This is a genomic window from Microcoleus harperi Pol14_C6 (assembly GCF_036701295.1).
GTDB lineage: Bacteria > Cyanobacteriota > Cyanobacteriia > Cyanobacteriales > Microcoleaceae > Microcoleus.
In genome coordinates, this window is sequence record NZ_JAUBQN010000043.1 from 1 (window position 1) to 54,917 (window position 54,917).

Consider the following 54,917-nt stretch of genomic DNA (forward strand, 5'->3'; position numbering starts at 1 on the left):
TGAAACCTTGGGTAGGATTTTGGTTGCGGATTCAAACAGAATCATACTCAGGTTAGGCCACAGTAAGCAAGCGGTAAGTTAAGCTCTTAATTTGTGCGCTGGTAGAATTTCTTTGATTGATTTGCCCAAGTAATGACAGGATGACTCAAAATGCCCGATCCAAAAATAGCGAGTTCATCGCCAAATGCCAGAGATTCTGTCAGGGTGGAGTTAGTGGAGTTTTTATCTTATCTTCGCAGTCTAGATATTAATATTTTTGTTGAGGACTCTCGCCTGCGCTGCAACGCGCCCGAAGGAATTCTTACACCCGAACTGCGCGCCGAAATTTCTCAGAGAAAAGCCGAAATTGTTTCATTTTTAAAAGCAGCTAATCGTACTTCTAGTTTTACTTCTACACCGATTGTTCCGAGGGGGCGGGACGGAAATCTACCGCTTTCCTTTGCACAGCAGCGCTTGTGGTTTCTCGACCAATTAGTACCGAACAATCCTTTTTATAATGTTCCTGCAGCATTGCGTTTGACAGGTTCGCTCAATTTTTCGGCGCTGCAACAAACCTTCAATGAAATTGTGCGCCGTCACGAAGCTTTACGCACGACTTTAGCATTAGTTTCGGGTCAACCTGTTCAGAGAATAGCTGCTGCTTTCCATCTTCCGATTAATGTAGTGGACTTGCGAAGTTTGCCAAAGGAATCTCGACAAACTGAAGCAAACCGGCTCACGGCCCAGGAAGCTCAACACTCTTTCAATTTGTCTAAGGACTTGTTGCTGCGAATCACATTATTGCAGTTAGATGATGCCGAATATTTACTAATGCTGAATATGCACCACATTGTCTCCGATGGTTGGTCTATCGGAGTGCTAATTCAGGAATTAGGCGCACTTTACACGGCATTTGCTAGCGAAAAACCTTCGCCTTTACCGCCTTTGTCGATCCAGTATGCTGATTTTGCCAAATGGCAGCGTGAATGGCTGCAAGGGGAAGTTTTAGAAACGCAGCTTGCTTACTGGCGGCAGCAGTTAAACGGCATTTCTATGCTAAATTTACCTGCGGATCGACCCAGACCAGCAATTCAAAGTTACCGAGGCAAAAGGCAATTTTTGCAACTGCCAAAACAACTGAGCGAGGCTTTAGAAACGTTGAGCCAGCGCGAAGGAGTGACGCTGTTTATGACAATGCTGGCAGCTTTTAAAACGTTGCTTTACCATTACGCGCAGCAAGAAGATATTGTTGTAGGTTCGCCGATCGCCAATCGCAACCGCAGTGAAATTGAAGCATTAATCGGTTTTTTTGTCAACAGTTTGGTACTGCGTACAGATTTGTCGGGAAATCCAACTTTTCGGGAACTGTTAAACCGAGTCAAAGAGGTAGCATTAGGAGCTTACGCTCACCAAGATTTGCCGTTTGAGAAGTTAGTAGAAGAACTGCACCCCGATCGCGCGTTGAACCAAAATCCCTTATTTCAGGTGGCGTTTGCGCTGCAAAACGCGCCGGGGAATCCGTTAGAATTGCCAGAATTAACACTGAGCCCGCAGCAGTTAGATGTGGGTACAGCGCGGTTTGATTTGGAGTTTCATTTGTGGGAGCGATCGTCCAACAGCTCGGGAAGCAACCAATCGCCCAGCAATAAGCTGTGGGTTGATAGCTCTGGGGGCATCAGCGGCATGGTTATTTACAGCGCCGATTTATTTGATGAAGCTACGATTGCGCGCCTGATCGGGCATTTTCAAACTCTGTTAGAAAGCATTGTGGCAAATCCCGAAGAGCGAATTGCCAACTTGCAATATTTGAGCGCTCAAGAGCGCTATCAGTTGTTAGTTGAATGCAACAATACTCAGGCGGATTATCCGCAAGATTTGTGCATCCATCAGCTATTTGAAATGCAGGCGGCTCGGACACCGGATGCGGTGGCGCTGGTATTTGGAGAGGAGCAAGTCACCTATCGAGAGCTAAATCTCCGCAGCAACCAACTAGCACGTTATTTGCAAAAAATGGGGGTTGGGGCGGAAGTTTTAGTCGGGCTTTGCTGCGGGCGATCGCTCGATCTGATTGTGGGGATGTTGGGTATCCTGAAAGCGGGAGGAGCTTACTTAATTTTAGATCCGAGCTATCCTGCTGAGCGATCGAGCTTTATGGTAAAAGATGCTCCATTATCTGTTGTGTTAACTCAGCAGCAATGGGTAGAGAATTTGCGCTCGCCCAATTTACAGATAGTTTGTTTAGACACAGACTGGGAGATGATTTCCCAAGAAATCGCCGACAATCCCACCAGCGCAGCCACAGCCGAAAATCTGGTTTACGCGATTTACACCTCCGGTTCCACGGGAAAGCCGAAAGGAGTGGAAATTGAGCACGGGAGCTTGTTAAATCTCGTTTTTTGGCATCAAAGAGAGTTTGGGGTGTCAGCGGGCGATCGAGCAACGCAAATAGCAGCGATCGGCTTTGATGCTTGCGGATGGGAAATTTGGCCTTATCTCGCCGCCGGATCTAGCATCTACTTTCCAGAAGATGACATCAGGCGAGATCCTGAAAAACTGCAAAACTGGTTAGTATCAAACGCCATTACAATTAGCTTTTTGCCAACACCTTTAGCCGAGAAAGTTTTGCTATTAGATTGGCCTCAAAATACAGCGTTGCGAATCTTGCTTGCAGGCGGCGAAAAACTGCAACAACATCCTTTAAAATCCCATCCATTTAAGCTAGTAAATAATTACGGCCCAACCGAGAACAGCGTCGTCACAACTTCCGGTTATATTGCTGCAACAGAGCAAACAGACATCGCCCCGACAATTGGCCGCCCCATTGCTAACACTCAAATCTACATATTAGACAAATATTTGCAGCCAGTGGCGATCGGCGTTGTTGGCGAATTGTACATCGGCGGAAACGGACTCGCTCGCGGCTACCTCAACCGCCCAGATTTAACCGCACAGCACTTTATTGTCAATCCTTTTAAACCAAATTCAGGAGAGCGAATTTACAAAACCGGCGACTTAGTGCGCTACAGAGGCGATCGCAACCTCGAATTTTTGGGACGCATTGACGAACAAGTAAAAATTCGCGGTTTCCGCATCGAATTAGGAGAAATCGAGACAGTATTAACTCAACATCCGGCCGTGCAGCAAACTGTAGCAACAGCTTCGGAAGATGGACAGGGAGATAAACGTTTAGTAGCTTATATTGCCCTGAATGCAGAATATAGCAGTACCAGCGAAAAAAGCCAAATAATGCAATTGCAGGACGAACAGGTTTTGCAGTGGCAAATGCTCTACAATGAAACTTACAATCAACCTGCTGTTGAGTCAGATCCAACATTTAATATTGTCGGCTGGAATAGCAGTTATACTAATCAGCCAATCCCAGCAGAACAGATACGCGACTGGGCGAAAAATCAAGCAGCCCAAATTTTAGCTTTGCAGCCGAGCCGAGTGTTAGAAATTGGCTGCGGCACAGGTTTGTTGCTGTTCCAAATTGCGCCTCGCTGCACTCAATATTGCGGCACAGACTTTTCCCCTATTTCGCTCAACTATATTCAGCAGCACTTGGCAAATCAACAGTTAGCTAATGTAAAGCTGCTTCAGAAAATGGCGACAGACTTTGAAGGAGTAGAGACAGCAGCTTTTGACGCCGTAATTCTCAACTCAGTCGTGCAATATTTCCCGACTATCGACTATCTCGTGCAGGTGCTAGAAGGTGCGGTGAAAGCAACTGCCCCCGGCGGCTTTATATTCATCGGAGATGTCCGCAGCTTGCCGTTGCTGGCAGCTTTTCACGCTTCGGTACAACTGTATCAAGCCGAACCTTCTCTCGCGGGCGAACAGTTGCAGCAGCGAGTACAAATGCAAATTTTTCAAGAAACAGAGTTAGTTATTGAACCAGATTTTTTTAGCGCCTTAAAGCACCGCTTTCCGCAGATTGACGGCGTAGAGATTCAATTAATTCGCGGTAGTTATCACAATGAGTTAACTGATTTTCGTTACAATGCTATTCTGCATATTGCATCTGAAACAGAACGCCCAAAATCATCGGCAAAAGGGGAGCGGGGCGCTGAAAAACGGCTGGATTGGTTGGATGAAAATCAGAATCTGACTGTTACCAATGTGCAACAAATATTATTGCAAAATCAACTCGATCTTTTAAGAATTGCTAATGTGCCTAATGCGCGGGTAACGGCAGCAGTTAAGGCGGCAGAGTTGCTGTCTGTTGTCGATAAATTTTCAACGGCAGGTCAGTTGCAGAAAGCCGTGGAAAAAATCGATGATTTAGGAGTCGATCCCGAAGCGTGGTATGCTTTGGAAGTTCCGTACAATGTTAATATTAGTTGGTCTAATTCCGACAGTCAAGGGCGCTACGATGTAGTGTTTGCACGGGGCGAAACCAGAGATTTTGTGCCAGAAACCCGAAGCGATAACTTGCGTCCTTGGCGCTCTTATGCTAACAATCCCTTACAAGCTAAAGCAGCGCGTAAATTAGTGCCGCAGTTGCAGGCTTATCTAGCAGAAAAACTGCCGGAATATATGGTTCCGTCGGCTTTTGTGGTGCTGGAGTCGCTACCTGTGACGGCTAACGGAAAGGTCGATCGGCTCGCTTTGCCTGCACCTGAGCCGATTAAGTTAGAATGGGCTGGCGGTTATGTTGCGCCTCAGACTTCTATTGAGGAAGTTTTGGTGAAAATTTGGGTTGAGGTTTTGGGGATAAAGCGAGTGGGTATCCGGGACAATTTTTTTGAATTGGGAGGCCATTCGCTGCTGGCGACTCAGCTTGTTTCTAGAGTGCGAGATGCTTTTGGGGTAGAGTTGCCTTTGCGCCGGGTTTTTGAAGCGCCGACAATTGCAGAATTATCTAAGGTTGTTGAGAGTTTGAAAGATAAGAATGCTAAAAGTGATGCTCCGGCTTTAGTGCCGATTTCGCGCGATAGTCGGCGGCGGAAGCTATCATCTTTTAATGGACCTATTGCATAATTTTTTGATGGATAGAGCAACCGCAGATGAGGGGCAGATTAACGCTGATAAACGCAGATAATTTTAAGATGGTTTTTGGGTTGGGCAAGATGTTGAATCGAGAAAGTAAATGAAAAGGATGGCTGTTGAACAGGATGCAATTTCGATAAATATGCAGCAAGAAACAGAAGTTTTTGTATTTCCCGCATCGTTTGCTCAGCAGCGGCTTTGGTTCCTCAATCAATTAGCACCGGGTAATCCTTTCTATAATGTTTCAACAGCGCTCCGCTTAACAGGTTCGCTCAACTTAAGATCTTTAGAGCAAACCTTCAATGAAATTGTGCAGCGGCATGAAACTTTACGCACCACTTTTACGCTTTTGGAAGGGGAACTCGTACAAGTTATTGCTCCCTTTTTAACCGTATCTCTCCCCACAATCGACTTACAAAATCTTTCGCCAGCTCAGCAGGAAACCGCAGCGCTGCAACTCGCAACTGATGCAGCGCAATGTCCTTTCGATTTAGCCGCCGGGCCGTTATTTAAAGTAACGCTGTTACAACTGAGTGAAACAGAACATATATTGTTGCTGAATTTACATCATATTGTGGCTGATGGTTGGTCGATTGGAGTGCTAGTTCGAGAGCTGGGAACGCTCTACACAGCATTTGTAAAAAATGGGATCTCGCACTTACCAGCACTGCCCGTGCAGTACGCCGACTTTGCAGAATGGCAGCACCAATGGTTGCAGGGCGAAGTATTAGAAACGCAGTTAGCTTATTGGCGGCAGCAGTTAAACGGAATTACCGCACTCAATCTACCAACAGACAGGCAAATACCTGCCGTTCCCTCCTACCGCGGCGCTAAACAATTTATAACACTATCTCCTGCTTTGAGCGAGGCGCTAAAGTCATTGAGCCAGCAAGAAAGCGCGACTTTATTTATCACTTTACTAGCCGCTTTTCAAACTTTGCTGTACCGCTATACAGGACAAGTAGATATTGCAGTAGGAACGCCGATCGCCAATCGCAACTTGAGCGAAATAGAAGCATTAATCGGTTTTTTTGTCAACAGTTTGGTGCTGCGTGCAGATTTATCAGGAAACCCAACTTTTCGGGAACTATTGCATCGGGTAAAAAACGTCGCAATGGCAGCCTACGCCCACCAAGATTTGCCCTTCGAGAAGTTGGTTGAGGAAATGCACCCCGATCGCGAGTTGAGCCGCAACCCCCTATTTCAAGTTAGTTTCAGCCTGCAAAACACTCCTGTAGCAGCGCTAGAATTGCCGGGAATCGTTGGAGAGGCGATCGACTTTGACGCGGGAACCGCCAAGCTCGATTTAGAGTGCCACTTGTGGGAAAATGCAGGAAGTATTCAAGGGCAATTTGTCTACAGCACAGATTTATTTGATAGCGGCACAATTGCGCGCATGGCGGGACATTTCCAAACGCTGCTCGAAGCCATTGTTGCCAATCCCAAACAGCGCCTCAGCGACTTGGCTTTGCTGACAGCGCCAGAATACCAGCAATTATTAATCGATTGGAATGACACTCACAGAGATTATCCGCAAAACCAGTGTTTCCATCAGCTATTTGAAGAGCGAGTCGCGCGATCGCCCGATGCTGTCGCCGCCGTCTTTGAAAACCAGCAGTTAACCTACCGCCAACTCAACAGCCAAGCCAACCAACTTGCACGTTACTTGCAGCAATTGGGCGCAGCACCAGAAGTTTTAGTGGGCCTTTGTGTAGAACGTTCCTTAGATGCGATCGTCGGATTGCTAGGCATTATCAAAGCAGGTGCAGCCTACCTGCCTTTAGATCCAACTTATCCTCAAGAGCGCCTTAACTTCATGTTAGAAGATGCTCAGGTGTCGATTTTGATAACTCAGCAGCACTTAGCCCAAAACTTGATGCAGCCGGAAAATTACGGAGTTTTTTCAGTAGTGTGTTTGGACTCCGACAGAGAAATTATCGCCCGACAAAGCCCAGAAAACCAAACTACAAATATCATACCAGAAAACCTAGCCTACGTCATTTACACATCTGGTTCAACCGGAAAACCCAAAGGCGTTTTAATCGAACATCGGGGACTCGACAACTTAGCCCTAGCTCAAATAGAAGCTTTTAACTTAAACTCAAATCACCGCATTTTGCAATTCGCATCCCTAAGTTTTGATGCCTCAATCTTTGAGATTGTCATGGCATTAGGAACCGGAGCAACACTTTACTGTGCCAAGAAAGAATCTTTGTTGCCCGGACAAACATTAATCCAATTTTTGCAGGACAATGCTATTACCCACGCTACCCTCCCGCCCTCGCTGCTAGCTGTCCTTCCAAACGCCGAACTTCCCGCACTGCAAACAATCATCTGTGCTGGCGAATCCTGTTCCCCGGATATTGTTAAACGCTGGGCTTCTGGGCGCAGATTTTTTAACGCTTACGGCCCTACAGAAGCGACAGTCTGGTCAAGTTTGGCCGAAATTGGCGATTCCCTGCCCGATAGCTTCGCTTCACGCAAAAAACAGCCAATCGGCAGCCCAATAGCTAACACTCAACTCTATATTTTAGATAAAAATTTACAGCCTGTACCCGTTGGAATTCCAGGTGAATTGTACATCGGCGGCAGCGGATTGGCGCGAGGCTACCTGAACCGCCCCGAATTAACCGCCCAGCGATTTATTGCTAATCCGTTTAGCCAGAAAGTAGGAGAACGAATTTATAAAACTGGTGACTTAGCTCGCTATTTTCCCGACGGCAATATTGAGTTTTTAGACCGCACAGACGAACAGGTAAAAATTCGCGGTTATCGAATAGAATTGGGAGAAATTGAAGCCCTGCTGGTTCAGCATCCAGCAGTCAAACAAACAGCGGCGGTTGCTGTGGATGATTTGTCTGGCAACAAACGCCTAGTTGCTTATGTCGTCCCAAATCAAAATCAGACGCTTAATCCCGGGGAAATACGCAATTTCCTCAAACCACAACTGCCCAATTACATGATTCCCAGTGCTTTTGTGGCGATGGATTTTCTGCCCCTAACTCCTAATGGCAAAATTGACCGCCTGCGCCTACCTGCACCGGGACATCTAACTAGCAATTCAATAGATAAAAGCTGCCTTGCACCTCGCACGCCAACCGAGTCAACCCTCGCCCAAATTTGGGCCACCATCCTCAACGCAGAGTGCGTTGGCATTGGCGATAACTTCTTCGATTTGGGTGGAGATTCCCTGCTGGCAATCCGCCTCATCAATGAGATTAACCAGCAATTTGAGCGCGAATTGCCGCTATCTGCTCTTTTTTTAAATCCGACAATTGAAGGTTTAGCAGATTCGCTATCTTCAGAAACAAATTCTCTGGAATGGTCGCCTTTAGTTGGAATTAAGCCTCGCGGTAAAAATCCCCCGTTCTTCTGCGTCCATCCCATCTTTGGCGTCGTGTTTCCTTATGTCGAGTTAGCGTTTCAGCTAGGAGAAAATCAACCGTTTTACGGGCTGCAACCAAAGGGTATTGACGGCGAAAGTTCTCCGTTAACTAGCATTGAAGACATGGCGACTGATTACATCGCAGCTTTGCGTACCGTTCAACCAAAAGGGCCTTATTTTTTAGGAGGCTGGTCTTTTGGAGGTTTGGTTGCTTTTGAGATGGCTCAACAGTTGCTCGCAGCGGGGGATGAAGTGGCTTTACTTGCTGTGCTGGATACTTTAGCGCCGGTTTCTGCTAACAAACCTTCTTTTTGGGACGGTTGCAAGTTTATTCTGACTACTGTTTCGCGCTCTATCTGGCCTTTTGTAGTAGATTATTTTCGCTTGGTGGCTGCTGCGGAAAATGTTCAAAGTGGCGGTATTGCTGCCAAATTTCCGAAATTAAATAAGATGCTTAATTGGGCAGCTAATTTTTTGCATCGCTGGAATTGGAAACAAGCCATTATGGTTAGTATCCTATCTCAGGAGTCAAAAGAACGGAGCTGGCGCGAGCTGGCAATTCCCTCGATGTTTACTGTATTTCAGGCTAACAGTCAAGCAACTCTCAGCTATGTACCAAAAATTTATCCGCAGCGAATTACTCTGTTTAGATCGAGGGAAAAGCTAAGCATGAGTCAGCAAGATACGACTCTTGGCTGGAGTGAATTAACGGCGCAAAAAGTAGAGGTAATTAGAGTTCCTGGGAATCATCTTACTATGTTGAGAAAGCCTAACGTTGAGGTGCTGGCTCAACAGCTAAAGCATTGCTTAGAGAAGGAATTAAGTGATTGATTTGCCCGCGTGCTGGTGGGCCGCAACTGGGTTTGATGTGCGAAAGTGCTATTAGTCCTGAATCTTATCTTCATCTGCGTGAATCAGCGTCCATCCATTGTCATCTGCGGTTTACATTCTCTTTTTAAAACCGCAGATGAGGGCAGATAAACACAGATTAACGCAGATGAATTAGATCAATTCTGGTTGCAGCATCTATCCGTGATTGTTGAGTGATGACTGTTCTGAAATGCCTCAATCTATCTAAAATCTAAAATTGCCCAATGGATTGCGCAATGCTGAAGATGATAGCCGCCAAACCTGCTGCGATCGGAATTGTCACCAGCCAAGCCGAACCAATTGAAACCAATGTTTGCAAGCGTACTGTTTTCCAATTTTTGATCAGCCCGACTCCGACAACTGCACCGACTAAAGCGTGGGATGTGGAAACTGGCAAACCGAAGCGGGATGCTAGCAAGACTGTGGTGGCTGTGGCTAATTCCGCGCAAAATCCGCCACTGGGTTGCAGTTCGATGATTTTTTCGCCGACTGTGGCAATTACATTTTTACCCCAGATGGCTAAACCGATGACTATTCCTGCGCCTCCGACGACTAAAATCCACAGGGGAACGCTGAAATCTTCTGAGGGAAAGGAACCTGTGCGCCGGATGTAGGCGATCGCAGCTAGGGGAGCAACTGCATTTCCTACGTCGTTGGAACCGTGGGAAAATGCTACAAAACAGGCGCTCAAGACTTGAAATCTCGCCATTTGTTGCTCGATGGGAGAGTGGGGGAGTTTCGGAGTGGGGGAGGAGTTTGTACTTATTCCTTCTGCCTTCTCCCCTCTGCCTTCTGGGTTTTCAACTGATTCTAATTTTTTCCAGCTATTGAGTGTTAGGCCGATCGCCCCAATACTCCCGATGCCAATGACAATATCGTGAATTGGCAGATTCCAGCCAAATAGATCGTGCGCCGCGGCGATCGCCCCTGTCTGCACCAAAGCGACATTCACCACAGACGGCAGTACAATTATCCCAAATACGCTCAGCATTGCTGCACTCAGCCAAGGTATCCACTCGCGCATTTGAGATAGAGGATCTGGCCGATCGAGAATCGAATACTTCACGACACTGTAAAATAGCGCTGCTAAAGCACCGCTGGCAACAGGTGTCGCCAGCCAAGTTAGGGAGATAGTGCCGATGGTTCGCCAATCAACTGCATTAATTCCGGCTGCAACACAGCTAAAACCCGCGATCGCGCCCACCACTGCATGGGATGAAGAAACCGGCAAACCTCGACTGGTAGCGATTTGCAGCCAGATCCCGCAAGCTATCAGCACTGACACCATCCCGATTAAAAATACTTGCGGTTGGGCAGCGAACACTTGTGCATTCACAACTCCTGTTGCCAGAGTTTCGGAAACTCCTTGCCCGAACAGCACTGCGCCGGAAAACTCCAGTATGCCTGCAACAATTATTGCCTGCCGCAGCGTTAGCGCCTTCGAGCCTACGGATGTTCCCATCGAGTTAGCGACATCGTTGGCTCCCAAGTTGGCGGCGACGTACAAGGCCAGTGCGGCCATTGCCCCTAGTTGCAGAAATACGACCCCAGAGGTATCTAACATAGAAATTTTTTGACATAAAACGGGCATTTCGATATATGATAAGGGATTGTGAGTTTTGGTAAATCCGATGAAAGGCGCAGAAATAATCCGTTCTATCGAAACGGCAGAAATAGATAGAGTCAAGCAAGAACTCAATAAACAAGTTCCCGAAATTTACGTCGGCGACACAGTGCGAGTCGGCGTAAGAATTAAAGAGGGTAACAAAGAACGGGTTCAGCCCTACGAAGGGACTGTGATTGCCATGCGTAACGGCGGGATTAATGAAACAATCACCGTCCGCCGAGTGTTTCAGGGCGTCGGAGTGGAACGGGTGTTTTTGATTCACTCGCCCCGCATCGCCACCATCCAAGTGATGCGCCGCGGGAAAGTTCGCAGAGCAAAACTTTACTACCTGCGCGATCGGGTGGGCAAAGCTACTCGCGTCAAACAGCGGTTCGATCGCTCCCTGTAGGAATGCACTCCGCTTTCCCTTGGTTCATGATTCATGGGAAATTGAAAAAAATAAAAAAAAGTTTCCCATTTACGAGCGCACTGTGTTAAAATAGAAATCTAGAGGTTAAGCGAATTTCAGCAACCTCACCTGTGCGCTCTTAGTTCAGTTGGTAGAACGCAGGTCTCCAAAACCTGATGTCGGGGGTTCAAGTCCTCCAGGGCGCGCTGAATCACCAAACTTTAAATTCTGCCCGAAAGCGCCCGGACTATTGGCTGGCAACAGTCAAAACCGCAAACTTTCGGGTAGAATTAATTTTTGTGGGCGGTTCGCAAAAAATGCCATCAACAAATGCTCGGTGTGGCTTCTCGATAGTCGGTTTCGGCGATCGGCATTTACGCCGTTGATTGGTTGGGCTTGTAAAAAAGTCGTGGCTTTGGATTTGAGATTTTGGACTTGAGCGTAAGTGGTTAGTGTCAAAAAATCTGAGAGCCGCGGGCCACTCACACTATCTAAAATCTAAAATCTAAAATCGCAAGGGGGATTAAATCGTGGCGAAAAAAGACGAAGCTCAAGAAACTCAAGAAATAACGGCGTCTGGGTTTAACCCTGCGGGTTTTTTTAAGGAAACTAGAGAAGAACTCGACAAAGTGGTTTGGCCGAGCCGGCAGCAGCTAATCAGCGAGTCTTTTGCCGTGCTTTTGATGGTAATCCTCTCAGCAAGCTTGATTTATTTGGTGGATAACTTCTTTAACTGGGGCGCGGGAAAGGTGTTTGGGCCATGACTTTTGCATCAGAAGAATCTGAGTATTCCACAGAAGCGACGGGACAGGCAGCATCGCCAGAGGTGCCGGAGATTGATGCTCGCTGGTATGCTGTTCAAGTTGCCTCTGGCTGCGAAAAGCGGGTGAAGGCAAACTTGCAGCAGCGGATTCAAACTTTGGATGTTGCCGATCGCATCGTTCAAGTCGAAATTCCGCAAACTCCGGCAATCAAAGTCGGCAAAGATGGTTCCCGGCGGCAGTCAGATGAAAAAATCTTTCCCGGCTACGTACTCATCCGTATGTTTATGGACGAGGATACGTGGCAGGTGATCAAGAATACCCCGAATGTAATTAATTTTGTCGGGGCCGAGCAGAAACGCCGCTACGGGCGCGGCAGGGGTCACGTCAAACCGCTACCTCTGAGTCATTCGGAAGTAGAACGGATCTTCAGAAACGCTCAGGAATCAGAACCAGTTGTCAAAGTATCGATGTCTACTGGAGACCACGTTGTGGTACTTTCCGGGCCATTTAAGGATTTTGAAGGTGATGTGATTGAAGTTAGCCCGGAACGAAACAAGCTCAAAGTTTTACTCTCGATTTTTGGGCGCGATACGCCTGTAGAATTGGAGTTCAATCAGGTTCAGAAACAGAACTAACTAATGGCAAAGAAAGTTGTTGCAGTAATTAAGTTGGCGATTACGGCGGGAAAAGCCAACCCAGCTCCTCCGATCGGCCCAGCTCTGGGTCAGCACGGCGTCAATATTATGATGTTTTGCAAGGAGTACAATGCTAGAACCGCAGACCAAGCGGGTCTGGTGGTTCCGGTAGAAATTTCGGTTTTTGAAGACCGCAGTTTTACATTTATTCTCAAAACCCCGCCGGCGTCGGTTTTGATTCAAAAAGCGGCTGGCATTGCTAAGGGTTCGGGAGAACCTAATCGCAAGCAAGTAGGGAAAATTACACAGGCTCAGTTACGAGAAATCGCTGAAACCAAAATGCCTGACCTCAATGCTAATGATGTTGAGGCTGCTATGAAAATTGTGGCAGGAACGGCTAAAAATATGGGCGTGGCGATCGCGGATTAAAGTCAGTTGTCAGTTGTCACTTGACAGTTGGCAGTTGTCAGTAATTCAGGATTTTGAAGCTAAAATCTTCAAGCTCAAATCGCAAATCCTAACTCGGTTCAGGGGGAGAAGCAAAGCTTCGCTAGTAACCGAAAACGGGTAGATTTTAAGATTGTCCGATAGGTTCAATGTAAAATCTAAAATCTAAAATCTAAAATCGACTGACCCCAGGAGATAACAATGGCAAAGAAAGTATCGCGAAGACTGCAAGAACTTCAAAAGAAAGTTGAAGACAGACCTTATCTACCGCTGGAAGCTCTGCAACTTTTGAAAGAAACAGCAACCGCTAAGTTTGGCGAAGCTGCTGAAGCTCACATCCGTTTGGGAATTGACCCGAAATATACTGACCAACAGTTGCGGACAACTGTATCGCTGCCAAAAGGAACTGGTCAAGTAGTCAGAATTGCGGTGATTGCTAAGGGCGAAAAAGTTAAAGAAGCTCTAAATGCCGGCGCCGATATTGCTGGTTCTGAAGAGTTGATCGATGAAATTCAGAAGGGCATGATGGACTTCGATTGCCTGATTGCTACCCCAGACGTGATGCCGTTGGTGGCAAAATTGGGTCGGTTGTTGGGCCCGCGCGGTTTGATGCCTTCTCCGAAAGGTGGCACGGTGACGACTGACATTGCTCAGGCGATCAACGAGTTTAAAGGTGGTAAACTAGAATTCCGTGCCGATCGAACTGGCATCGTTCATGTTATGTTTGGCAAGGCAGCTTTCTCAGCGGAAGATTTGCTCGTCAACCTTCATGCTTTGCAAGAAACTGTTGACCGCAACCGTCCTTCTGGTGCTAAAGGTCGCTACTGGCGCAGTTTGTACGTATCCGCAACAATGGGCCCGTCGATCGAAGTCGATATCAGTGCCCTGCGCGATACCAAACTAGATGCTGCCTAGAAAGAATTAAGCAGAAGGCAGAAGGTAAAAGACAGCTTCGGCTGTCTGCTGTGTAAATCTCTCACAAGATTTGCGTCATAGCCTTGCTAATATCTGCCTTCTGGTGATAGCCTAATCAAAAATCAATAAGCTGAAGACCGCAGGTGCCGATCGCTTAATTTCCTGCCGAGGCTGAAGAAATAAAAACTCAAGACTCAAAGATTAGAAATTTTCTATTTTTAATTCTGACTTGTTAATTTTTAATTCTCTGCCCCGGCTCGAAGGTCGGGGTTTTTGACGGGCAATTTTCGATCCTAAAAGGAGGTGAAATAAGTATGGGCAAAACTTTAGCAGTAAAAAATGAGATTATTGCAGACCTCAAGCAAACCTTGAGCGAATCTCAACTGGCGATCGTGATTGACTACACGGGCTTAACTGTTGCTGAAATCACAGATTTGCGTCGGCGTTTGCGTCCGAAAGGCAGCAGTTGCCAAGTGGCAAAAAACACGCTGATGCGAATTGCGGTTGAAGGCAACGAAACTTGGCAGCCGATACAGGAATTGCTGACCGGTACGTCGGCATTTCTGTTCGTGCAAGAAGATATTGGCGGCGCGATTAAAGCTTACCAAGAATTCCAAAAAGTCTCTAAGAAGACTGAACTTCGCGGCGGCGTGATGGAAGGACGGGTACTGAAAGAAGCTGATGTTAAAGCATTAGCTGATCTGCCGTCGAAAGAACAACTCATGGCTCAAATTGCTGGCGCTATCAACGGTGTCGCAACCAAGTTGGCTGTGGGTATCAATCAAGTTCCTACTTCGATCGCTCGCGGTCTTAAAGCTTATGCTGAAAAAGACGGCGATTCCGCAGAAGTAGCAGCAGAAGCACAACCAGCAGAAGCGCAACCAGAAGCGCAACCAGAAGCAGAAGCAGAAAACGCATCTGTGTAAGTCATTAGTAATGAGTCATGAGTCCTCAGTCATTAGTATTTAGCAATAGATAGAAGACTGCAGACGAAAAACTAATGATGAATGAGCAAATCTCAAATCCGAAATCCCAAATCTACAATCGAACTAGGAGTTTAACGAATGTCTACTGCAACTGACGAAATCTTGGAAAAACTTAAGTCTCTGACTTTGCTCGAAGCTTCTGAATTGGTCAAGCAAATTGAAGAAGCTTTCGGCGTGAGCGCTGCTGCTCCTGTAGGCGGCATGATGATGATGCCCGGTATGGGTGGTGGAGCCGCTCCTGAAGCCGTAGAAGAGCAAACCGAGTTTACTGTCATGCTCGAAGAAGTTCCTGCTGACAAGAAAATCGCCATTCTGAAGGAAGTCCGTGCAATTACCGGTCTTGGCCTGAAGGAAGCAAAAGATTTGGTAGAAGCTGCACCGAAAGCAGTTAAGGAAGCTATTGCTAAGGAAGCTGCTGAAGAAATGAAGAAACAGCTTGAAGCTGTGGGCGCAAAGATTTCTATCAAGTAGTCAGAGAATGTAGTTGATATCAATTCCGGTGACACCGGAATGATGGTTAACAGTTAACTGTTCCCTAAAATTAATCGCGCGATAGTTAAATCTCTCGCGCGATTAATTATTTTTGACGTAGGGAAACGGCGGGAGTGCGGTGTCCTCTTAGATTTTAGAGGCGGCTTCCATCTGCCGCACGACTGTTAAAGCAGAATAGGACACACCCGCAGTTCCTTCTCCGGGATGGGTGGAGTCGCCTACTAACCACAAGTTTTTAATTGGTGTGCGGTTCGCAAATCCGAAGGGGCCGAAGGTTGGTATTCGCTGGCCGATGCCGCCGACAACTCCTTGATCTCTCGCTGTGTAGCGGGCAAAGGTGCGGGGTGTGGCGGCTTCTTGGTGTACGATCGACTCTGGCGTCAAATTGAAATATTCGCTCAAACGCGCGATCGCCCCTGCGGTATATTTTTGCTTTAATCCTTCATAATCAACCGAATTCCACCACATTCGAGTATCAGTAAATGAGGAAGCGATAATTGTCGCCATGCCCTTCAGTGCTCGGCCATCACCCGGATGGCTAACAGAAACAAATAATGAATTATTCTCCCCAATCTCGCCGTCGTAATCGTAGAGAAACTGAATGTGCGGCGGACAATTTGCCGGAATGGCGCTTTCATGCACTCCCAAATATATGACAAATGCACCGGATGCGGGCGGCAATTTATCGACTCGATATTTGTAGCCTGCCATGTGATTTGGGAGTTTGTTTGTTGTCTCTGAACTCTCTGATTTAACGGATAAATTATCTGTTAAATTTCCGACAATCGGCTCGCTTGACAACAATTTTACTAGATTTTGCGCGGTCACGTTGGCAACAATGCGATCGGCAGTTTCTGTCCAAACTTCGCCTGTTTTTTGATTGCGAATCACTGTACCGGTGGCTTTGCCGTTGGCGGTGACAATACTTTCAACTGTGTGCCGCAACAGGACTTTGCCGCCGTCTCGTTCGATCGCCTCTACAAGTCGATCGCTCAATACCTGCATACTTCCTTGTAGATGATACAATCCCTGTGGCTCTTGCGAAACTCCTAAAGCCGTCGCCGCGTAAAGTAGCGCCGTTTCTTCGGTATCCACTTGAGAATATAATTTTAACTGCAAATCCAGAAAAGTTTTCAAGCGCAAATTGTCGCCCAACCCACAAAGCCGCAAAGCATCTCCCACTGTCATAAAAGTGAAAGGCAAAGTAATTAAAGTATCGGGGCGAACAGCTTGAATTAATTGCCACAAATCCCAGAAGTTTCTGGGGGGTAAAACTGGATCGCGCCCTTGAAATTTCCAGCTAGCTTTGAACAATGCAGACAATAATTGCCAAAAAGGTTCGCTTCCGGGAAACTGCCGCTGCCTTTCTTCCTGCCACTTTTGCGGATCTCGCCACACGCTAATCGGTGCGGTTTCTCCCGGCAAAAACACCGCACAAGCGGGATCGCATGGTGTGGCTGCGGGAAGTTCTATATCTAATTCTGAAAAAATTCGGTGATGAATGCCTCCGGGTTCCAATCCTGCAACCTGCGTGGCGCCGACATCGAAGGTAAAGCCTTTGCGTTTGAAGGTGGAAGCGCATCCTCCGGGGACGATCGCCTGGTCTAAGACTAGCACTTGGTATCCTCTGCGGGCTAGCAGGGCTGCTGCTGTCAGCCCGCCGATGCCACCTCCAATTACCGTGACGCGGCCCTTAATGTCTGCAGGATTGGATTTGCCTAAAGGGGTGCGATCGCCTCTCATAATTTATTTATTGTAATATTTCTTAATAGTATGCTCATATTTTGCAATAAAAAGCTCTTGTAGCGGCAGGTTGAAATCTATCGCTACAAGAGGAAAGAGGCCGAGTTTAGAGGACGTTTTAGGGGTAAGGTGCTCCGGGGGCACCCGGAGCGTTAGACTGGGCCGTGTTGATGAGAGAATCACTGACGGCGCCACTTGTTGAGATAAGCTTCGCCAATCCCAGCCACAGCCTGCATTTGAGCTAGCTGTTCCCGTAAAGCTTTGATGGTTCTTAGCTGTTCTTGAGACTGTTGCTGCAAAGCGTCGTAATTTCGCTGTATCGCAGCACTCTGGCTCAATTGATTTTCTAGAGATTGCAACTTGGTTAGTTGAACATGGAATTTGCCGATCGCACTTGACTTTTCTGCTAACTCGTGCTGCAAAGATTCGTAACTCGACTTCGACACGGTTTCCTGGAATTGGCTTTCGAGATTTTGCTTTTCGGTGGCGAATTGCTGCTGCAAAGATTCCAGAGCACTGGATTTTTCGCCTAGTTGCTGCTGCAAAGATTCCAAAGCACTGGATTTTTCGCCTAGCTGTTGCTGAAACTCGTGTTCCCGGTGTTCTCTTTCGGCCAATTGCTGCTGCAAAGATTCCAGAGCGCTGGATTTTTCGCCTAGCTGTTGCTGAAACTCGTGTTCCCGGTGTTCTCTTTCGCCTAGCTGTTGCTGCAAAGATTCCAGAGCACTGGATTTTTCGCCTAGCTGTTGCTGCAAAGATTCCAGAGCACTAGATTTTTCGCCTAGCTGTTGCTGAAACTCGTGTTCCCGGTGTTCTTTTTCGCCTAGCTGTTGCTGCAGAGATTCCAGAGCACTGGATTTTTCGCCTAGCTGTTGCTGAAACTCGTGTTCCCGGTGTTCTATTTCGGTCAATTGCTGCTGCAAAGAAGCGATCGAACTTTCGCGTTCACTCAACTGCTGCTGTAAACTTTCGTAACTTGACTTGGCTACTGTTTCCTGCAACTGGCTTTCGAGATTTTGCTTTTCAGTAGCGAATTGGTGCTGCAAAGAAGCGATCGAACTTTCGCGTTCACTCAACTGCTGCTGTAAACTTTCGTAACTTGACTTGGCTACTGTTTCCTGCAATTGGCTTTCGAGATTTTGCTTTTCGGTAGCTAATTGCTGCTGCAAAGAAGCGATCAAACTTTCGCGTTCACTCAACTGTTGCTGTAAACTTTCGTAACTTGACTTGGCTACTGTTTCTTGCAATTGGCTTTCGAGATTTTGCTTTTCGGTAGCTAATTGCTGCTGCAAAGAAGCGATCGAACTTTCGCGTTCACTCAACTGCTGCTGTAAACTTTCGTAACTTTCTTGCAGCGGATTTGGCTTTACACTCACCGAGTCCGATAGAGTTTCTGCCGTTACAGCCTCATTAATTTCGCTTTCTTCGGCTGTTTCCCCTTGCAAGTCGGGGGCATCTACCTGCGTTTCTTCACCTTTTTTCCAAGTGACAGTAACTTCCGTCTTGTCCTTAGAAATATCCAGAGCGCCTTGTGCCAAGCGTTCTAGGAGTTCTGACCTTGATATTCCGAGCTTGCGAGCGATCACGTTTAATCGATCGGCACTAGAAGAAGTCAGCGAAAGTCCGACTTTGACTTTACTTTCTGAATTGGAACTAACTACATTGCGATTTTTTTTGACCATTGGCATTTTCCTCATGCCAACCTACACTAATAAGTGTAGTGGCTGAAGTTTCTATTAAAATTAATTCTTGTTACTTACCAATTGTGCCAGCTTCTGTTCCCAATTGAAAAAAAATTCGTGAATATACCCTTCGGTCGATTCCTCGCCGTAGAACCCCGTGAAGATTCCCTGGCACGGTTTTTTTTTCGGCACGATACCGCAGATATAACAGTTGAGCTTGTTAGATACTATCTAACTTTGCGCCCGATTTCACCGGTTCGGCGCGATCGACCAAATCCAAATAAGCGGCCAGATAGTCTTTGAACGCTGCAAAAAGGCGAGTGGCCACAACTTCCATGTGATCAGCCCGAACCACGCTGCTAGAAGCTTTTTTACATGATGAGGATCAAGTCGGGGGAGGAAGAGTGGGATTAAAGACAAAGCCTGCGGTTTCCAACCCCGCCTACACACACAAAACCTCCTGGGAGTGAGTTAAAGAATTTTTACTCGATCGGGCCTTGACACTTTCCTCTCAAAATGAGAGTATAGACATAGTAGTCAATCAATCAATCGGAAAATCACTATGCAAAACAAAAGAACAAATCAAAGAAAAACTCATGCACTTAATCTCGATCCGCAACCTCCGTAAAGATACTGCCCAGTATCCCGACGTCAAAAATCAAATTGATAGCTGGAACGCAACTGTAAAGCAAGCAAAATGGCAGAATTTGGAGGAGGTTCGCCAGATTTACCGGGATGCCGAAGCAGTAGGAAACTTCACAGTCTTTAATATCAAAGGCAACGAATATCGCCTGATTGTCGGCATCAACTACGAGGAGCAAACTATTTTCTACAAATATTTACTAACCCACGCTGAATACGACAAAGACAAATGGAAAAATGATTCTTACTTTTGATGGAGCTACTTATAGCAACTTGCTTGCAGAAATTGCTCCTAGGGCGATCGAAACCGAAGAGGAATACGATCGCCTCCTGGCAGTAGCAGAACGGCTAACGTTCGCTAAAAACCTCACTCCAGAGGAGAGAGCTTTATACAAGTTGTTAGTCACGCTGATTGAAGTTTATGAGAGAGAAAATTATCCGATCGACAAATCGGAGCCTCATGAGATTTTGCAACACATCATGGAATCCAGCGGCACCCGTCAAGCGGACTTGGTAGGTATCATTGGATCGAGCGGTGTGGTGTCTGAGGTTGTGAATGGGAAAAGAGCGATTAGCAAGGCACAAGCTAAGGCACTAGGCGATTATTTTAAAATCTCACCCAGCTTGTTCATTTAATTTGAAAATAGGGCATTGAGAATAGGGCATTGGTTATTGGTGATTAGAACAACTACTAACCAGTAAGCGCTAACTATTACCCATCCCCGATGCCTATTCCAGAGGCATCTGCCCTTATGCCGGCAGCCCCTGAATGTTACCGATTATTAGGCGTTGCTGAATTAAGATATGATTAGTTCAAAGATAAATTTGGAAAAAACCATAGTGACGCTCTTAGACCATATCGCTGGCGATTGGTGTAGGAGCCTCACTATGGTTTTCTACTATTGGCATTATATCTGGGCGTTTATTCCCGGCCCGATCGCCCGTAATTTACACTCAAAAATATAAAATCGAGCTCACTTGATTTTTTTAAAAGAATTCAAGGGAGCTCGCTCTAATTAAAGTATTTATCTCATCTCAGAGATTTTTGTTGCAAGCTGTTTTTTTTTGCCTAAACAGCTTGTTTAACGGAGAGGGAGGGATTCGAACCCTCGTTAAGTTGCCCTAAACACACTTTCCAGGCGTGCGCCTTCAACCGCTCGGCCACCTCTCCAGGGCTAAATTCATTCATTTAGCCACAGCTAAACTATCTTAGCAGAACAAATCTGATTTGGGAAGGGGTAACTGCATAAATTTGCTGTTTAATATGGGTAGGGTGTGAAACGGGCAGGCTTGGGTTCTCCTCTCTGGGTCGCAAACCCATTCATTTCAAGGAGCTTGCCCCGCCAACGCCAATCTAAAATCTAAAATCTAAAATCTAAAATCTAAAATTCCATGACTAACTCTTACACAATTAAAATTCATAACAGACAGACAGGCGAGCGCCACACCGTGCGAGTACCCGAAGACCGCTACATCCTCCAAAGCGCCGAAAACCAAGGAGTAGAATTGCCCTTTTCCTGCCGCAACGGCGCTTGTACCGCCTGCGCGGTGCGCGTTAATTCGGGGGAACTGCACCAGCCAGAAGCAATGGGGCTTTCTGTGGAACTGCAAAAAGAAGGTTATGCCCTGCTGTGCGTCAGCTATCCCCGTTCCAACATCGAAGTAGAGACGCAAGACGAAGACGAAGTGTACGAACTGCAATTCGGTCGTTACTTCGGCAAAGGTAAAGTTAGAGCCGGTTTGCCGTTGGATGAAGAATAAGGCAATTTGATAAATTATCCACTACCAATTATCCATGCTTTATCGGTTATTTGCGATCGCCCTTTGTCTGTTGTTAGCTAGCTGCCAAAAACCAGAAATGCCCCAAGGTACGATCGCCAAAGTAGAAAGGGCCATCAGCGGCCAAACAATCGAAGTTATCAGTACAGCCGACAAAATAGCCTTATTAGAACAAATCAGGCTGATTGGTATTGATGCGCCGGATTTAAAACAGCAGCCTTGGGGAGAAGCAGCCAAACAAAGACTAGAACAGCTAATTGGGGGAAAACAGGTATTGTTAGAATCAGACATCGAACAGAAAGACCAGTTCGATCGCAAACTAGCCTACTTGTGGCAAGATAAAAATTTGCTCAACGAACAGCTAATCAAAGAAGGTTATGCCCTGGCATCAGTGCGATCGCCCAACACCAAATATCAGCAGCGACTCGTGAACGCTCAAGAATGGGCGAGACTCATGGGTAAAGGCCTGTGGAATCCAGAACGAGCTTTGCGCCAAACTCCCGCAGAATTTCGCCAGCAAAATCGGCAATAGTCAGTTGACAGTTGACAGTTGACAGTTGACAGTTGGCAGTTGACAGTTGTCATTGGAAGCAATTCCCAATTCCCAATTCCCAATTCCCAATTCCCAATTCCCAATTCCCAATGACAGACAATCAACTGCAAAACTTCTTAGAAATAGCCACCGAAGCAGCCCTAGCCGCCGGTTCCGTCCTGAAATCTTTCTGCGGAAAATTAGAAAAAATTCAAGAAAAAGGTCGATCGGGCGATTTAGTCACAGAAGCCGACAAAGCCTCAGAAGCGGTTATCTTAGAAATTCTCGGCCGCCACGTACCCGACCACGCCATCCTCGCCGAAGAATCCGGCAAATTAGGGGATGCCAGCAGCAAATACCTGTGGGCGATCGACCCTTTGGACGGCACAACCAATTATGCTCACCAATATCCTTTTTGGGCCGTGTCAATCGGACTTTTAATTGACGGAATACCACAAATTGGAGTAATTTACGACCCTTTTCATAATGAATTGTTTCGGGCAGGCAAAGGATTGGGAGCAACCTGCAACCGTTCGCCGATCGAAGTTTCCCAAATCTCAGAATTGAGAACCAGCTTGCTAGTCACTGGCTTTGCATACGATCGGCGCGAAACAGCAGACAATAATTATGCCGAATTCTGTCACCTTACCCACCTCACCCAAGGCGTGCGGCGCAGCGGTTCGGCATCCCTAGACCTCGCACACCTCGCGATGGGGCGATCGGACGGATACTGGGAACGGGGACTCTCCCCTTGGGACGTAGCAGCAGGTGTACTCATCGTGTCCGAAGCCGGAGGTCAAGTTACAGCTTATGACGGCAGTGCATTTGAGATGAACTCCGGTCGGGTTTTGGCCACAAACGGCAAAATACACGCCGAACTCAGCAGCGCACTGCTAGCGGTTCCTCCCTTATCTTCTTGGAAGTAGCGCCCCCCAGCAATAGATCGGGGGTAGTACGGGGGTCACAACCCCTTGACTCAAGCTAAATTAAAGAATAGTGAAAAGCCAGGAAAGGAAGAGTAAAAGTTATGTCTTTTGAAATGACAAAAGGGCTGTTCAAGTACGACTTTACAGATCAGCACGCAATTTTGGGAATTCCCTTAGACGCCGAGTTTAACGACATCCGCAAGCGCTACATGAAAATCGCCCGCCGGTTGCATTCGGATACTTGCTCTTTTGAAAGCCAAGCCGATAAAGATTGGGCTAACCAATTTTTGTCCAAAGTAGTCAATCCGGCTTACAACAAATTCTCCAAGGAAAGCGATCGCAAAGAATACAGCCTGCTATTAGCAGCCATCGGCAAGCGCGTCGTTAAAGAACAGGCGAAAATGCAAATTGAAAGCGAAGCCGCCAAACAGTTAGCTACCGCTAAAGATTGGGAAGAAGCTTACAAAACAGCAGTTAGCAAACTCGCTCTCAAGCAGTACGAATCAGTTAAGGAAACGCAAGAGGCGATCGATCAAATTAGCGAACTTAACATGGTTTACCTGCTCCGAAAAGAGCGCCAAGGCATTGCAACCCCTCCGCCACCACCCTCAACCGACGGAAAAAAAACAGACCCCCCAACCCCAACCCCAATTCCTACTCCAATTCAAGTAACGCAGCCGCGTACAGACTCGCCGGCCGAACCCTATTGCCGCCGAGCTCAAGGATTCATGGACAGCAAAAGTTACGCCAAAGCAATTATAGAGTTAAAAGAAGCGGTGAAACGCGATCTGAAACACAGCAAGTCCCACGCTTTGTTAGCAATGTGTTACCTTGAACAAAATCAAGCCACAATGGCAAAACTTGAGATGAACAAAGCTTTGGCATCAAATCCTGAAGAACCGACGGCTTTGGAGGTTAAGAAAAAGCTAGAACAAGCTTCCGCCAAGGCAAAAAAAGGTGATGATAAACCAGGATTTTTTGCAAGTTTGTTTGGCGGGAAGAAGAAGTGAGAAGTTGTGAATTGTGAGTCTTGAATTTTGAGAAAATGGTGAAATGCACAGCAGTGGAGTGATCTCGCTCCAACCAATCAAGACTGGGTGAGATCACATCCGATCGCAGTCGGAATTATAGCGTCAGTATGATCGTCTCGCGAGATCGGCTGCTCCAGAAAGAGCGGGACGCTTGCACTGACCGGGAAAATGATTATTCCCATGCAAACCAAAACGCTATCACGCCTTAATTTGTTAAAGTCGAAGATTAAGCTTGCCTGCTTCGACTTTAACAGCTTCCCCTAAAGCTAAGCTTCTAAGCCCCACCTAAAATCTAAAATCTAAAATTGATATGACACCTTAATTTGTTAAAGTCAAATGTTAAGCTTGCCTCGTTCGACTTTAACACCGTCCATAAAGCTAAGCTTCTGGGCCCAATCTAAAATCTTCTAAAGTCTAAAATCTAAAATTGATATGGTTCACCAACCCCCATCCGGTGCAAGAGATTTATTGCCCCTTGACGTTGCTCAAAAAATTTCGATCGAACGGCGCTTACAGCAGGTTTTTCACCGCTGGGGCTATCACCGGATTATTACTTCTACTCTAGAAAGGCTGGAGACTTTGATGGCTGGGGGCGCGATCGACCGATCGACCTTAATTCAACTGCAAGACGCCGAGGATGGAGAACTTGGTTTGCGGCCGGAATTGACAGCATCCATCGCCCGGGCGGCTGCAATGCGGATGGCCGGGACTCGGTGGCAGCCTCAGCGCCTCTACTACAACGCCAACGTGTTCCGCAAAGGCCCAGATACTGGCTCAGGCGGGCAACAGGAGTTCTATCAAGCTGGCGTAGAACTGCTCGGCGCCGGGGGGACGGTTGCGGATGCAGAAGTGCTGCTGCTGCTGTCGGAGTGCTTGCAGGGCTTGGAAATTGATGAGTGGCATTTGGTTTTGGGAGAAGCGGGCTTGACTGCAAGATTGCTGGAACCGTTTCCGCCAAATGTGCGCCAAAAAGTTCGGGGGGCGATAGCCAATCTCGATCGAATAGCCTTAGAAACTTTGCCGCTGTCAACGGAATTGCGAGAAAGAGCTCTGCTGTTGTTTGACTTGCGCGGCCGGCCAGAAGAGGTATTGCCAATTGTTGCCAAACTAGATTTAGATCTGCCGCAGCAAGCCGCGTTAAATAATCTCAAATCGGCGATCGAATTGCTGCACCAATGCCAGTCAAAAATTCCCAATCTAAAATCCCACATTCACCTCGATTTGAGTTTAATTCAAACCTTTGACTACTACACTGGAATTGTGTTTGAAGTTGTCAGCAGCAGCAAGACAGGACAGCGAGTTTTAGGACAAGGGGGACGCTACGACCAACTGTTGGGAGTGTTCGATCCCCAAGGGCAAAATTCCCCCGGCATCGGGTTTTGTCTGAATATTGAAGATTTGCACCAAGTTTTGCTGACAGAGGGGCAATTGCCCACCCAGACGCCAGCTAGCGACTGGTTGGTTGTGGCTCAAACTCCTGAAGCTAGTGCCGCCGCGTTTGCTTACGCTCGCAAACTCCGAGAGTCTACTCACTTAGTTCGGGTGGAAATAGATTTGGAGAGTCGGGAGACAGCAGAGTCGGCGCGGGAATACGCGCGCGATCGACGAATTGCTCAAATTGCTTGGGTAAATGTCGCAGGATTGCCAACAATTGAAACGGTAAATTAGGCTAATTGGTAATTGGTAATTAGTAGTTGGTAATTGGTTAAAAATCACCCGATATGATATTATGTATCCTGCTGATTCAGAGAAGGTTTTGTCAATTACTAATTGCTAATTCCCTATCTACCTAAAATGTTTTGAGAGAACACTATGGCACACACTATTGTTACGAATATTTGCGAGGGAATTGCTGATTGCGTTGGCGCTTGTCCGGTTGCTTGCATTCATCCCGGCCCCGGCAAAAATGTCAAGGGTACTGATTGGTTTTGGATTGATTTTGATACCTGCATTGACTGTGGCATTTGTTTGCAGGTTTGTCCTGTCGAAGGTGCGATCGTTCCAGATGAACGGCCTGAGTTGCAGCAAACTCCCGCTTGATTGCAATTGCGGGCTATATAGCTACATAAACTAAGGGGTAAGGTGCGCGCCCATAGCGCACCCTACATTAACTTTTTTATGAACCGCAGAGGGCGCAGAGGACACCGAGAAGAAGGGTGAGAAATAGTGGTAAAATCTAACATTTAGATATCGAGCGTGCAGGTAATTAATTAGGTTACTTTTTTGAATTCTTTCTCTTCCCTTCTCTTGTCTTCCTTCGTGTCCTTCGCGTCTTCGCGGTTCGTTAAAAAAAAGCCCGTGAAGCGTAGCTATCCCGCAGGGAATCGCACTTTACAAAAAAAAACTACAATAAAATCCTATGCAGCCGATCGCACTTTCCGACTCTCAAATTTTATCCATGCGCACCCACGCCGAAAGCGCTTATCCTGAAGAATGCTGCGGTTTGTTGCTCGGTCGAGTTACTGGCGGTGTTAAAACTTTGGTAGAAGTTTGGCCGACTCAAAATGCTTGGAGTGCTGAAGCTGAGGAGAATTGGCCCGAAGAAAAAGAATTGACAGAAAGACGCAGATATGCTATAAGTCCCGAAGATATGTTGCGGGCGATGAAACACGGGCGCGATCGCACTCTGGATATTATCGGTATATATCATTCTCACACGGATTGTCCCGCAGTTCCCTCAGAGTGCGATCGGACATTGGCGTGGGCCCAATACTCTTACATCATTGTGTCAGTCCGACAAGGCTGTTCAGAAGACCTCCGCAGTTGGAGTCTTGACGGAGAGGGGAACTTTCAAGCAGAGGAAATTCTCGCACTGGAACCGACTGAGATTAAGAAATAATTAGTAAAAATAACAAACACGTAAAAATGCGAAAGATTCAGATAGGATATAATTCAAAATCTGCGCTACACACAATATCATGCTAAATCCTAATCTGGACGAGATCCAGCTCAACAAACAAGAATACGAACGCTACTCTCGCCACCTCATCCTGCCAGAAGTTGGATTGGAAGGGCAGAAGCGTCTCAAAGCTGCCAGCGTGCTCTGCATCGGTACGGGAGGTCTCGGTTCGCCGCTGCTGCTGTATTTAGCCGCCGCCGGTGTTGGCCGCATTGGGATTGTAGACTTTGATGTTGTAGACCATTCCAATTTGCAGCGACAAGTAATTCACGGCACTTCTTGGGTTGGGAAACCGAAGATTGAGTCGGCTAAAAATCGGATTTTAGAAATTAATCCTTTTTGTCAAGTTGATTTGTACGAAACTCGCGTTAGTTCGGAAAATGCGATCGACATTGCCACTCCTTACGATATCATCATCGACGGCACGGACAACTTCCCCACTCGCTATTTGATGAACGACGTTTGCGTGCTTTTAAACAAGCCCAACGTCTACGGTTCCATCTTCCGATTTGAAGGGCAAGCAACAGTTTTCAACTACGAAGGCGGCCCGAATTACCGCGATTTGTACCCAGAACCCCCGCCTCCTGGGATGGTTCCTTCTTGTGCAGAAGGTGGCGTTTTAGGCGTTTTGTGCGGAGTTGTTGGTTCTATCCAAGCAACGGAAGCTATCAAAATTATCTTGGGTCAAGGCACTACTTTGAGTGGCAGATTGTTGCTTTACAATGCGTTAGATATGACTTTCCGGCAATTGAAACTGCGGCCGAATCCAGTGCGTCCGGTAATTGAAAAGTTAATCGATTACGAACAATTCTGCGGCATTCCTCAAGCAAAAGATAAGGAAGCACAAGATCAAAAGAAAATCCCTGAGATGACTGTCACGGAACTTAAGGAGTTAATCGACAGCGGTGCCAAGGATTTTGTATTGTTAGATGTTCGCAATCCCAACGAGTATCAAATTTGTCAAATTCCTGGGTCGGTTTTGGTTCCTTTGCCGGATATCGAACACGGCGCAGGTGTTGCCAAGGTTAAGGAATTGTTGAACGGACACCGCTTGATTGCACACTGCAAAATGGGCGGGCGTTCTGCGAAGGCTTTGGGGATTTTGAAGGAAGCTGGAATTGAGGGGATTAATGTTAAGGGCGGGATTACTGCTTGGAGTGAAGAAGTAGACCCATCTGTACCTCAATATTAAGCTCAATCTTTTTCTGGGGCGGGTTTAGCTAATATCAGGAGATACAAGCGAGTAGACTCTGGTCATTAGTGTAAACTTAGGCTGAAAAACCTTTGTATCTTTCGTTCACAGCCGAGTCTAGAACCCTCTAAATTCCCCTTAAAAAAGGGGAACTTGACCTTTAGTAGCGAAGCAGGACACGGCATTGCCGTGTCCCTACATAAAACCCAGATTAACCCAACCCTTCAACCAACAAATTCCGAGCACTTTCTAACGCTTCCTGCAACTTACTTGCATCGCGTCCCCCAGCTTGCGCCAAATTAGGCCGCCCGCCGCCTTTTCCGCCGCAAATTTGAGCAATTCCCCCGATAAACTTGCCAGCTTGCAATCCTTTCTTATTGACTTCTGGACTAAAAGCTGCCACCAAACTTACCTTATCCGGTTCAGGAATTGATGCCAAAACAACCGCAGCATTTCCTAACTTTTGCTGCAATCTTTCCGCCGCAGTTTTCAGCGCTTCTGTATCCACATCTCCCAATTGAGCTACAATGATTTTGAATTCGCCGATCGCCTCAGCCGCACTCAGCAACTGGTCGGATTTCGCGATCGCCAATTCCGATTTGACAGCAGCCAAATGTTTCTGAGTATCCTTCAACTCATTCTGCAAATTAGTAATCCGGTTGGGCAATTCTTCAGGCTTCGCCTTAAATCGATCGCCCAAATCGCGCACTACCTTATCCCGCACGTTCAAATAGTCCAAAACAGCTTGACCGGAAACCGCTTCAATCCGGCGAGTTCCCGCCGCTACCCCGGCTTCGGAAACAATCTTAAACAGCCCGATTTCTGCGGTATTGCTGACGTGAGTTCCGCCGCACAATTCCATCGAAACGCCGGGAAAATCGATAACCCGCACCACGTCGCCGTACTTCTCGCCAAACATCGCAGTTGCGCCTTTTTCTCTCGCAAGGGCGATCGGCATTTCTGCAACAACCGCAGCGTGGGCTTCAGCAATCCAACTATTAACTAAATCCTCAACTTTCTGCAACTCTTCTGCTGTGACAGCGCGCGGAGAATTGAAATCAAACCGCAATCTTTCTGACGATACCAGCGAACCAGCTTGCGAAATCGAATCGTCCACAATTTTTCGCAAAGCTGATTGTAATAAGTGAGTTGCTGTGTGGTTGGCCTGAATTCGGCGGCGACCGCTATTGTCAATTTTCGCAGTAATACTATCGCCAACTTTCAGGGTTCCCCGTTCCACAAAGCCGAAATGGACGAAGAAATCCGATTCCTTCTTCACATCATCAACTCTCACCAACAAACCATTACCATTATCTCCGCTTTTCAAATAACCTTTATCCCCAATTTGTCCGCCGGATTCTGCATAAAAGGGCGTTTGGTTCAACACAACTTGTACCTCAGTGCCGGCGGCTGCTTCCTCGACAGATTTGCCGTCAACTAAGATAACTTCCACCTCAGCTAAACTCGACAATTCAGCATAACCGACAAACTCAGTTCCTTGGATTGTTTCAGCCAACTTATCCAAAGAACCCTGCACGGTCAAATCGATTGTTTGGCGAGCATCTTTAGCGCGAGTTTGCTGTTCCTTCATCGCCGCTTCAAATCCGTCCAAATCCACAGAAATTCCCTGTTCCTCAGCAATTTCTTGAGTCAGTTCTAAGGGGAAACCGTAGGTATCGTAAAGAGTGAAAGCATCTTGACCGCTGATTTGTTGGTTTGCTTGCTGTTTAGTGCGATCGACAATTTCCTCCAGCAGCTTCTCTCCGCGTTCCAAAGTCTTGAGAAACTGCGCTTCTTCCCTTGCCAATTCCGCCTTAATTTGAGCTTCCCGCGATCGCACGTTCGGATAAGCAGCTTCCGAAAGGGCGATCGCACTTTCTGCCACCCGCACCGTAAATTCGCCCTGAATTCCAATCAGCCGCCCGTGGCGCACCACCCGGCGAATCAAGCGGCGCAAAATGTAACCCCGACCAACATTCGACGCGCGAATTTCGTCCGCAATCATGTGCACCACAGCCCGAATGTGATCGCCAATTACTTTCAGCGAAACCTTGACTTTTTCATCGCTATTGTGGTAATCAATCCCGGCAATTTCCGCCGCCGATTGAATGATCGGAAAAATCAAATCTGTTTCGTAATTATTGGGGACTTTCTGGAGTATTTGCGCCATCCGTTCCAGTCCCATGCCAGTATCAATATTTTGATTTTGCAGCGGTGTTAAATTGCCCTCTGCATCCTTATTGTACTGCATGAAAACCAGGTTGTAGAATTCAATAAACCTGGTATCATCTTCGAGGTCAATATTGTCGCCTCTCTCTGGGTGAAAATCATAGTAAATCTCCGAACACGGGCCGCAGGGGCCAGTCGGGCCGGATTGCCAGAAATTGTCATCTTCTCCCATGCGCTGAATGCGATCGCCCGGAATGCCAATTTCATCGCGCCAAATCGCAAAAGCTTCGTCATCTTCTCGGAAAACACTAACAACCAAATTAGACGCTGGTAAACCGAAAACTTCCGTGGAAAGTTCCCACGCCCAGGCGATCGCCTGTTTCTTGAAATAATCCCCGAAACTGAAGTTACCCAACATTTCAAAAAACGTGTGGTGGCGGGCAGTGCGGCCGACGTTTTCGATATCGTTGGTGCGGATGCACTTTTGAGAAGTCGTGGCGCGCGGTGATTCGGCGGCGCGCTGTCCGAGAAATATTGGCTTGAATTGTAGCATTCCGGCGATCGTCAGCAACACTGTCGGATCTTCCGGCACCAAAGAAGCACTCGGCAATATCTTATGTCCCCGCTGAGCATAAAAGTCGAGGAACGTTTGGCGGATTTGGCTGCCACTGAGAAACTTAGGAGAAATAGACATGACAAAAACACTTAAGTATGTAAAGATGTAGCAACAATAGAATTTATAGGACTTACGCACGGGTGTCCAGAAACCCGGTTTTCAAACCAAAATACTTGCTTAAAATCCTCAATCTGGGTAGAAAAACCCGGTTTCTTGGTTACGAGTGCGTGAGTGCTAACTTACATCTATTTGGAGATTCATATCATTATACTTAGTAATGTAAAGACCTATCAACTTTTGCAAATAGTGCTTTACTCCTCCGAAAGGCCATGCTAACTTAATAATAGACACCGGGACAGAAAGAGAAAGGAGGTCACTATATTTAGAAAGAAAGTTCAAGGATATAGGCATGGTGTCTCCGGTCTAGATTCCCAGGCGCAGCAGAAATTAAACGAACACAACTTGGAATAGTGGCGAACTGCCGATCGAGCAGTCAAGCCAAACCGCAGTCAAGTAAGACTTAGTTGTCGTTGCTGATTAAAAGTAAAGCTGCACAAGTTGTAAACCCTAGTAAGTAACAGTTCTCAATCGGAAACACATCTCGTTTGTTAGAAAAAACAAAGCTCTCATATTATTGGGTCTGATCGCTGTCGATCGGGCCCTATGAATTTTTGGGTGATCGCATCAGGAGAGGGTTCGAGGGCGAGTGAGAGAGAGGGGCAGAGTTCGGCTGTAGAAGTGCTTTCTGCTCAAAGGCTACATCCCTGGGAGCCGATCGGCGAGCGATCTGTGCAGCTTTTGAGTTATATATTATATATAATAGGACGTGGGCGCCCGCCCCCGCCCGCTTTTTGCCGGGGATCAAGCGCTGTGGTATGAGGCACTGTCAAGATGCGATATCATTGAAGATGTCAGTACAAGACATTAAAATCTACCCCGCTGTCCTGTATAGCAGCAAATCTACGCTTCTCTGAGCTTGCTGCAAGCCAAGGATCGCCAACCGCCATTTTTGGTGACAAGACCAGGCTCAAAAATTTGAATCTCAGGATATTTAGAGTCAAGACTCTAAAAAATCCCATCTCCGAGGCAGGGGTGAGAGTTCAAAAAATAAAAGCCCGCCCACTCAAAAAAGCTAGTGCCACCAACAACGGTAGTAAATCACTAGCACAGTTCTTAAACTCACAATCTCCGGAGATTCTAGGTACAAGCATGGCCGAAATAACTAAAGAAGAAATGCGCGAACGGCTGGGAAATATCGACCAAATTCGCGATATAATTTTTGGAGCGCAGCTTAGAGAATACGACAATCGCTTCGATAAAATAGATTCCGACTTGTCGATGATGCAGCAAGATATGCAAACTCGCATCGAACAAGTAAAAACAGTTCTTTCAGGAGAAATGAGGGCTGCCGTTGAATCGTTAGAAAAGAAAGTTAAATCGCTCACCTCAAACACCCAAGAAGAAAGCGCAGACATCCGTCAGCAAGTCGATCGCGTTAACCGAAAATTCTCCAGCAGCATTGAAGCCCTCGACGAGGCTATTGACAATCAAACCCGTTCGCTTCGCGACGAACTCTCCCAAAGCAGAGAGCGACTATCTGAAGAAACCCGCACTTTGAAAACACAGGTTTTTGAAGAACTCGATCGTCGCTTTTCTATGCTCAGAGATGTTAAAGTTTCTAGAGACGACATGGCAGAAATTCTGTTTGAACTCGGTATGAGGCTCAAAGGAACAGAATTTGTACCCGAACTTAAAGGCGTTGCGGATAATAAGCTAAATACCGAATTTCTGTTGCCGGAGCGCCACCATAACGGATAATAACGCATGGCTTTACCGAAAGAAAATCCGGCTGACGAAAATGAGTTAGAGGGTTTTGTTTCTCAATCTGACGAGTCTGCTGCCGATGCAGCAACCCAGCTAGAACCCTTGCTGAATCTGTTAGTCGATCTCAAAATTATTGCAGGTTCCAACCAGCAAAATGCAGAGCCCGAAGATGACAGCAGTGGCGAAAATAATCAAGCTGGGGCCCTCGGCGGGTTGATGGATTTGTTAGGTATTTCTGAGCAAGGACCAGAGGAAGTTACAGCGAGTGTACCCCAAACTGGATCTCGCCAACCGGAGTCTGACGATGCCCCGCCTGTTGCAGCCGAGTTCAAAAATTTGCTATTCGCTACTCACAAACTCAACACTTCAGAACTGGAAAAAGACTATTCCTCCGCTAAAACTATAGATGTTTCCGCGATTGCCCAGCCGGATTTGGAGGAGGAATCACAGCCTGTCGCAGAATTGTCTAACTTGACAATGAAAGATTCTCTACAGGAAGTACAGGGTCAAAAATCCCACGGGTTCGATCGGCATTTACAAGATTTTTTCGCTTCCGAAACCGAGTCAGAACCCTCGGAAATTCTCCATAACCCGATAGTTTCCACAGTCTCAGAGCCACCCCAAACTGCATATTTAGATCCGGTGGTTGCTTCGCTTCAATCGATGCCAAACTTGGTAGAACAGCCGACACCGATATCGCAGCCAGGAGAAATATTAGGTCAAATTAAACAGGATTTAAATGAAGCCGACAGCGCGATGGAAAGGCTGCAAAATCTGATGTTCGGCTCCCAAATTTCTGATATCGAGCAAGTGAAAAGTCTGCTGGCAGAAAACGATTTGCCGGGGGTGCGCCACCTGATGGCAACAATCGACGATAAATTAGGAAAACTGGAGCACCAAATCTACGAGCCCCAAGAGTTAATTGAGTTGATGTTGCCTTGGATCGCAGAAATTCTCAGCCGCAAAATTGCCGACTCCAGAGAAGAAGTTGTCAACGCGATCGGACCAATTATTGACGAAGTGATTAGGGCAAAAACTCAGGAAAATAAGTCGGCAATGAGTGCGGCAATAGCTGAGCTGCTTCCCGACGCACTTGCTCAACAAATAGTCAATTCGCCAGCGGATATTGCTCGCGCGATCGCCCCAGAAATCGGTCTGGCAATTAAAGAGCAAATTCGCCTCGACCAAGAGTCGATCGCCCAAGCCCTTGCACCGGAAATGGGCAAAGCGATTACAGCCCAAATAAAACTCGAACGCGACTCTATGGTGGATGCGCTCTATCCCGTAATTGGCAGTACAATTGCCCGATACATGGCAGAAGCTATCAAGACAATTAATGAAAAAGTGTCAAATGCCATCAGCGTCGAAGGATTCAAAAGAAAAATTCGCTCCAAAGTACAAGGAGTCTCCGAAGCTGAATTAATCCTCCAAGAATCAGTACCCTTCACCATCCAAGCAGCATTCTTAATTCACAAAGCATCAGGCTTAATAATTTCCGAAGTTCAAAATTCAGAAAGCTACCAGTTAGAATCAGAAATGGTAGCAGGAATGCTCACAGCTATTCGCAGCTTTGTTAACGACTGTATCATTCGGCCGGGAGAAGTTTCCGAACTAAATCAAATTGAATACGGCGACTCCAAGATTATGCTAGAAGTAGCGGGATATTGCTACATGGCAGTCGTGATTAAAGGAGAACCGCCAGACTCTTTCATCCAGAAAATACGAGGAACCGTTAGTAATCTCATCCTTAATTATGGTCAAGTAATTCACGAGTTTAACGGCGACCCCGGTACTATACCGGAGTCGCTGCACCCGTCTATAAAAACTTTATTCGACCCGCTACAAACGGAAAAATCAACAAAACCCCCGATCGCCCTAGCGGTTATCAGTTTAGCCGCCTTGAGCTTAATCTTAGTACCTTGGGGAATTTATCAGTACCGCAGCAGCGTTGAGCGCCGCCTCGAAGCCAATGCGATCGCAGCTTTAGCCTCGACTCCCGAATTAGCAGTTTACCGCTTAGATGTGGCAGTTGATGGCAAAACTTTAAAGCTAACCGGAAAGTTGCCCAATCAAGAATTGCGGGCACAAGCCGAAAAAATAGTCGCATCAACTGCACCGAAATTGCAATTAGATAATAGAATTATAGCTGTAGATGTCCCCCCAGATCCAGTTTTGACTGCGGCCGAGGTGCAGCGGATTACCGCAGTTTTGAACCAGAGAGAGGGCGTTTCTATTTCTAGTCGGTATGGCGATCGTAAAGTGACTGTAGAGGGCAAAGTTAGAGACAGTGCAGACGCACATAAAATAGCTCAGTCCCTGAAGCAAATTCCCGGTGTTCAGTCGGTCATCAGTACCGTTAAATTAGAGCCGCTTAAAATTACAACCCGCATCTACTTCGAGCCAGGAACGACAAAATTAGAATCAACAGATGAAGAAATCATCGCCAGTGTCAAAAAATTCATGGATCAATATCCTCAAAAACAGATTAAGATAATTGGGCACAGCGATCGAAGTGGAGAACTTGCTACAAATCAACAGTTGTCGCTCAGACGTGCCGCAGCAGTGCGAGATGCTTTAGTGCGGCAAGGTGCTAACCCAAAGCGCCTCCAAACTGTTGGCATCCCCCATCCTCCTGCCGACGTGGAACCCAATCAACCGCGAATTTTAAGCAGATGCGTGGTATTTGAACCAATAACTAAGACCGTAAACAGTAAATAATTATGTCAGTTAGTATATCTAAAAAAATGTGTATGATCGGCGATTTTGGCGTGGGCAAAACCAGCCTGATCCGCCGTTTTGTCGATCGGCAATTCAGCGACCAGTACCTCTCCACTGTAGGAGTAAAAATTTCCAGCAAAATCTTAGAATTAGAAGGGGTAAAGCAGCGGGAAAACGTGACTGCAAAGTTGCTGATTTGGGATTTAGAAGGGCATACAAAGTTCAAAGGAATAGCACCGACTTACTTGCAGGGAGCTAGTGGTGTTTTAATCGTTGCCGATGTCAGCAGATCCGAAACTGTTGAGCGAATCTCCGAACACATTCAGCTTTTTTCTTCAGTCAATCCTAAAGGATCAATAATCGTCGCTTTGAACAAAGTAGACTTGATTGACGAAGAAAAATTGGCGCTGCTAGTGGAAATATCTAATTCGATATGTCAAGACAAAGTAATAGCAGTTTACACGACATCTGCTAAAACAGGCAAAGATGTTGACGAAATTTTCTATAAATTAGCTTACACAATGATAGAACAAGTATGAATCCACTGTTAAGAAAGCTGTTAGGCCCGCGACAAACACAGTATTTGATAGTCAATCACCATTTTATCATTCAGGCAGTCTCTGCCGAAGTACAGCATTATGCCGATAGTCCGGGCGACGCGATACCCGGTGCAGATGCTCGCATGAGTTTTCCCGAACTGATTGGCATTGAAAATATCCTCATGTCTATCATTATGGGACGGCTGCCGGGTTTTGAAGTCAAAGGTATCGCTCGCTTTACCGACCCGAACCGCCCTTTATACTTTGATATGTTGGCTATCAAATATGAAGAAGAACAAGAAGATGTGCCAAGTAAATTGCTAATTTTGATTGAAGATACCACCGAAAAGATGGTGATGAAGCAATCGTTGATTCAGAGGGCGAATGAAGCTAATCTTTTGGTTAGTGCCTTAGCCGCTTCTAAAGATTATATAGATAAAGTTATTCGGTCGATGGGCGATGCTTTGTTGGTGACAACAACATTAGGAACTATCAAAACAATCAATCAATCGGCCCAATGGTTATTTGGGTATAGCGAAGCAGAATTAATCGGCCAACCCCTGTCTTTAATATTACTCGAAGACACATTAATTTACCAAGCTCGCCACCGCTATATTTTGTCTCAGAAAGAGCTGCGTAGAGAACTAGAAATAGTCTGCACTACTAAAGCAGGAGAAGAAATTTGGGTAGAATTTTCCTGTTCAGCAATTCAGACCGAACTAGAGGGACTTTACGATTTCATTTATATAGGCAGGGACATCACAGAACGCAAACAACAAGAAATAGAAATTCGCGGCTCTTTGGCAAAAGAGCAAGAACTCAGACAGGTAAAATCTCGTTTTTTCTCGATGATTGCTCACGAATTTGGCAATCCTCTAAGTACAGTATTATTTGCTACTAAAATCCTCCAAGACTACGGCGACGAAATCACCCACGCGGAAAAACAAAAATACCTGCAACACGTTAGATCGGCATCTCAACAAATGGCTCAGCTATTAGATGACGTGCGGTTGCTCAGCAGCGCCGAAGCCGGGAAACTCGAATTCTATCCCGCACCAGTTGACTTAAAAAACTTTTGCAGTGAGTTAGTAGAATCAATTAAAATTAGTTATGGAAAAAATCATACAATTAACTTTACTTATCAAGAATTAGTTACGCCAGAGCAAAAAAATGATAACGAGTCGCAGGAAACGCAACAGTTGCCCGCACTAGATCCAAAATTGCTGCGACACATTTTGACAAATTTGCTGTCAAATGCAGTCAAATATTCGCCCCTCGACAGCAATATTTATTTTGAATTAAATTATCAGAATAATAAAGAAGCTACATTTAAAATTAAAGACGCAGGCATTGGCATTCCTCTCGAAGACCAAGAACAACTCTTTGAATCTTATTATCGAGCCAAAAATGTCGGAAAAATACCCGGTACAGGACTAGGTTTATCCATAGTCAAGCAGTGTGTAGATTTGCACGGCGGTCAAATAGAATTTTCCAGCGAGATAGGGTTAGGCACTACATTTTTAGTTAGAATTCCCTTTGATAAAAAGAGATAAATAGATTGATTTTAGATAATTCCATCCTAATGGCGCATTCAATACTAAAAATCTCACATGAAAACCTTGTTAAAAAAACTATTAGTTCCCCACCACTTGGAGTACCTAGCACTTGATAAAAACTTTTTAATCCAAGAAATTTCTCTGAAAGTTCAGCGATTTGCCGACTCTCCCGAAGAAGTAGTCGCCGGCAACGATGTTCGCATTCCCTTTCCAGAATTAGTGGGAACTGAAGAAATTTTCATCGATATTTTTGAAAAACGGTTGCCAAATTTTGAATTAAAAGCAATCACGCGGCTATTAGGAGACGGTTCGCGACTTTATTTTGATATGTATATGGTCGAGTTCACCAATGACGAGAATTATCAGAGATTAATTATATTTTTTGAGGACGTAACCGATAGGATGGCTTTAGAACAAACTCTAGTGCAAGCTACCAATGAAATGGATATTTTATTGAGTACCTTAGCGGCTACTAATAATTATGTTGAAAAAATTATTACTTCAATGGCGGAAATTTTGTTGGTAACAACAGCATCAGGAAAGATTAAAAAAGTCAATCAAGCCGCTCAAGATTTGTTCGGTTACAGCGAATCAGAATTAGTAGGCCAGCAAATAGACGCTCTTGCTGCTTTTGGCTCCTCTTTGCAAGCAGTCAGCCAAGAGGAGGCTCAACAATTGCAAACTAACCCCGAAGTAATTTGCACCGCAAAAACCGGAGAAAAGCTAACAGTTTCGTTTTCCTGTACGGCGATTTCGGCTGACATTAAAGGTATTTCTGGTTCTGGGCCCGCCCTTCAAGATTTCGTTTACATCGGCCGCGATGTCACAGATAGACAGCGAGCCCGCAAGCGACAAATAACTCAGTACGTCACCACTCGCATTCTGTCGGCATCCGAAACAATAAAAAAAGCTATAGCAGCAATTCTCCCCGTAATTTGCGACAGCTTGGGATGGGATACCGTCGAACTTTGGATGCCAGAATCTGGGGAAAAACTTCTGTCAGAAACTAAGAGAATAACTGGGGTGTCCGACTCCAATTTGCTTCGGTGCGTCGCCAGGTGGACAAAACGCTCAGTTTCTATCCCCAAATTTGTCGAATTTACCGAACAAATGACTTGTGCGTTTGGCGAAGGATTACCCGGTTTCGTTTGGGCACGCGGTTCCTCTCAGTGGATTGCCGATGTCACAAAAAGCGATAGTTGTATACGCCGCGAAATCGCTGCTGAAGAAGGACTGCACGGAGCTTTTGGTTTTCCAATTTTGGGCGACTACGATCCTGAAAATTCTGCAAAGTCTGTATTGGGGGTGATGATTTTATTCAGCCGCGAAGTGCAGTATTTTGATGAAGAATTACTCCAGATAATGGCAACCATCGGCAGTCAAATCGGTCAATTTCTCAAGCGAAAACAAGCGGAAATAGCTTTGCGGGAAAGCGAAGAACAACTGCGAGACTTATTTGAAAATGCTACTGACTTAATTCAAAGTATTGGAGCTGACGGTCATTTTTTGTATGTAAATCGGGCTTGGCGGGAAACTTTGGGCTACACCGAAGCAGAAATTGCTAAAATCACTGTTTTTGATATCATTCATCCGAACAGTTCCCCAGAGTCTCTGGATATATTGTATCAAGCTATTACCCAAAAAACGGTAAATGAAAATACATTGTATCCCGAGTCTATTGAACTAACATTTATTACTAAATATTATGAAAAAATTTTGCTTGAAGGCAGTATAAGCTGTAAATTTGCGGCAGGTTCGCTAGTAGCTATTCGCGCTATTTTGCGAGATATTACTGCTAGAAAAATGGCAGAGGAGGCCCTAGCAAAATCTGTGTCCCTGCTGCTAGCAACTTTTGATTCTACGGCAGACGGTATTTTAGCGATTGACAGGAACGGCAAAATTGTCACTTTCAATCGACAATTTGTGGAAATGTGGGGCATACCTAATGAAGTGATGGCACTGCGAGACGACGCCATAACGATCGCCTTTGTCCTCAACCAACTCAAAGACCCCCAAGCATTTCAAGAGAGAATACAATCACTTTACGAGCAGCCAGAAGCAGAAAGTTACGACTTGTTGGAATTTCAAGATGGCAGATTTTTTGAACGCTATTCGCAACCGCAGCGACTGGGAGATACAATTATCGGGAGAGTCTGGAGTTACCACGACATTACGGAACGCAAGCAAGCAGAAGATGCCTTGTGGGAAGAACAAGAAAAATCCGAAAAACTGCTGTTAAATATCTTGCCCAAGGCAATAGCAGAACGCCTCAAGCAAAACGAAACTACTATTGCCGAATACTTTCCGGAAGTGACTGTTTTGTTCGCTGACATTGTGGGGTTTACTGCTTTGTCTGCCGTCATGAATCCGATCGAACTTGTGGATATCCTAAATAAGATTTTCTCAGAATTCGACCTTTTGTGCGAACGGCACGGTTTAGAGAAAATTAAGACCATCGGCGACGCATACATGGCAGTAGGAGGACTGCCTGAACCCAGGGTAGACCACGCAGATGCGATCGCCAAAATCGCCCTAGATATGCAAGCAGAAATAGCCAGATTTAATGCCAAAAATAATAAATATTTTAGCATCCGCATCGGCATTCACAGCGGCCCGGTTGTTGCGGGAGTAATTGGTATAAAGAAGTTTATTTATGATTTATGGGGCGACACGGTAAATCTTGCTTCCCGCATGGAATCTCAGGGTTTGCCTTGGCGGATTCAAGTGAGCGAAACTACTTATAAACTGTTGGAAAATAAATATTTGTTTCAGGAACGAGGAATGATTGAAGTTAAAGGCAAAGGAGGAATGAAAACTTATATTCTTCTTGGTCGAAAACCAGCCAGCTCATCAGCCATCAGTCATCTGGCTGATGACTAAAAGTGTTGCTAAAGTTGATTAACAATTCTTTTTCACCAAGACTAATGGAACTTGCTAATTTGTCGGCCAATTTACGATCGCCCGACGAAGCTGTCGATCGCCACCCGGCCACGGTTGGGTCCTCAACTTCGCTCGCAGAGGCGATCGCCCTGATGCGTCGGACGAGCAACCCTTGTCCAATGCCTAATTCACGTGCATTTCACGACTCAAACGAAACTGTACAAGCATCGATTAGTTGCGTCTTAGTTGTCGATGAAAACCAGCTAGTCGGACTGCTAAGCCCGGAAGATGTGCTGAACTTAGCCGCGGCAGAATACGGATGGCAAGGCATGAAAGTTGCCGACGCAATGACGCGGAATTTAATTGTCTTACAAGAATCAGAATTTACAGATCTTACTACCGCATTCAAGCTATTTTGTCAATACTCGATCGATTGCTTGCCAATTGTAGATGAACGGGGTCAGCCAGTAGGTATAGTCAGCGAAAAAAGGATTCGCCCAGCAATGTATAGCTGGATCGAGGCACTGCATCAAGAAGTGGCAAAACTCCAGGAACAATGCGAAGTGTTAGAGGGCAATTGTGAACTCGAAAAAGTCAGCGATCGCCAAAATGCCGAAAATGCCATGCGGCAAAGCGAGGCGCGCTACCTGGCGATTGTGGAAGACCAAACCGAACTGATTTGCCGCTACCTGCCAGACGGTAAAATAACTTTTGTCAATCAAGCTTACTGCCGTTATTTCGGCCTGCAGGCGTTCGACTTACTCGGCAAATGCTTCATGTCCCTGCTGCCAGAAGCAGACCGAGAAATTTTTCAACAGCAATATACTTCTGTGTCTCCCGACAACCCTATTTTTACCTGCGAGCACCAAGTAATTTTGCCGAGCGGGGAAATTCGCTGGCACCAGTGGATCGATCGGGCGATATTCGACGAGAGGGGACAAATCGTCGAGTATCAAGCAGCAGGCCGGGATGTCACGGATCGCAAACAAGCAGAAATCGCTTTGCAGCAGCTCAATGCAGAGTTAGAACTGCGAGTGCAGCAGCGGACACAATGGTACGAAATGGCAGTATCGGCCGGCAAAGTGGGGGTTTGGGACTGGAATTTGGAAACCGACGAAATCTACATTGCTCCGTCTTTGAAAGCTTTGTTGGGGTATCAGGACGCAGAGATTCCTAACCGCATGGAAAATTGGGCATCTCACGTTCATCCCGACGATCGAGTTACAGTCGCCCAAGCAGTAAATGCTTATCTAGAGGGTTTGACAGAAATTTATGAAGTAGAACACCGGATGGTGCGTAAAGACGGCAGCACCTGCTGGATACTTGCCCGAGGCAGCGCGATCCGATCGGCTTCTGGCAAGGCCTTCCGCCTGACTGGCACTGACACCGACATTACGGATCGCAAATTGACCGAAGAAAAACTTCAAAACTCCGAAGCCGAACTGCTGGCGCTGTTTAACGCGATGACGGATATTGTCCTGGTTTTCGACGCAAGCGGCCGCTACCTCAAAATAGCCCCCACGGCTCCCCAACTGCTGTACAAACCTGCTCCTGAAGTGCTGGGCAAAACCCTCGCCGAAATCTTCCCAGAAGCGGAAGCTAATTTTGCCCTGGGTCACATTCGCCAAACCTTAGCATCTAGGCAAACTCACAGAGTTGAATACAGCATGGAAGTTGGCTGCAAGTTATTCTGGTTTGATGCCAGTATTTCGCCGCTGGATCTCGATCGGGTGATGTGGGTCGCCCGAGACATTACCGCTCGCAAACAGGCAGAAGCTGCACTGCAAAAGAGCGAGGAAAAGTTTCGCAACTTATTTGACGATGCTCCGATCGCGATTGGTTTGGCAAGCGTGCGCGACTACCGCACGATCAAAGTGAATGAAGCTCACCGCCAGATGTTGGGCTACAGCGATTCGGAGTTGGCGGCGATGACTTTTACTCAACTGACGCATCCAGAAGATTTACAAGCAGATGTGGAGCAAGTCAAGCAGTTGGTCGAAGGCAATATTTCTCGCTTCGGGATCGAAAAACGCTTGATTAAGAAGAATGGCGAGCTGATTTGGGCAAACTTGACGGTGACGCTGATCCGCGACCGCGAGGGAATTCCTCTCTACAGCATGGGGGCGATCGAAGATATCAGTTATCGTAAGCGGGCCGAAATGGAATTTCAGCAGTTAAAAGAACGCCTGCAATTGTTACTGGCTTCTAATCCGGCAGTAATTTTTACTGCCGCACCCACGGGAGATTTTTGTACTACTTACATTAGCGATAACGTTAAGGCAATCGTGGGCTACGAACCCAAAGAACTGTTAGCAGATTCTAAATTTTGGTCGAGTCGGATTCACCCTGAAGATAGGCTCCAATTTCTAGCAAACTTTTCAGATTTGTCCGAGGGTACAAATTGCATTTGCGAGTACCGATTTCTGCACCTAGATGGACTTTACCGCTGGCTGCGGACGGAACTGAAACTATTGGTTGACAGCAGGGGCATTCCGATCGAAATTATTGGTTACGCCGCCGATATCACCAATTCTAAATACGCCGAAATAGCGCTGCAGCAGCAGTTCGATCGAGAACGGCTCGTCGAGGCGATCGCCCGTCGCGTCCGCCAGTCTTTGCAATTAGAGGAAATTCTCAACACTACGGTTGCCGAACTCCAGCAAGTATTATTAGCTGATCGAGTTTTGGTTTATCAACTTTTACCCAAAAGCGGCGGCCGAGTCATTGCTGAAGCCGTGGCAGAAGGATGCAGCCAACTCGTGGATAGATATTTTGGCGAAGAGGTTTTTCCGCCTGAAAGTTATCAGCTTTATTTGCAAGGGCGAATTTCTGCGATCTCCGAACTAGATTCTCCCTTCCTTACAGCTTGTGTGGCGGAGTTTATGAAACAGATTGAAGTTAGGGCAAAGTTAGTAGTGCCGATTATTCAGCACAGCCAACTTTGGGGATTGCTGATTGCCCACCAATGCGATGGTCCTCGTGAGTGGCTAGAATGGGAAATCAATTTATTTCATCAGTTGGTGAATCAATTAGCGATCGCTATTCAGCAATCTCTACTTTACCAGCAACTGCAAGCTGAACTGAGCGATCGCAAACAAGCGGAAGCAAATTTGAAAAACTCCCTCAGAGAAAAAGAAATTTTGCTTAAAGAAATTCACCACCGCGTCAAAAACAACCTCTGCGTAGTTGCCAGTCTGTTAGAATTGCAATCGAACACAGTTGCCGACCCGCAAGTAAGCAAAATGTTTGAAGAAAGTCAGAATCGCCTTTATTCTATGGCTTTGATTCATGAAAAACTGTACCGATCGACTAACCTAGCGCAAATTAATTTGGGCGAATATCTTGAAGATTTGGTAAGTAACTTGTTTCACTCTTATAATATTAGCAACAACCAAATTAAGTTGCAGGTATTAGCTAAGGCAATTTCCCTAAATCTTGAAACCGCTACTCCCTGCGGTTTAATTGCCAATGAATTGGTTTCAAATACCCTCAAACACGCTTTTCCTGATGCCATGAGTGGTACAGTTAGTGTAGAATGTTATCAAACGGAGGATGGAGAAATCAACCTCTTAGTTACGGACAACGGCATCGGCTTTCCTCGAAACTTAGATTTTCGGAAAACTAACTCAATGGGCTTTCAAGTTGTCTGTACTTTAACTGAGCAGTTAGAAGGAAGCATCGAACTTTTAACACAAACTGGCACAGCATTTCACCTAAAATTTCATGAGTTAAACTACTCCCAAAGGTTTTAAAATTATGGATGTGGCAGAAAAAGCAATTAATATTCTGATTGTCGAAGACGAACTCTTAATTGCTAAAAGTTTAGCCCAAAAACTAGAAAACTTGGGATATCAAATCGCAGGCATTGTCTCTTCAGGAGCCGATGCCATTCATCGCGCCGGCGAATTGGAACCTGATTTGATCTTAATGGATATAGTCATCAAAGGCGACATTGACGGCATAGAAACAGCAGTAATAATTAATCAAGAATTAGAGATTCCAATTATCTATACAACTGCCTATGCCGACGACGCAACTTTGGAGCGAGCCGAAAATACTGGCTCTTACGGCTACCTCCTCAAACCTTTTAAGCAAAGAGAACTACACGCCACAATCAAGATAGCACTGAGCAAACATCAAGAAGCAGTTAGTTTGAAAAAAATAATGGCATTAGCAGCAGAAAAAAGCGAAAATAGAGCGCGCTTTATTTCAATGGCTTACCACGATTTAAACACTCCTTTAACTACTATACAGTTATCGGCTGAAATGCTAGAAGATAGCGAATTGCATAAAAACCCCGGAACTACTCATAAAAATGTCGATCGCATTAAAAAAGCCGTCAGTAATATGAGTAGTTTGCTGGAAGATATTTTAATGCTTAGCAAAGCAGAATCAGGAAAAATTTCCTTAAATTTAAATCAGATTAATGCTACGGATTTATGCAATTCTATTTTAGAAGAACTGCAACCTATCGTCACCGATAAACACCTAGTACATTTCCGCAGTCACACAAACCCGCTGCACGCCAATCTCGATGCTAAACTACTGCACCACCTTCTGACTAATCTGCTTTCAAACGCCATTAAATATTCTCCAAACGGTGGCAAGATCTGTTTAGACTTAAGCTGCGAAAACCAACAAATAATTTTGTGCGTTCGAGATGAGGGAATTGGGATGACACCGGAATATCAAGGAAAACTATTTCAGCAGTTTGAACGGGGTGCTAATGTAGGCAAGATTAAAGGATCGGGTTTGGGACTCTGCATTGTCAAACACATAGTTGACCTGCACGGCGGTACAATAAGTGTGGAAAGTGCGATCGACAAAGGTACTACATTTATTGTCGCGCTGCCTTTTTGTGGTGACGATAACAGCTAACAGTTAACAGTTAAAATTAGTCATTGTCAGCAAAATCTATGGGGAGACAAAAGCGCGATCGCCCTATCTTCTTCTCCCCCCGCCGCATTTGCAAATCGCTCAGCCAAAGCAGGTACAATCACCAAAGGATTGCTGAGACCCGAAAAAACCTGCAATCCAGGGCGATCGGCAATCGGCCCCACTACAGGCAAATTATCAGCGCTAAATGCCACACTACACTCGTGCCAAGTTGCAGGTAAACCTGCCAAATCAGGCAAAACCTTGCGAATTCCTGCCCGAATTGCCGTTTCGCTGGTTTCGCGATCGACTTTAGCATTCAAATCGCTCAAAGTGCGCGACAATTGCCCGATCCGCAAACTCCCATCCTTAAACCCAATTGCACCCGAATCTAAAATCGGCGGCTGTAACTCTTTACCCGGTTCATCCCAAAGAAAATCCACCTCACTTCTACTCGATTCAGCTTCCAATTCAAAACGTTTTAATACCGCAGGCATCACCAAAGTCCTGAGTTTCAAATCCACAGGTGCAGTTTCCAAAATCTCCGTGCGAGTAAAATAAACTCCCACAGAAACACCAGCGGCTTTCAGCAAACTCCGACTCCAACCTCCAGCACAAACCACAGCATTTTCACAACGATAAATTCCCTGCGCCGTCTTGACTCCCGAAATCCGATTTCCCTCTTCTATAAACCCAATTACTTCAGCAAATTCTATCGTTCCTCCCAACCGTAGAAACCCTTGACAATAAGCTTTATTTGTGGCTGTCGGCGAAATGTGACCGTGACGCACAGTCAGAGCTCCGGCGATCGCACTTTTATTCAGCAAAGGTTCCAACTCGCCAGCTTCTGCAACACTCAAAAGCTGCGGAACAATCGCAAAATGCGCGTAATTAGACGCCACTTTTTCGGCATCACTGCCCGAATCAATTGTCAGCAACAAATCCAACTCGCGAAACTCAGTATCAGCATCTAATTCCGCAGATAAATTGCGGTGGCGTTCGATACCTTCTTGACACAATTGGCGAGTTAAATCACTCGTCCCCGACCAATAAGCCAAGCCACCATAACTAAAACGAGTAGCATTTTGCATGGCAGCATCGCGTTCCACAAGCAGCACAGCAAAACCTTTTTTTGCCAGTTCGTAACTCAGTGATGCACCAGTAATGCCACCGCCGACAACAATCCAATCGTAACTTTTCATGGGCAACTCAAAGGGAAGGAAAATATCATGCTTAGATTTTAGCTTAGGTTTTTTTCCGAACCAGCCGAAAAACCTCTACCTACAGGAAGAGGCTGCCTGCGATCGCCCTAACTGAAACTTCCACCCCTCGGGAGATGTTTGTGCAGGGCGATTTTTCGTTCAATAGTAGGAATTACAGCCAGCAAAAAATTAGAAATACCAGAGAGGTTTTTATGAGTATCGACAAACCAGGCAAAGATATGGAGCGCACTGTTAATCCGGGCGATCGCATTTCCGACGAACCGCAAAGCATCGAAGAAAAAGCCCAGCAACTGGCGGTAGACCACGTGCCAGACATCACGGGCGATGTTGTTACAGTTCCAACTTATGTGATCGTAGAAGAACCCGATGGGGAAAAGAAAGCTTTGCACCACGTCAAAGATGCCGACGAAATTTCTGACGTAATTCGGCAGGCCCGCGTTGACGAAAATGGCGAGCGGATTTGGGATTAAGTTCAATCCAATAAAAACGGTTTTGTTGTACAAAATTAATCGCTAGAAATCATGGAAACAAATCAAAGAAATAGTACCCCCTATCCGAATATTCCGCCGATTCTAGAAAGTGACGACAGAGAGTATCGCGACGCCGGCATTACGAGTACGCTTTCAGTTGCAGGCCATCCCATCCACCCCATCATCGTCATCTTTCCGGTAGCCTTTTTAGTAGGAGCCGCGGGCACGGACATCGGTTATTGGCTCACAAGCGATCCGTTTTGGGCGAGAGCTTCGGTTTGGCTGATGGGTGTCGGTTTTGCTGCGGGCATTTTGGCAGCAATCACGGGCTTTTTAGATTTTTTCAAAGTTAAAAGAGTGCGCGAGCGCAGTGCTGGCTGGTTGCACATGGGCGGCAATGTGGCGGTTATGGTACTTACCCTGATTAACCTGGTGTTGCGACAAGGTAATCCGGCTGAGCCGATCGTATATACAGGTTTAGCAATATCGATCGTCGTTGCAACCTTGCTGGGCATTACAGGCTGGTTCGGCGGCGAACTAAGTTTTCGCCACAAAATCGGCGTCATTGGCCCTACCAGTCATAATTCCTAGGTTCCTGAGCATTTGTAGTAGGGGCTTTCGTCCCTCTTCATTTGACACTTTAGGACTAAAGTCTTGACTACAAACTTAAAGATTGTCCCAGCCAATTGAGATAAGCATCACTGCCAGCGATAATAGGAATAGCAATAATTTCGGGAACTTCATAGGAATGGAGTTCCTGAACTTTTGTTTTTAAAGCCTCAAATTTAGCCATATCAGTTTTAATCACCAACTGCCACTCTGACCCGGCATGAATCTCGCCTTGCCAAGTATAAATAGAGCGAATTGGCGACAAACTCACACAAGCAGCCAGCTTGTTTTTAACTAAATTTTTAGCGAGATTCTCCGCCTCCGCCTCCGATGCAGCAGTTACCAGCACCACCCCAAAATTAACAGTCATAGCGATTTTAGATTTGAGATTAAAGAATTGATTTCAACAGAAAACCTTGAGCGTAATTCTTTGTAGCTCCAGAGCAATGCCCTTTCCGGCGAGGATATCTACCACTTTTAATAATTCTAGTTACCGGATTTAATCGATCGTGTCGCATCTAAATTTTACAGTCAAGTTGGAGGAAATTATTGGGGGGGGTTGGGGTTGGGCGAGATGCCCGCTGAAAAATCCAATTCAGATACGCAATTACCAATTCCCCACTTCCAAATTCCCCCTTTCCCATTACCCATTTTTAATTTCTGTCACTTCCCAAGAATTGACTCTGCCAGCCCCAGCTAAAGAAAAATAGCGTCTAGTAGATTCCGGCAAAATAGCTCCCGCCAACAAAGCATTATCTAAATTAGCTCCTATTAACGTCGCCTCGCTCAAATCTGCTGCCATCAAATCAGCTTGACACAACTTTGCCCAATTCAGATTTGCCCCTCTCAAACAACTTCCCCTCAACTTAGCGCCGGTTAAGTTTGCACCCGCCAACTTCACCCCACGCAACTGAGCCGCGCTGAAATTCGCCCCCACCAAATTCGAGCCTTCCAAATTAGCTCCCATGAGTTTAGCTTCGCTCACGTTAATGCCGCTTAAATCTACACCGCAGAGATTCACCCCTGTCAACTGCGCTCGCCGCAGACTGACTCCGGTTAATTGAGCTCCAAAAAGTTTTGCACTATTGAGCCTTGCACCGTAAAGGTTGGCCCAGTTAAAATTAGCTGCCGTCAGATTCGCGCCCAGCAAGTTAACTAATTGCAAGTCGGCGCTGCACAAATTGGCATTCCACAACACAGCGCCCCGCAGGTTTGCGCTAGTTAAAGTTGCGCCGCTTAACCTTACTCTGGGCAATTTTGCTTTTACCAAAAAAGCTCCACTCAAATTAGCTTTTGTCAAATCTGCACCCGAAAGTTGGGTTTCGCCCATTTTGGCAAAAGTCAGATTTGTTCTTTGCATCTGTGCATCGTTGAGTATTGCTTTGGTGAGAAACGCCCTGCTGAGGTTCGCCCCGGAAAGATTAGCTCGCGAAAGGTTGACTCCGATTAAGATTGCTCCGCTGAGGTTTTTCCCGCTGAGATCGGCTCCAGTAAAGTCTCTTTGTCCTTTTTCGTAATTGTTGAGCAGTTCACTAACTTCCATAGGGCATCATACCTTCTATGATTGTGGGGTTTCGATCCAGAAATCTTTACTGTTAAGGTTGTTTCAGAAAGGAAACTGTTTCAGAAAGGAAACTGTTTTAGCGTTTGCCTCAAACGGTATAAATTTCATTAACATCACTTTCTGTTTAAAGGCAATCTCTTAATAAAGATTTTATATCTTCCACGGGGTAGCGATCGCGCTTTCGGTATTTTTGAATTAAAAGTTAATGTTTTGTGACATAGTATAGTCCTGGCTTAACGATCGACCGTTATTTGCAACTTCAGGCGCAGCGTGCCCTTGAACCCTGCAGGAGGTTGCCAGGAACTCATGGCTCTCTTGAGAGTCTCTACGGCGTCTGTTGCTTGCAGCGTTGAGGTTTTAGTGTCGATCGCCACTCGGGCAACGCGGCCGTCTTGTACCGATAACTCCCACACCATTTCACCGCTAACCCCCGCCGGGAGATTAACCGATTGCAGGTATTGAGTCAAAGCGGCGAGTGCCCCGGCATCCAACCCTTCGGCGCTAACTACTTGGATGCGAGAAGCCAAAGGCTTCTGGGGTTGCAACTCACCGTAACCGGGCTGCCGCGGCATAGCAGGAGTTGGACTCACCGGTGCCGAGTGGCGATTCGAGGTAATGCTGGGAGAGCCGCCTCTAGTTGGCTCAGCCGCCTCGGACTCGAAAATACCCTCATAGCTGACACCCTGCGGTAATTCCACAGGCACTTGCACGCGGCGACGAGTTCCATCTGGTTCGACTCGCACTTCTTCGCTCACAGCCACAAAAGCCGTGTATTCCGACAGCAAGCGATAAGTCAGAGCAGTATTAGTCACAGCTTCCACCAGAGATTTAGTCTCTCCAGCAAACATTTGATTCATTAAATCTTTAATGCGCGATCGCCCCCAAAGTTGAGCTACCGCCGGATTGCCAAAATCCGTAGCGCCTGCTGCGACTGAAGTTGACTCTCGCTGCCGCCCGCCGGATTTAGCAAAATTAACAGGTAAAACTTGCTCGTAAGCTTTGCCGCCTGCAAGAGTGCCGCGGATGCGAAGTTGGCCGGGGGCTCGATCGGTCTTTTTGCCAAACAAAACCAGCGGCCCACTAGCAAACAAGTCTGGGGGTGCGATCGGATAAATCTGCGGTTTTTCCCCCATTCCTTCCCAACTAATTTGAATATTAGTCAATACCGGACTATTAATTTCACGAAAAAACTTTTCTGCCGCTTCTGCCGACGGTTCATCTTGACGAATTACCTGAGACGTGCCTCTTCCCACTTCCGCCAAACGGTTAATCAAAAACCGATTCACCGAACCGCCGACACCAAAACTATAAAGTCGATTTCCAGGTTTCAGACTCTGCTGAACCAGAGCCAGCACTTCATTTTCATTACCAATGTAACCGTCAGTAATTAGTACAATACTCCGCAGCCTTCCCCTTGCCGCTGCCGGAAAATTCATAACGGTTTGAATGCCGTTAAGCAGTTCAGTACCGCCGTTTGCCTGCAACTTTTCGATATAATTAATTGCTTTTTGTCGATTTTCTGCAGTATTTGCTAAAGAAGTTGTTGAAAGCGCTTGCGCAGTGTTGGCAAAATCAATAATAGTAAAAGTATCGTTGGGATTGAGCCCTTGAATGAAGCGGCGCATCAACTCCTTAGATTTTGCCAGGGGTTCGCCCTGTTGAGAACCGGAAGTATCCATCAGAAACACGACATCTTTAGGTACAATTTCATTAGTTTTGTAGTTTAAAGCCGGAATCAAATAAGTAGCAAAATGACCGCCCCGCTTGTCTGATTGAGTCAAAATAGTTGCCCGAGTATTTTCGCCCGCGACTCGATAGCGCAGAATTAAATCTTTATTGGGAATTGTGTCAGAATTGGCTAATTGGACTTGCACAATATTGCCGCTGCGGTGAGTGGTAATTTGATGGGAAGTAGAGCGCACATCACCGATTGCAAAGCCGGCATCTATTTCTACCGAAACAGCGATATTGTGGCCCGATCGTGTTCCCGGAGGCAAAACAGGCGGGTTAATGCGATCGGCACCAGAACTATAGCCCCCCCTTAGCAAGGGGGAGTTGGGGGGGATCGTATTTCCCGAAATATAGCGCGGCCCTACCACCATTGGAAACACAAATTCGTAATCGCCGCCAGCAAACTTGAGACTTTCGGTATAGCGAATCGTAACTTCAATTTTTTCTCCCGGTTTGATATTAGCGAGAGACTGAGTAAAAATATTGTCGCGTTCTTGTTCCAACAAACCCGCAGTCCGGCCTTGCTTTCTGGCTTGTTCGTAAATTTCCAAAGCTTCCTCACGCAGTTTGATATCAGCTTTAATAATTCGTGAGCCTATTTTAATTTCCATATCGTCCACCGCTGCTTCGTCGGGTAAAGGAAATATATAAACAGCTTCTATAGATTCGGGAAAAGGATTTTCAAACTTCTGAACAACTTCGACGCGGGAGATATTGCCAGCAATTTTGGCTTTAACTTCAGTCTGCTTGAGAGGAAAGACTTGTTCTTGAGTGGTATTGGGAGTTTTGACGAACAAACCGCCTACTCGACAGCTAGTTTCGGGCGATCGCGCCCCATTGCAATTAACATCGTTACTAGCGAGGATTTTCGGCGACACAGACGAATAATTTTCCCCAGGAGCTTTTGCCCGCGCCGCATTTGGAGCGAGCCACGCGCCACACTCGTTAGCGAAGCCCTCGAAGAGGATCGCAGCGAGCAATGCGATACCAGCAGAAAGCAACCGTTGAGGGGATAGAACGCAGACAAACTTCATAGCTGTTTTTTTTAGCAGACTTGAGGTGCTATCTTTACCATGACTTTACGCTTCGCGAAACGTTCCTGAGTTAGCTTTCTGAGAAAAATCACCAAGGGCGTAGGGCTGATTTTAGATTTTAGGTTGACTCGCCTAGGGGCGGACTGGGCGCTGGAATTTTTGTCGAAACCATGATTGCTCAGGGCGACTGCTGTCGGCCGCACGATCCGTATTTGGGTGATGTCGGTTGGGGCGATCGTCCGCGAACTCAACCTAGAAAATTGTATGATAGTTAAATAATTAAATAACTCTAACCTCAACCTCTCAAGCTCTAATAAATTGAAAAAGCCATGAATTTTATTAACCCCAAAACCGACTTTGCCTTTAAAAAAATCTTCGGCTCTGCTGACAGCAAAGACATTTTGATTAGCTTCTTAAATGCCATGCTCTACGAAGCGCAGCCAGTCATCGAAGATTTAGAAATTCTTGACCCTTATTTAGCTCCCAAAATCAAAGGAGTCAAAGATACTTACTTGGATGTCAAAGCAAAAATTGGTGGCACCAAAACAGTGATAATTGAAATGCAGGTATTGAATGTAGAATCCTTTGAGAAGCGGATTTTATACAATGCTACAAAAGCTTACTCAGTGCAATTGAAAAGCGGAGAAAACTACAACCTCTTAAATCCCGTGATTGCGTTGACGATTACAGATTTCCAAATGTTTGAGCATCTGGAAACAGTAATTTCGCGGTTTTGTATCAAAGAAAAAAACAATCTGGTCGAGTATTTGGCGGATGAATTAGAATTTGTCTTTGTTGAGTTGCCAAAATTTGACAAGACTTTAGCAGAATTAGAGACTCTGACTGATAAGTGGATATATTTCATGAAAACAGCTCGGACGTTAAGGTCTGTGCCGGAAGAGTTGGGAAATGTACCGGAACTCCGCAAAGCTTTTACAATTGCCAATGAAGCAAATCTCGATCCTGATGAATTGGAAGATTTAGAAAGGCGAGAAATTTTTATTCAAGACCAGCGCGGTGCAATTACCAAAGCTACCAGAATCGGGATAGAACAAGGAATAAGACAAGGCATCGAACAAGGCATCGAACAAGGCATCGAACAAGGCATCGAACAAGGCATCGAACAAGGCATCAAACAAGGAAAGTTGCAATTAGTTGTTCGTTTATTGGAGCGCCGTGTCGGCCCGTTATCGTCGGAGATTCAAACTCGCATCGCTCAGTTATCCGCTCAGCAATTAGAGAATTTAGGAGAGGCCGTCTTAGAGTTGGCCAGTGTGTCAGATTTGACAACTTGGTTGCAAGCACATAACAATCGTCAATAATTTGGTCAAATGGGTGTAGGGGCAATCCCCCGTGGTTGCCCTTATGGATTACCTATGTCACATTTGAGTCTGACCTGACATTGAAACATCTAAAGTCGAAAATCCTATGAGCAAATTTGTGTTTGTGACTGGCGGCGTGGTTTCCAGCATCGGCAAGGGAATTGTCGGTGCTTCCTTGGGCCGCCTATTGAAGTCGCGGGACTATTCGGTCTCGATTTTGAAGCTAGACCCGTATATTAACGTTGACCCCGGCACTCTGAGCCCGTTTCAGCACGGAGAAGTCTTTGTGACGCAAGACGGTGCGGAAACTGACCTGGATTTGGGGCACTACGAGCGTTTTACCGATACTTCCATGTCTCGCCTCAATAGCGTCACCACCGGTTCCATTTATCAAGCGGTGATCAACAAAGAACGCCGCGGTGAGTATCAGGGCAGCACGGTGCAGGTGATTCCGCACATCACTAACGAGATTAAAGAGCGAATTCATCGGGTAGCAAAAAATACTAATCCCGATGTCGTGATTACGGAAATCGGCGGAACGGTGGGAGATATTGAATCTTTGCCGTTTTTGGAGGCAATTCGCCAATTTCGCAAGGATGTCGGCCGGCAAAATGTTGTGTATATGCACGTCACGCTGATACCTTGGATTCCTTCGGCTGGAGAGATGAAAACTAAACCGACTCAGCATTCGGTGAAGGAATTGCGGTCGATCGGCATTCAACCAGATATTTTAGTCTGTCGGTGCGATCGCCCGCTGTCTTTGGGCATGAAACAGAAATTGTCGGAATTCTGCAACGTACCCGAAGAATGCGTCATCACATCTCAAGATGCTAAAAGTATCTACGAAGTACCCCTGATGATGGAACAGGAGGGTTTGGCCCAACAAACGCTCAATTTGCTGCAACTCGAACATCGCCAGCCAGATTTGCATCAGTGGCAAACTTTAGTCAACAGGCTTTACAGTCCCAATCACAAAATTGATATTGCTTTAGTTGGCAAATACGTGCGGTTAAACGATGCTTATCTTTCGGTGGTCGAAGCTTTGCGGCACGCGGCAATTGCGATCGGCTGCGACCTGAATTTGCGCTGGATTAACTCAGAAGATTTAGAATCGGGAAACCTCGATAATTATCTCAAAGATATCAACGGCATTCTTGTACCGGGAGGTTTTGGGGTTCGAGGAGTTGACGGCAAAATAGCGGCGATCGAATATGCCAAACACCATAAAATACCCTTTTTGGGATTGTGTTTGGGGATGCAGTGTGCTGTGATTGAATGGGCCCGCAACACCGCCCAACTCAAGGATGCCAACAGCGCTGAATTTAACCCGGATACATCAAATCCGGTAATTAATTTATTGCCAGAACAGCAAGATGTAGTCGATTTGGGCGGTACAATGCGACTGGGTTTGTATCCGTGCCGCGTCAACCCAGACACCCTCGCTTTCAAACTTTATCAGAAAGAAGTGATTTACGAGCGGCACCGCCATCGGTACGAATTCAACAACGCCTACCGCAATCTTTTCTTAGAATCGGGTTATGCAGTCTCCGGCACATCTCCAGACGGCCGATTAGTAGAAATGATCGAATTGCCGAACCATCCCTTTTTCATAGCCAGTCAATTTCACCCCGAATTCCAATCTCGACCTAGCGCCCCCCACCCATTGTTTCAAGGGTTTATCCAGGCGGCTAGCATCCAGGGAAAGCAGGATGTTTTAGAAGATGAGGGTCGCGGCTTGGTTGCCGAGAAAGTTGCAGCAAACTGATCTCATATCATGTGCGATCGATTAGTTCTGATATATTAGATGTCTGTAGATACTGTCTTGACCTGTCAAGGGGTAGCAGTCAAATAATTGGGGTCGAAAGGCTTTTGGGATTTTAAAAT

At 46.2% G+C, this 54,917-nt stretch carries 40 protein-coding genes, 2 tRNA genes and 1 other annotated feature; of the genes, 31 read left to right on the top strand and 11 right to left on the bottom strand.

The genetic code is table 11. The features are described 5' to 3' along the window. Positions 1 to 150: 150 nt before the first annotated feature. Together QUA27_RS22785 and QUA27_RS22790 are read left to right on the top strand one after the other, a co-directional pair. A complete protein-coding gene (locus tag QUA27_RS22785) occupies positions 151 to 4,959 on the top strand; it encodes a non-ribosomal peptide synthetase (protein ID WP_333070754.1) in 4,809 nt (1,602 codons plus the stop codon). A gap of 118 nt (positions 4,960 to 5,077) precedes the next feature. Continuing rightward, on the top strand, positions 5,078 to 9,184 hold the full coding sequence (locus QUA27_RS22790) for a non-ribosomal peptide synthetase (RefSeq protein WP_333070755.1): 4,107 nt from the start codon (positions 5,078 to 5,080) through the stop codon (positions 9,182 to 9,184). Between the two features lie 250 nt (positions 9,185 to 9,434). On the opposite strand, the gene QUA27_RS22795 is transcribed toward QUA27_RS22790, so the two are convergent. Continuing rightward, entirely contained in the window at positions 9,435 to 10,787 is a 1,353-nt protein-coding gene (locus QUA27_RS22795; RefSeq protein ID WP_333070756.1) for an inorganic phosphate transporter, read from the bottom strand. Positions 10,788 to 10,854: 67 nt separating this feature from the next. Between QUA27_RS22795 and rplS the strand changes: the two genes are divergently transcribed. Together rplS and QUA27_RS22805 are read left to right on the top strand one after the other, a co-directional pair. Beyond that, positions 10,855 to 11,238 carry a 50S ribosomal protein L19 gene (gene rplS / locus QUA27_RS22800; RefSeq protein ID WP_333054363.1) on the top strand — a complete coding sequence of 128 codons (384 nt, stop codon included), beginning with the start codon at positions 10,855 to 10,857 and terminating at the stop codon, positions 11,236 to 11,238. Between the two features lie 133 nt (positions 11,239 to 11,371). Further along, positions 11,372 to 11,444, top strand: a tRNA-Trp gene (locus QUA27_RS22805). A gap of 58 nt (positions 11,445 to 11,502) precedes the next feature. On the opposite strand, the gene QUA27_RS22810 is transcribed toward QUA27_RS22805, so the two are convergent. After that, the gene (locus tag QUA27_RS22810; protein ID WP_333070757.1) at positions 11,503 to 11,697 is read right to left on the bottom strand and encodes a hypothetical protein; all 195 of its coding nucleotides are present in this window, start codon (positions 11,695 to 11,697) and stop codon (positions 11,503 to 11,505) included. 71 nt (positions 11,698 to 11,768) lie between these two features. Between QUA27_RS22810 and secE the strand changes: the two genes are divergently transcribed. The 6 genes from secE (at position 11,769) to rplL (ending at position 15,456) form a co-directional block, all read left to right on the top strand. Beyond that, complete coding sequence (gene secE / locus QUA27_RS22815; RefSeq protein ID WP_333070760.1) at positions 11,769 to 12,002, top strand: preprotein translocase subunit SecE; 234 nt, start codon at positions 11,769 to 11,771, stop codon at positions 12,000 to 12,002. Then, positions 11,999 to 12,637, top strand: a complete 639-nt coding sequence (nusG, locus tag QUA27_RS22820) for a transcription termination/antitermination protein NusG (protein WP_333070762.1) — start codon at positions 11,999 to 12,001, stop codon at positions 12,635 to 12,637. The genes secE and nusG overlap by 4 nt, the downstream gene beginning before the upstream one ends. Before the next feature lie 3 nt (positions 12,638 to 12,640). Then, positions 12,641 to 13,066, top strand: coding sequence for a 50S ribosomal protein L11 (gene rplK / locus QUA27_RS22825; RefSeq protein ID WP_194061482.1), 426 nt, complete (start codon positions 12,641 to 12,643; stop codon positions 13,064 to 13,066). Positions 13,067 to 13,285: 219 nt separating this feature from the next. Next, positions 13,286 to 13,999: a 50S ribosomal protein L1 gene (gene rplA / locus QUA27_RS22830; RefSeq protein ID WP_190663916.1), complete on the top strand. Its 714-nt coding sequence runs from the start codon at positions 13,286 to 13,288 to the stop codon at positions 13,997 to 13,999. A gap of 112 nt (positions 14,000 to 14,111) precedes the next feature. After that, positions 14,112 to 14,284, top strand: a sequence feature (ribosomal protein L10 leader region). A 29-nt stretch (positions 14,285 to 14,313) separates the two neighbouring features. Continuing rightward, on the top strand, positions 14,314 to 14,925 hold the full coding sequence (rplJ, locus tag QUA27_RS22835) for a 50S ribosomal protein L10 (protein WP_333070765.1): 612 nt from the start codon (positions 14,314 to 14,316) through the stop codon (positions 14,923 to 14,925). Positions 14,926 to 15,063: 138 nt separating this feature from the next. Then, positions 15,064 to 15,456 carry a 50S ribosomal protein L7/L12 gene (rplL, locus tag QUA27_RS22840; protein WP_333070768.1) on the top strand — a complete coding sequence of 131 codons (393 nt, stop codon included), beginning with the start codon at positions 15,064 to 15,066 and terminating at the stop codon, positions 15,454 to 15,456. A gap of 147 nt (positions 15,457 to 15,603) precedes the next feature. Here the strand turns inward: rplL and QUA27_RS22845 are convergent, their stop codons facing one another. The 3 genes from QUA27_RS22845 to QUA27_RS22855 form a co-directional block, all read right to left on the bottom strand. After that, a complete protein-coding gene (locus QUA27_RS22845; RefSeq protein WP_333070770.1) occupies positions 15,604 to 17,220 on the bottom strand; it encodes an FAD-dependent oxidoreductase in 1,617 nt (538 codons plus the stop codon). Positions 17,221 to 17,399: 179 nt separating this feature from the next. Next, a complete protein-coding gene (locus QUA27_RS22850; RefSeq protein WP_333070772.1) occupies positions 17,400 to 18,902 on the bottom strand; it encodes a ribbon-helix-helix protein, CopG family in 1,503 nt (500 codons plus the stop codon). A gap of 220 nt (positions 18,903 to 19,122) precedes the next feature. After that, positions 19,123 to 19,257 (bottom strand): hypothetical protein, encoded by a 135-nt coding sequence (locus QUA27_RS22855; protein ID WP_333070775.1) that lies wholly within the window; start codon positions 19,255 to 19,257, stop codon positions 19,123 to 19,125. A gap of 241 nt (positions 19,258 to 19,498) precedes the next feature. Between QUA27_RS22855 and QUA27_RS22860 the strand changes: the two genes are divergently transcribed. Continuing rightward, complete coding sequence (locus QUA27_RS22860) at positions 19,499 to 19,798, top strand: type II toxin-antitoxin system HigB family toxin (protein ID WP_333070776.1); 300 nt, start codon at positions 19,499 to 19,501, stop codon at positions 19,796 to 19,798. Beyond that, entirely contained in the window at positions 19,782 to 20,180 is a 399-nt protein-coding gene (locus QUA27_RS22865) for a helix-turn-helix domain-containing protein (RefSeq protein WP_333070777.1), read from the top strand. Before QUA27_RS22860 ends, QUA27_RS22865 begins: the two co-directional genes overlap by 17 nt. A 450-nt stretch (positions 20,181 to 20,630) precedes the next feature. On the opposite strand, the gene QUA27_RS22870 is transcribed toward QUA27_RS22865, so the two are convergent. Beyond that, positions 20,631 to 20,715: transfer RNA gene (locus QUA27_RS22870), tRNA-Ser, on the bottom strand. Positions 20,716 to 20,936: 221 nt separating this feature from the next. Between QUA27_RS22870 and QUA27_RS22875 the strand changes: the two genes are divergently transcribed. The 8 genes from QUA27_RS22875 to moeB all read left to right on the top strand — a co-directional run bounded on the left by QUA27_RS22875 (position 20,937) and on the right by moeB (position 27,903). Then, entirely contained in the window at positions 20,937 to 21,305 is a 369-nt protein-coding gene (locus QUA27_RS22875; RefSeq protein WP_333070779.1) for a 2Fe-2S iron-sulfur cluster-binding protein, read from the top strand. Between the two features lie 34 nt (positions 21,306 to 21,339). Continuing rightward, positions 21,340 to 21,855 (top strand): thermonuclease family protein, encoded by a 516-nt coding sequence (locus QUA27_RS22880; protein ID WP_333070781.1) that lies wholly within the window; start codon positions 21,340 to 21,342, stop codon positions 21,853 to 21,855. A 110-nt stretch (positions 21,856 to 21,965) separates the two neighbouring features. Next, the gene (locus tag QUA27_RS22885) at positions 21,966 to 22,781 is read left to right on the top strand and encodes an inositol monophosphatase family protein (RefSeq protein WP_333070784.1); all 816 of its coding nucleotides are present in this window, start codon (positions 21,966 to 21,968) and stop codon (positions 22,779 to 22,781) included. Positions 22,782 to 22,882: 101 nt separating this feature from the next. After that, positions 22,883 to 23,791 carry a J domain-containing protein gene (locus QUA27_RS22890; protein WP_333070786.1) on the top strand — a complete coding sequence of 303 codons (909 nt, stop codon included), beginning with the start codon at positions 22,883 to 22,885 and terminating at the stop codon, positions 23,789 to 23,791. A 453-nt stretch (positions 23,792 to 24,244) separates the two neighbouring features. Then, entirely contained in the window at positions 24,245 to 25,480 is a 1,236-nt protein-coding gene (locus QUA27_RS22895; protein ID WP_333070787.1) for an ATP phosphoribosyltransferase regulatory subunit, read from the top strand. Positions 25,481 to 25,624: 144 nt separating this feature from the next. Next, entirely contained in the window at positions 25,625 to 25,852 is a 228-nt protein-coding gene (locus QUA27_RS22900; protein WP_333070789.1) for a ferredoxin family protein, read from the top strand. Positions 25,853 to 26,171: 319 nt separating this feature from the next. Continuing rightward, positions 26,172 to 26,651 (top strand): M67 family metallopeptidase, encoded by a 480-nt coding sequence (locus tag QUA27_RS22905; protein ID WP_333070790.1) that lies wholly within the window; start codon positions 26,172 to 26,174, stop codon positions 26,649 to 26,651. A 79-nt stretch (positions 26,652 to 26,730) separates the two neighbouring features. After that, the gene (gene moeB / locus QUA27_RS22910) at positions 26,731 to 27,903 is read left to right on the top strand and encodes a molybdopterin-synthase adenylyltransferase MoeB (RefSeq protein ID WP_333070791.1); all 1,173 of its coding nucleotides are present in this window, start codon (positions 26,731 to 26,733) and stop codon (positions 27,901 to 27,903) included. 211 nt (positions 27,904 to 28,114) lie between these two features. Here moeB and alaS read toward each other — a convergent pair whose 3' ends face one another. Continuing rightward, positions 28,115 to 30,766 (bottom strand): alanine--tRNA ligase, encoded by a 2,652-nt coding sequence (alaS, locus tag QUA27_RS22915; protein ID WP_333070793.1) that lies wholly within the window; start codon positions 30,764 to 30,766, stop codon positions 28,115 to 28,117. Between the two features lie 1,131 nt (positions 30,767 to 31,897). Between alaS and QUA27_RS22920 the strand changes: the two genes are divergently transcribed. From QUA27_RS22920 to QUA27_RS22950, 7 genes are read left to right on the top strand one after another with little or no spacing between them, the layout of a single operon-like run. Further along, positions 31,898 to 32,506, top strand: coding sequence for a hypothetical protein (locus QUA27_RS22920; protein ID WP_333070795.1), 609 nt, complete (start codon positions 31,898 to 31,900; stop codon positions 32,504 to 32,506). 6 nt (positions 32,507 to 32,512) lie between these two features. Continuing rightward, entirely contained in the window at positions 32,513 to 35,230 is a 2,718-nt protein-coding gene (locus tag QUA27_RS22925; RefSeq protein ID WP_333070797.1) for an OmpA family protein, read from the top strand. Between the two features lie 2 nt (positions 35,231 to 35,232). Then, entirely contained in the window at positions 35,233 to 35,769 is a 537-nt protein-coding gene (locus QUA27_RS22930) for a Rab family GTPase (protein ID WP_333070799.1), read from the top strand. Continuing rightward, positions 35,766 to 37,322 carry a sensor histidine kinase gene (locus QUA27_RS22935; RefSeq protein WP_333070801.1) on the top strand — a complete coding sequence of 519 codons (1,557 nt, stop codon included), beginning with the start codon at positions 35,766 to 35,768 and terminating at the stop codon, positions 37,320 to 37,322. Before QUA27_RS22930 ends, QUA27_RS22935 begins: the two co-directional genes overlap by 4 nt. Before the next feature lie 57 nt (positions 37,323 to 37,379). Then, positions 37,380 to 40,205, top strand: coding sequence for an adenylate/guanylate cyclase domain-containing protein (locus tag QUA27_RS22940; protein ID WP_333070803.1), 2,826 nt, complete (start codon positions 37,380 to 37,382; stop codon positions 40,203 to 40,205). Positions 40,206 to 40,249: 44 nt separating this feature from the next. Continuing rightward, entirely contained in the window at positions 40,250 to 43,957 is a 3,708-nt protein-coding gene (locus QUA27_RS22945; protein WP_333070806.1) for a PAS domain S-box protein, read from the top strand. A gap of 4 nt (positions 43,958 to 43,961) precedes the next feature. Further along, positions 43,962 to 45,083, top strand: coding sequence for a hybrid sensor histidine kinase/response regulator (locus QUA27_RS22950; RefSeq protein ID WP_333070808.1), 1,122 nt, complete (start codon positions 43,962 to 43,964; stop codon positions 45,081 to 45,083). A gap of 26 nt (positions 45,084 to 45,109) precedes the next feature. Here the strand turns inward: QUA27_RS22950 and QUA27_RS22955 are convergent, their stop codons facing one another. Beyond that, positions 45,110 to 46,282 carry an NAD(P)/FAD-dependent oxidoreductase gene (locus QUA27_RS22955; RefSeq protein ID WP_333070809.1) on the bottom strand — a complete coding sequence of 391 codons (1,173 nt, stop codon included), beginning with the start codon at positions 46,280 to 46,282 and terminating at the stop codon, positions 45,110 to 45,112. Between the two features lie 212 nt (positions 46,283 to 46,494). Between QUA27_RS22955 and QUA27_RS22960 the strand changes: the two genes are divergently transcribed. After that, a complete protein-coding gene (locus QUA27_RS22960; RefSeq protein WP_333070811.1) occupies positions 46,495 to 46,773 on the top strand; it encodes a hypothetical protein in 279 nt (92 codons plus the stop codon). Between the two features lie 51 nt (positions 46,774 to 46,824). Beyond that, positions 46,825 to 47,364: a DUF2231 domain-containing protein gene (locus tag QUA27_RS22965; protein ID WP_333070813.1), complete on the top strand. Its 540-nt coding sequence runs from the start codon at positions 46,825 to 46,827 to the stop codon at positions 47,362 to 47,364. A gap of 67 nt (positions 47,365 to 47,431) precedes the next feature. Here QUA27_RS22965 and cutA read toward each other — a convergent pair whose 3' ends face one another. The 3 genes from cutA to QUA27_RS22980 all read right to left on the bottom strand — a co-directional run bounded on the left by cutA (position 47,432) and on the right by QUA27_RS22980 (position 51,711). After that, positions 47,432 to 47,752, bottom strand: coding sequence for a divalent-cation tolerance protein CutA (cutA, locus tag QUA27_RS22970; RefSeq protein WP_333070815.1), 321 nt, complete (start codon positions 47,750 to 47,752; stop codon positions 47,432 to 47,434). Between the two features lie 273 nt (positions 47,753 to 48,025). Next, positions 48,026 to 48,925, bottom strand: coding sequence for a pentapeptide repeat-containing protein (locus QUA27_RS22975; RefSeq protein WP_333070818.1), 900 nt, complete (start codon positions 48,923 to 48,925; stop codon positions 48,026 to 48,028). Between the two features lie 254 nt (positions 48,926 to 49,179). Next, a complete protein-coding gene (locus tag QUA27_RS22980; RefSeq protein ID WP_333070819.1) occupies positions 49,180 to 51,711 on the bottom strand; it encodes a VIT domain-containing protein in 2,532 nt (843 codons plus the stop codon). 329 nt (positions 51,712 to 52,040) lie between these two features. Between QUA27_RS22980 and QUA27_RS22985 the strand changes: the two genes are divergently transcribed. Together QUA27_RS22985 and pyrG are read left to right on the top strand one after the other, a co-directional pair. Next, positions 52,041 to 53,033 (top strand): Rpn family recombination-promoting nuclease/putative transposase, encoded by a 993-nt coding sequence (locus QUA27_RS22985; protein WP_333070822.1) that lies wholly within the window; start codon positions 52,041 to 52,043, stop codon positions 53,031 to 53,033. Positions 53,034 to 53,139: 106 nt separating this feature from the next. Continuing rightward, positions 53,140 to 54,798, top strand: a complete 1,659-nt coding sequence (gene pyrG, locus QUA27_RS22990; protein ID WP_333070824.1) for a CTP synthase — start codon at positions 53,140 to 53,142, stop codon at positions 54,796 to 54,798. The last annotated feature ends 119 nt before the right edge of the window (positions 54,799 to 54,917 follow it).

Bases quoted from the DNA above. Each gene is read 5' to 3' on its own strand.
- rplA (WP_190663916.1), top strand. From the start codon at position 13,286: ATGGCAAAGAAAGTATCGCGAAGACTGCAAGAACTTCAAAAGAAAGTT.
- QUA27_RS22895 (WP_333070787.1), top strand. From the start codon at position 24,245: ATGGTTCACCAACCCCCATCCGGTGCAAGAGATTTATTGCCCCTTGAC.
- QUA27_RS22860 (WP_333070776.1), top strand. From the start codon at position 19,499: ATGCACTTAATCTCGATCCGCAACCTCCGTAAAGATACTGCCCAGTAT.
- QUA27_RS22900 (WP_333070789.1), top strand. From the start codon at position 25,625: ATGGCACACACTATTGTTACGAATATTTGCGAGGGAATTGCTGATTGC.
- QUA27_RS22890 (WP_333070786.1), top strand. From the start codon at position 22,883: ATGTCTTTTGAAATGACAAAAGGGCTGTTCAAGTACGACTTTACAGAT.
- alaS (WP_333070793.1), bottom strand. From the start codon at position 30,766: ATGTCTATTTCTCCTAAGTTTCTCAGTGGCAGCCAAATCCGCCAAACG.
- QUA27_RS22845 (WP_333070770.1), bottom strand. From the start codon at position 17,220: ATGAGAGGCGATCGCACCCCTTTAGGCAAATCCAATCCTGCAGACATT.
- QUA27_RS22950 (WP_333070808.1), top strand. From the start codon at position 43,962: ATGGATGTGGCAGAAAAAGCAATTAATATTCTGATTGTCGAAGACGAA.
- QUA27_RS22785 (WP_333070754.1), top strand. From the start codon at position 151: ATGCCCGATCCAAAAATAGCGAGTTCATCGCCAAATGCCAGAGATTCT.
- QUA27_RS22880 (WP_333070781.1), top strand. From the start codon at position 21,340: ATGCTTTATCGGTTATTTGCGATCGCCCTTTGTCTGTTGTTAGCTAGC.
- nusG (WP_333070762.1), top strand. From the start codon at position 11,999: ATGACTTTTGCATCAGAAGAATCTGAGTATTCCACAGAAGCGACGGGA.
- QUA27_RS22905 (WP_333070790.1), top strand. From the start codon at position 26,172: ATGCAGCCGATCGCACTTTCCGACTCTCAAATTTTATCCATGCGCACC.
- QUA27_RS22980 (WP_333070819.1), bottom strand. From the start codon at position 51,711: ATGAAGTTTGTCTGCGTTCTATCCCCTCAACGGTTGCTTTCTGCTGGT.
- moeB (WP_333070791.1), top strand. From the start codon at position 26,731: ATGCTAAATCCTAATCTGGACGAGATCCAGCTCAACAAACAAGAATAC.
- QUA27_RS22985 (WP_333070822.1), top strand. From the start codon at position 52,041: ATGAATTTTATTAACCCCAAAACCGACTTTGCCTTTAAAAAAATCTTC.
- pyrG (WP_333070824.1), top strand. From the start codon at position 53,140: ATGAGCAAATTTGTGTTTGTGACTGGCGGCGTGGTTTCCAGCATCGGC.
- QUA27_RS22885 (WP_333070784.1), top strand. From the start codon at position 21,966: ATGACAGACAATCAACTGCAAAACTTCTTAGAAATAGCCACCGAAGCA.
- QUA27_RS22935 (WP_333070801.1), top strand. From the start codon at position 35,766: ATGAATCCACTGTTAAGAAAGCTGTTAGGCCCGCGACAAACACAGTAT.
- rplL (WP_333070768.1), top strand. From the start codon at position 15,064: ATGTCTACTGCAACTGACGAAATCTTGGAAAAACTTAAGTCTCTGACT.
- QUA27_RS22865 (WP_333070777.1), top strand. From the start codon at position 19,782: ATGATTCTTACTTTTGATGGAGCTACTTATAGCAACTTGCTTGCAGAA.
- cutA (WP_333070815.1), bottom strand. From the start codon at position 47,752: ATGACTGTTAATTTTGGGGTGGTGCTGGTAACTGCTGCATCGGAGGCG.
- QUA27_RS22965 (WP_333070813.1), top strand. From the start codon at position 46,825: ATGGAAACAAATCAAAGAAATAGTACCCCCTATCCGAATATTCCGCCG.
- QUA27_RS22955 (WP_333070809.1), bottom strand. From the start codon at position 46,282: ATGAAAAGTTACGATTGGATTGTTGTCGGCGGTGGCATTACTGGTGCA.
- QUA27_RS22945 (WP_333070806.1), top strand. From the start codon at position 40,250: ATGGAACTTGCTAATTTGTCGGCCAATTTACGATCGCCCGACGAAGCT.
- QUA27_RS22875 (WP_333070779.1), top strand. From the start codon at position 20,937: ATGACTAACTCTTACACAATTAAAATTCATAACAGACAGACAGGCGAG.
- QUA27_RS22790 (WP_333070755.1), top strand. From the start codon at position 5,078: ATGGCTGTTGAACAGGATGCAATTTCGATAAATATGCAGCAAGAAACA.
- rplS (WP_333054363.1), top strand. From the start codon at position 10,855: ATGAAAGGCGCAGAAATAATCCGTTCTATCGAAACGGCAGAAATAGAT.
- QUA27_RS22920 (WP_333070795.1), top strand. From the start codon at position 31,898: ATGGCCGAAATAACTAAAGAAGAAATGCGCGAACGGCTGGGAAATATC.
- rplK (WP_194061482.1), top strand. From the start codon at position 12,641: ATGGCAAAGAAAGTTGTTGCAGTAATTAAGTTGGCGATTACGGCGGGA.
- QUA27_RS22850 (WP_333070772.1), bottom strand. From the start codon at position 18,902: ATGGTCAAAAAAAATCGCAATGTAGTTAGTTCCAATTCAGAAAGTAAA.
- QUA27_RS22925 (WP_333070797.1), top strand. From the start codon at position 32,513: ATGGCTTTACCGAAAGAAAATCCGGCTGACGAAAATGAGTTAGAGGGT.
- QUA27_RS22940 (WP_333070803.1), top strand. From the start codon at position 37,380: ATGAAAACCTTGTTAAAAAAACTATTAGTTCCCCACCACTTGGAGTAC.
- QUA27_RS22795 (WP_333070756.1), bottom strand. From the start codon at position 10,787: ATGTTAGATACCTCTGGGGTCGTATTTCTGCAACTAGGGGCAATGGCC.
- QUA27_RS22975 (WP_333070818.1), bottom strand. From the start codon at position 48,925: ATGGAAGTTAGTGAACTGCTCAACAATTACGAAAAAGGACAAAGAGAC.
- QUA27_RS22930 (WP_333070799.1), top strand. From the start codon at position 35,233: ATGTCAGTTAGTATATCTAAAAAAATGTGTATGATCGGCGATTTTGGC.
- QUA27_RS22960 (WP_333070811.1), top strand. From the start codon at position 46,495: ATGAGTATCGACAAACCAGGCAAAGATATGGAGCGCACTGTTAATCCG.
- rplJ (WP_333070765.1), top strand. From the start codon at position 14,314: ATGGGCAAAACTTTAGCAGTAAAAAATGAGATTATTGCAGACCTCAAG.